At 66.9% G+C, this 57,671-nt stretch carries 44 protein-coding genes (2 of these 44 only partly in view); 16 read left to right on the top strand and 28 right to left on the bottom strand.

The window, feature by feature from the left end; genetic code table 11:
• Positions 1–1,075: the 3' portion of a GNAT family N-acetyltransferase gene (locus AAID08_RS07205; protein WP_395757484.1), read on the top strand. 65 nt of this gene lie to the left of the window's left edge; only the last 1,075 of its 1,140 coding nucleotides appear in the window; its start codon lies beyond the left edge, outside the window; it ends in the stop codon at positions 1,073–1,075.
• Positions 1,076–1,079: 4 nt separating this feature from the next.
• Here AAID08_RS07205 and AAID08_RS07200 read toward each other — a convergent pair whose 3' ends face one another.
• A complete protein-coding gene (locus tag AAID08_RS07200) occupies positions 1,080–1,550 on the bottom strand; it encodes a DUF1854 domain-containing protein (RefSeq protein WP_049072299.1) in 471 nt (156 codons plus the stop codon).
• Between the two features lie 14 nt (positions 1,551–1,564).
• On the bottom strand, positions 1,565–3,850 hold the full coding sequence (locus AAID08_RS07195; RefSeq protein ID WP_064527105.1) for an ABC transporter ATP-binding protein: 2,286 nt from the start codon (positions 3,848–3,850) through the stop codon (positions 1,565–1,567).
• Positions 3,851–4,110: 260 nt separating this feature from the next.
• Between AAID08_RS07195 and cphA (AAID08_RS07190) the strand changes: the two genes are divergently transcribed.
• The 5 genes from cphA (AAID08_RS07190) to AAID08_RS07170 all read left to right on the top strand — a co-directional run bounded on the left by cphA (AAID08_RS07190) (position 4,111) and on the right by AAID08_RS07170 (position 10,825).
• Positions 4,111–6,726, top strand: coding sequence for a cyanophycin synthetase (gene cphA / locus AAID08_RS07190; RefSeq protein WP_054501471.1), 2,616 nt, complete (start codon positions 4,111–4,113; stop codon positions 6,724–6,726).
• A 62-nt stretch (positions 6,727–6,788) separates the two neighbouring features.
• Positions 6,789–9,359 (top strand): cyanophycin synthetase, encoded by a 2,571-nt coding sequence (gene cphA, locus AAID08_RS07185; protein WP_054501472.1) that lies wholly within the window; start codon positions 6,789–6,791, stop codon positions 9,357–9,359.
• Positions 9,360–10,011: 652 nt separating this feature from the next.
• Complete coding sequence (locus tag AAID08_RS07180; protein ID WP_006389412.1) at positions 10,012–10,212, top strand: CsbD family protein; 201 nt, start codon at positions 10,012–10,014, stop codon at positions 10,210–10,212.
• A 25-nt stretch (positions 10,213–10,237) separates the two neighbouring features.
• Entirely contained in the window at positions 10,238–10,402 is a 165-nt protein-coding gene (locus AAID08_RS07175) for a DUF1328 domain-containing protein (protein ID WP_006389411.1), read from the top strand.
• An 84-nt stretch (positions 10,403–10,486) separates the two neighbouring features.
• Positions 10,487–10,825, top strand: coding sequence for a BON domain-containing protein (locus tag AAID08_RS07170; RefSeq protein WP_024068163.1), 339 nt, complete (start codon positions 10,487–10,489; stop codon positions 10,823–10,825).
• 179 nt (positions 10,826–11,004) lie between these two features.
• Here AAID08_RS07170 and AAID08_RS07165 read toward each other — a convergent pair whose 3' ends face one another.
• From AAID08_RS07165 to AAID08_RS07120, 10 genes are all read right to left on the bottom strand, one after another.
• Positions 11,005–11,877: a PhzF family phenazine biosynthesis protein gene (locus AAID08_RS07165; protein WP_395757483.1), complete on the bottom strand. Its 873-nt coding sequence runs from the start codon at positions 11,875–11,877 to the stop codon at positions 11,005–11,007.
• 149 nt (positions 11,878–12,026) lie between these two features.
• Entirely contained in the window at positions 12,027–13,424 is a 1,398-nt protein-coding gene (locus AAID08_RS07160) for a 4Fe-4S binding protein (protein ID WP_175167611.1), read from the bottom strand.
• Positions 13,425–13,472: 48 nt separating this feature from the next.
• Positions 13,473–14,321: an FTR1 family protein gene (locus tag AAID08_RS07155; protein WP_054501475.1), complete on the bottom strand. Its 849-nt coding sequence runs from the start codon at positions 14,319–14,321 to the stop codon at positions 13,473–13,475.
• A gap of 13 nt (positions 14,322–14,334) precedes the next feature.
• Complete coding sequence (locus tag AAID08_RS07150) at positions 14,335–14,637, bottom strand: cupredoxin domain-containing protein (RefSeq protein WP_395757804.1); 303 nt, start codon at positions 14,635–14,637, stop codon at positions 14,335–14,337.
• 53 nt (positions 14,638–14,690) lie between these two features.
• Positions 14,691–15,227 carry an iron transporter gene (locus AAID08_RS07145; protein WP_006393588.1) on the bottom strand — a complete coding sequence of 179 codons (537 nt, stop codon included), beginning with the start codon at positions 15,225–15,227 and terminating at the stop codon, positions 14,691–14,693.
• Positions 15,228–15,449: 222 nt separating this feature from the next.
• Positions 15,450–16,019: a polyhydroxyalkanoate synthesis repressor PhaR gene (gene phaR / locus AAID08_RS07140; protein ID WP_006393587.1), complete on the bottom strand. Its 570-nt coding sequence runs from the start codon at positions 16,017–16,019 to the stop codon at positions 15,450–15,452.
• A 119-nt stretch (positions 16,020–16,138) separates the two neighbouring features.
• A complete protein-coding gene (locus AAID08_RS07135; protein ID WP_054501476.1) occupies positions 16,139–16,876 on the bottom strand; it encodes a 3-ketoacyl-ACP reductase in 738 nt (245 codons plus the stop codon).
• Between the two features lie 91 nt (positions 16,877–16,967).
• A complete protein-coding gene (gene phaC / locus AAID08_RS07130; protein WP_175167610.1) occupies positions 16,968–18,605 on the bottom strand; it encodes a class I poly(R)-hydroxyalkanoic acid synthase in 1,638 nt (545 codons plus the stop codon).
• Between the two features lie 123 nt (positions 18,606–18,728).
• Positions 18,729–19,493: a peptidoglycan editing factor PgeF gene (pgeF, locus tag AAID08_RS07125; protein WP_175142209.1), complete on the bottom strand. Its 765-nt coding sequence runs from the start codon at positions 19,491–19,493 to the stop codon at positions 18,729–18,731.
• The gene (locus tag AAID08_RS07120; RefSeq protein WP_054501479.1) at positions 19,481–20,479 is read right to left on the bottom strand and encodes an RluA family pseudouridine synthase; all 999 of its coding nucleotides are present in this window, start codon (positions 20,477–20,479) and stop codon (positions 19,481–19,483) included. The genes pgeF and AAID08_RS07120 overlap by 13 nt, the downstream gene beginning before the upstream one ends.
• 107 nt (positions 20,480–20,586) lie before the next feature.
• Between AAID08_RS07120 and AAID08_RS07115 the strand changes: the two genes are divergently transcribed.
• A complete protein-coding gene (locus tag AAID08_RS07115; RefSeq protein ID WP_054501480.1) occupies positions 20,587–21,375 on the top strand; it encodes an outer membrane protein assembly factor BamD in 789 nt (262 codons plus the stop codon).
• Between the two features lie 121 nt (positions 21,376–21,496).
• On the opposite strand, the gene AAID08_RS07110 is transcribed toward AAID08_RS07115, so the two are convergent.
• Complete coding sequence (locus AAID08_RS07110; RefSeq protein ID WP_054501481.1) at positions 21,497–23,584, bottom strand: ATP-dependent DNA helicase; 2,088 nt, start codon at positions 23,582–23,584, stop codon at positions 21,497–21,499.
• A 228-nt stretch (positions 23,585–23,812) separates the two neighbouring features.
• Here AAID08_RS07110 and tex point away from each other — a divergent pair, with 228 nt between their 5' ends.
• Positions 23,813–26,191 (top strand): RNA-binding transcriptional accessory protein Tex, encoded by a 2,379-nt coding sequence (gene tex / locus AAID08_RS07105; protein ID WP_395757482.1) that lies wholly within the window; start codon positions 23,813–23,815, stop codon positions 26,189–26,191.
• Between the two features lie 324 nt (positions 26,192–26,515).
• Positions 26,516–27,019, top strand: a complete 504-nt coding sequence (locus AAID08_RS07100; RefSeq protein ID WP_054501483.1) for a hypothetical protein — start codon at positions 26,516–26,518, stop codon at positions 27,017–27,019.
• Positions 27,020–27,109: 90 nt separating this feature from the next.
• Here AAID08_RS07100 and AAID08_RS07095 read toward each other — a convergent pair whose 3' ends face one another.
• The 13 genes from AAID08_RS07095 to AAID08_RS07035 all read right to left on the bottom strand — a co-directional run bounded on the left by AAID08_RS07095 (position 27,110) and on the right by AAID08_RS07035 (position 43,558).
• Entirely contained in the window at positions 27,110–28,462 is a 1,353-nt protein-coding gene (locus AAID08_RS07095; RefSeq protein WP_395757481.1) for a tryptophan--tRNA ligase, read from the bottom strand.
• Positions 28,463–28,526: 64 nt separating this feature from the next.
• Entirely contained in the window at positions 28,527–28,850 is a 324-nt protein-coding gene (locus tag AAID08_RS07090; protein WP_054501485.1) for a DUF3325 domain-containing protein, read from the bottom strand.
• A 6-nt stretch (positions 28,851–28,856) separates the two neighbouring features.
• The gene (locus AAID08_RS07085; protein ID WP_116792637.1) at positions 28,857–30,566 is read right to left on the bottom strand and encodes a PepSY domain-containing protein; all 1,710 of its coding nucleotides are present in this window, start codon (positions 30,564–30,566) and stop codon (positions 28,857–28,859) included.
• Positions 30,563–30,844: a DUF3649 domain-containing protein gene (locus tag AAID08_RS07080; RefSeq protein ID WP_006389389.1), complete on the bottom strand. Its 282-nt coding sequence runs from the start codon at positions 30,842–30,844 to the stop codon at positions 30,563–30,565. Before AAID08_RS07080 ends, AAID08_RS07085 begins: the two co-directional genes overlap by 4 nt.
• 23 nt (positions 30,845–30,867) lie before the next feature.
• Positions 30,868–31,500: a DUF4198 domain-containing protein gene (locus AAID08_RS07075; protein ID WP_054501487.1), complete on the bottom strand. Its 633-nt coding sequence runs from the start codon at positions 31,498–31,500 to the stop codon at positions 30,868–30,870.
• A 148-nt stretch (positions 31,501–31,648) separates the two neighbouring features.
• Positions 31,649–34,150: a TonB-dependent siderophore receptor gene (locus AAID08_RS07070; RefSeq protein ID WP_395757480.1), complete on the bottom strand. Its 2,502-nt coding sequence runs from the start codon at positions 34,148–34,150 to the stop codon at positions 31,649–31,651.
• A gap of 90 nt (positions 34,151–34,240) precedes the next feature.
• A complete protein-coding gene (locus tag AAID08_RS07065; protein WP_395757479.1) occupies positions 34,241–35,191 on the bottom strand; it encodes a DUF4880 domain-containing protein in 951 nt (316 codons plus the stop codon).
• The gene (locus AAID08_RS07060; RefSeq protein WP_054501488.1) at positions 35,184–35,717 is read right to left on the bottom strand and encodes a sigma-70 family RNA polymerase sigma factor; all 534 of its coding nucleotides are present in this window, start codon (positions 35,715–35,717) and stop codon (positions 35,184–35,186) included. Before AAID08_RS07060 ends, AAID08_RS07065 begins: the two co-directional genes overlap by 8 nt.
• 121 nt (positions 35,718–35,838) lie before the next feature.
• Complete coding sequence (gene zapE / locus AAID08_RS07055; RefSeq protein ID WP_054501489.1) at positions 35,839–36,930, bottom strand: cell division protein ZapE; 1,092 nt, start codon at positions 36,928–36,930, stop codon at positions 35,839–35,841.
• Positions 36,931–37,006: 76 nt separating this feature from the next.
• Positions 37,007–38,434, bottom strand: a complete 1,428-nt coding sequence (gene lpdA, locus AAID08_RS07050; protein ID WP_006389383.1) for a dihydrolipoyl dehydrogenase — start codon at positions 38,432–38,434, stop codon at positions 37,007–37,009.
• Between the two features lie 120 nt (positions 38,435–38,554).
• Positions 38,555–39,787 carry a 2-oxoglutarate dehydrogenase complex dihydrolipoyllysine-residue succinyltransferase gene (odhB, locus tag AAID08_RS07045; RefSeq protein ID WP_144654986.1) on the bottom strand — a complete coding sequence of 411 codons (1,233 nt, stop codon included), beginning with the start codon at positions 39,785–39,787 and terminating at the stop codon, positions 38,555–38,557.
• 103 nt (positions 39,788–39,890) lie between these two features.
• Positions 39,891–42,758, bottom strand: a complete 2,868-nt coding sequence (locus AAID08_RS07040; protein ID WP_049072268.1) for a 2-oxoglutarate dehydrogenase E1 component — start codon at positions 42,756–42,758, stop codon at positions 39,891–39,893.
• Between the two features lie 329 nt (positions 42,759–43,087).
• Positions 43,088–43,558 (bottom strand): Lrp/AsnC family transcriptional regulator, encoded by a 471-nt coding sequence (locus AAID08_RS07035; protein ID WP_049072267.1) that lies wholly within the window; start codon positions 43,556–43,558, stop codon positions 43,088–43,090.
• Between the two features lie 192 nt (positions 43,559–43,750).
• On the opposite strand from AAID08_RS07035, the gene AAID08_RS07030 reads away from it, so the two are divergent.
• The 4 genes from AAID08_RS07030 (at position 43,751) to AAID08_RS07015 (ending at position 48,885) form a co-directional block, all read left to right on the top strand.
• Positions 43,751–44,767, top strand: coding sequence for a 1-aminocyclopropane-1-carboxylate deaminase (locus AAID08_RS07030; protein WP_020924636.1), 1,017 nt, complete (start codon positions 43,751–43,753; stop codon positions 44,765–44,767).
• A 225-nt stretch (positions 44,768–44,992) separates the two neighbouring features.
• A complete protein-coding gene (puuE, locus tag AAID08_RS07025; protein ID WP_054416814.1) occupies positions 44,993–45,937 on the top strand; it encodes an allantoinase PuuE in 945 nt (314 codons plus the stop codon).
• An 11-nt stretch (positions 45,938–45,948) separates the two neighbouring features.
• Entirely contained in the window at positions 45,949–47,649 is a 1,701-nt protein-coding gene (locus tag AAID08_RS07020) for a hydantoinase/carbamoylase family amidase (RefSeq protein ID WP_175142201.1), read from the top strand.
• Positions 47,650–47,652: 3 nt separating this feature from the next.
• The gene (locus tag AAID08_RS07015; RefSeq protein ID WP_064524455.1) at positions 47,653–48,885 is read left to right on the top strand and encodes a M20/M25/M40 family metallo-hydrolase; all 1,233 of its coding nucleotides are present in this window, start codon (positions 47,653–47,655) and stop codon (positions 48,883–48,885) included.
• 59 nt (positions 48,886–48,944) lie between these two features.
• Here AAID08_RS07015 and AAID08_RS07010 read toward each other — a convergent pair whose 3' ends face one another.
• The gene (locus AAID08_RS07010; RefSeq protein ID WP_175142200.1) at positions 48,945–51,002 is read right to left on the bottom strand and encodes an OPT family oligopeptide transporter; all 2,058 of its coding nucleotides are present in this window, start codon (positions 51,000–51,002) and stop codon (positions 48,945–48,947) included.
• Between the two features lie 298 nt (positions 51,003–51,300).
• Here AAID08_RS07010 and mdeB point away from each other — a divergent pair, with 298 nt between their 5' ends.
• From mdeB to AAID08_RS06995, 3 genes are all read left to right on the top strand, one after another.
• Positions 51,301–53,988, top strand: a complete 2,688-nt coding sequence (gene mdeB, locus AAID08_RS07005) for an alpha-ketoglutarate dehydrogenase (protein ID WP_395757478.1) — start codon at positions 51,301–51,303, stop codon at positions 53,986–53,988.
• 242 nt (positions 53,989–54,230) lie between these two features.
• Positions 54,231–56,528, top strand: coding sequence for an NADP-dependent malic enzyme (locus AAID08_RS07000; RefSeq protein WP_049072257.1), 2,298 nt, complete (start codon positions 54,231–54,233; stop codon positions 56,526–56,528).
• A 150-nt stretch (positions 56,529–56,678) separates the two neighbouring features.
• Positions 56,679–57,131 carry a DUF2214 family protein gene (locus tag AAID08_RS06995; protein ID WP_144654983.1) on the top strand — a complete coding sequence of 151 codons (453 nt, stop codon included), beginning with the start codon at positions 56,679–56,681 and terminating at the stop codon, positions 57,129–57,131.
• Between the two features lie 31 nt (positions 57,132–57,162).
• Here the strand turns inward: AAID08_RS06995 and AAID08_RS06990 are convergent, their stop codons facing one another.
• Positions 57,163–57,671: the 3' end of a hypothetical protein gene (locus AAID08_RS06990; protein ID WP_175142199.1), read on the bottom strand. 601 nt of this gene lie beyond the right edge of the window; the window shows 509 of its 1,110 coding nt (coding positions 602–1,110); its start codon lies beyond the right edge, outside the window; it ends in the stop codon at positions 57,163–57,165.

Raw genomic sequence — 57,671 nt, 5'->3', positions numbered from 1 at the left:
TGCGTTGGCCGGGGACCAGCCGTTCCTGCGGCATGCGTTCCTGCACGCGCTGCACGATTCCGGCTGTGCCGCGCCGCGCACCGGTTGGTCGCCCCATTATCTGATGCTGTGGCGCGACGACGCGCTGGCGGGCGCGGTGCCGCTCTACCTGAAATCGCATTCGCGCGGCGAGTACGTGTTCGACTACGCCTGGGCCGACGCCTTCGAGCGTCACGGCCTGCGCTACTACCCCAAGCTGCTGGCGGCCGTGCCGTTCACCCCGGTCTCGGGCCCGCGCCTGCTGGCCGGCAGCGACGAAGACCGCGACACGCTGGTGCGCGGGCTGGTCGCCTTTGCCGAAGAGATCCAGGTGTCGTCGCTGCACCTGCTGTTTCCGGCCACCGCGGACCTGCGAGCCCTGCGCGAGGCCGGCTTCATGGTGCGCGAAAGCGTGCAGTTCCACTGGACCAATCCTGGCTACTCCGATTTCGACGCCTTCCTGGCCACGATGAGCCACGACAAGCGCAAGAAGATCCGCCAGGACCGCAAAAAGGTGGCGCAGGCCGGGCTGACGTTCCGCTGGCTACGCGGCGCGCAGATCGACGCCGCCGACCTCGACTTCTTCTATCAGTGCTATTGCCATACCTACTTCAACCACGGCAACCCGCCGTACCTGAGCCGCGAATTCTTCCTGCGCGCCTACCGTGACCAGCCCGACGCCTTCGTGCTCATCCTGGCCGAGCGCGACGGCCAGCCGGTGGCGGCGGCCCTGAACCTGGCGGGCGGCGACACGCTGTACGGGCGCTATTGGGGGGCGACGGAATACGTGCCGGGGCTGCATTTCGAGACCTGCTATCTGCAGGCCATCGCTTACTGCATCGCCCACGGCATGTCGCGATTCGAGGGCGGCGCGCAAGGGGAACACAAGATGGCGCGCGGGCTGCTGCCCACGCCCACCTGGTCGGCGCACTGGGTCGCCGACCCGCGTTTCGCGGCTGCGATCCAGCAATTTCTGGATGAGGAAACCGCCGCGGTGGATGACTACCTGGGCGAGCTCGAGACCCACACGCCGTTCAAGCGCGCGGCCCCGGACTGAGCGGTCAGAGGAAGCGATCCAGCAGCTTGCGGCTGTGCTTGTCGAGCGACAGGATGTCGCGCACCAGATAGAAGATGCCGTGGCTGTCGGCGATCAGCAGCGTCTGCGGGCTCAGGCGGCGGATGTCCTCCTCGCCCCGCAACGTGAAGCTGGTGGCCCCGCGGTCGGTCTCCACCTTCCAGACGCTGGGCGTGGCGAAGGTCGACACGCTGGCGAGCTTGCGGATCTCGGGCATGAATTCACGCCCTGCCAGTTCCTCTTCGATCAGCGCGCGCTCGGCGGCGGGCACGTCGGCCAGCCTTTCGATCCACAGCAGCTCGCGGCCTTCTCCGGTCACCAGCGACAGCCCGCGATCGGCCTCGCTGATCGGAAAGGCCCGCACCGGAATCACGCCTTCGTGCGCGACGCCGTCGGCACCCTGGAACACCAAACGCCCGAACGCATTGCGTCGCAGTTGAAAAACGGGAAGCGTCATGACGGTTATCTCGCTCAGGCCACGGCGGCCATGTCTTCGCCGCCGGAGGACTGTGCATCGGCCTCGTTCTGGCGCGCCTGCGCCTGATACAGCCGGTAGTAGGCGCCTTCACGCGCCATCAGTTCCTCGTGCGGGCCCTGCTCCACGATCTGGCCACGGTCCAGCACCACCAACCGATCAGCCTTGCGCAAGGTGCTCAGGCGATGGGCGATGGCGATAGTGGTGCGGCCGCGCACCAGGTTGTCGAGCGCCTTCTGGATTTCCTTCTCGGTGGTGGTGTCGACCGACGAGGTCGCTTCGTCCAGGATCAGGATGCGCGGGTCGATCAGCAGCGCGCGCGCGATCGAGATGCGCTGGCGCTCGCCGCCGGACAGCGCCTGGCCGCGCTCGCCGACCAGCGAATCGTAGCCATGCGGCAAGCGCAGGATGAATTCATGGGCATGGGCGGCGCGGGCCGCCGCCACGATCTCGTCGCGGGTAGCGTCCGGCTTGCCGTAGGCGATGTTCTCGGCGATGGTGCCGAAGAACAGGAAGGGCTCCTGCAGCACCAGCCCGATGTTGCGGCGGTAGTCGGCCACCCGCACCGAACGGATGTCGGCGCCGTCCACCAGGATCGCGCCTTCCGACACGTCGTAGAAGCGGCAGATCAGGTTGATCAGGGTGCTCTTGCCCGAGCCGCTGTGCCCGACCAGGCCGATCATCTCGCCGGGCGCGATGCTCAGGTCCAGGCCGCGGATGACCTGGCGGTTGCCGTAGCGGAAACCGACGTCGCGCAACTCAATGCGGCCGTTGACCTGCGGCAGCTTGGCCGGGTTCTGGGGTTCCGGCACGCTCGAGACGTGATCCAGGATGTCGAAGATGCGCTTGGCGCCGGCGGCCGCCTTCTGCGTCACCGACACGATGCGGCTCATCGAATCCAGGCGGGTGTAGAAGCGCCCGATGTACGCCAGGAACGCCGCCAGCACCCCCACCGTGATCTGCTTCTGCGAGACCTGCCAGATGCCGAAGATCCACACCACCAGCAGCCCGACCTCGGTCAGCAGCGTGACGGTGGGCGAAAACAGCGACCAGGTGGTGTTGACCCGGTCGTTCACTTCCAGGTTGCGGTTGTTGGCCTCGCGGAAACGCGCCACTTCGCGCTTCTCCTGGGCAAAGGCCTTGACCACGCGGATGCCGGGAATGGTATCGGCCAGCACGTTGGTGATCTCCGACCAGATGCGATCGACCTTCTCGAAGCCATGGCGCAGGCGGTCGCGAACCGCATGGATCATCCAGATGATGAACGGCAGCGGCACCAGCGTGACCAGCGCCAGCCACGGATTGATCGACACCAGGATCACCGCGGTCATGGTGATCATCAGGATGTCGTTGGCGAAGTCCAGCAGGTGCAGCGACAGGAACACGCAGATGCGGTCGGTCTCGCTGCCGATGCGGGAAATCAGGTCGCCGGTGCGCTTGCCGCCGAAATACTCCAGCGACAACTGCTGCAGGTGCTCATAGGTGGTGGTACGCAGGTCGGCGCCAATGCGCTCGCTGACCCAGGCCAGGATGTAGGTCCGCGCCCAGCCCAGGCCCCACGCCAGGATGGCGGAACCGAGCAGCCCGCCCAGGTACAGGCGGACCTTGCTGTAATCGATGGGCGCGCCGTTCTGGAACGGAATCAGCACGTCGTCCATCAGCGGCATGGTCAGGTACGGCGGCACCAGGGTCGCCGCGGTGCCCAGCAGGGTCAGCAGGAAACCGGCCAGCAAGGGCCCGCGATACGGCCGCGCGAAGCGCCACAGGCGCAGCAGCGCCCAGGTGGTCGAGGGCGCCGCCTGCTCCTGGTTGCAGACCGGACACTCGTCCTGCCCAGCCGGGATGGCGTTGTTGCAGATCGTGCACTGGCGTTCGCCCGCCTCGGCTTGTGGCTGGCCGGACAGGCGGATTGCCTGTTGGGCCTCGAACTGGCCCAGCAGCCGCAGCGCGGCCGGATTGCAGGCCAGCGTGAAGCGCCAGATGCCCAGGCGCGCGGTGTCGTCGTGCAGCTCCAGCACGGCCGCGCCAGCGTGGTCGGAAAGATTCAGGGACAGTTGAGGGCCGTACGCCCAGGATTCCCAGCCGGTATCGGCCGCATTGCGGGCGATCAGGCGGCGATCGGTGACGGCGACCAGGCCGGGCTGGAACTTCAGCCGCTGGTCCAGGTCTATTTCAAGCCAGGCCAGCAGGGTCTCATCCTGCGCCAGTTCCGCGCGGATGTCATCCCGCCAGCGGGCAGGAAAGGCTTCGGCTAGGCCGGAAAGCAGGTGTGTTTTTTTCATTAGAACGCATACCGGGCCAGGACTCTGCCCTACAAGGCGGCGACGGCATGCCAACCCCGGGTTGGCAACGTGTCCCTTCCTTACAACACAACGAGTTCACGCCTTTGAAGGCGTCGTATAGTATCAGCCGATTTTTCTAATTAGGAATATCTGGGATCCCCCACTCGTTGGCATTATTCTTAAGGCGCAACCCCAATAAATTCGCGGTCTTGCATAGGGGCGTCCGCGCGTGCCAACCTGCTTCTCAAGTAAATTAAAACATGAAAAAGAAAGACATTGAATTCCTCGATGTCGTGGCTTTGCGCGGCCCGAACATTTGGACGTACCGTCCGGTACTCGAGGCGTGGGTGGATATCGGCGAACTGGAGGACTATCCCTCCAACACGATCCCCGGCTTCTACGAGCGCCTGACCGCCTGGCTGCCGACCCTGATCGAGCACCGCTGCAGCCCGGGCGTGCGGGGCGGTTTCCTGTCCCGCGTCAAGGAAGGCACCTGGCCCGGCCACATTCTCGAACATGTCACCCTTGAGCTGCAGAACCTGGCCGGCCTGCGCGGCGGCTTCGGCAAGGCCCGTGAAACCTCCACCCGCGGCGTCTACAAGGTCGTCGTGCGCGCCTGGCAGGAACAGGTCACCCGCACCGCCCTGAACGAAGGCCGCGATCTGGTCATGGCCGCCATCGAAGACCGTCCGTTCGACGTCGACGCCGCCGTGGCGCGCCTGCGCCGGCTGGTCGACAAGCACTGCCTGGGCCCCAGCACCGCCTGCATCGTCGATGCCGCCGACGACCGCGACATCCCCTACATCCGCCTGTTCGAAGGCAACCTGGTGCAATTCGGCTACGGCTCGCGCCAGCGCCGTATCTGGACGGCCGAGACCGACCGCACCAGCGCCATCGCCGAAGGCATTTCGCGCGACAAGGACCTGACCAAGGAACTGCTATCGACCTGCGGCGTGCCGGTGCCGGAGGGTCGCCTGGTCGACAGCGAGGACGACGCCTGGTCGGCCGCAGAGGACATCGGCCTGCCGGTGGTGGTCAAGCCGTATGACGGCAACCACGGCCGCGGCGTGTTCACCAACCTGACCACGCGCGAGGAAGTGGTTTCCGCCTACCGCGTCGCCGTCGACGAGGGCAGCGGCGTCATCGTCGAGCGCTTCGTGCTCGGCAACGAACACCGCCTGCTGGTGGTCGGCAACCGCATGGTGGCCGCCGCGGCCGGCGAGCCGGCCTGGGTCACCGGCGACGGCAAATCCACCATCACCGAGCTCATCGACAACCAGATCAACACCGACCCGCGCCGCGGCCGCACCGAAAACCACCCGCTCAATCCGGTGCGGCTGGATTCGGCCGCGCGCCTCGAAATCGCCCGCCAGGGCCTGTCCGAAGACAGCGTGCCGGCCGACGGCCAGCGCGTGCTGGTGCAGCGCAGCGGCAACGTCGCCTTCGACGTCACCGACCGCGTGCACCCCAGCGTCGCCGCTACCGTGACCCTGGCGGCCCGCGTGGTCGGCCTGGACATCGCCGGCGTCGACCTGGTGGCCGAGGACATCTCGCGCCCGCTCGACGAGCAGCGCGGCGCCATCGTCGAAGTCAACGCCGGCCCGGGTCTCCTGATGCATCTGAAGCCGGCCGACGGCCCCCCGCGCCCGGTCGGCCACGCCATCGTCGAGCACCTGTTCCCCGAAGGCGATGCCGGCCGCATTCCCATCGTCGGCGTCACCGGCACCAACGGCAAGACCGTGGTCGCGCGCCTGATCGCGCGCCTCTTGCACCTGTCGGGCAAGCGCACCGGCCTGGCCTGCAGCGAAGGCCTGTACCTCGACCGCCGCCTGGTGCAAAAGGGCGACCGCGCCGATTTCGCGTCCGGCACCCGCGTGCTGATGAACCGCAACGTCGACGCCGCCGTCATCGAGAACGACAGCGGCGTGATCCTCGGCCAGGGCCTGGCGTATGACCGCTGCCAGGTCGGCGTGGTCACCAACATCGACGACGCGGACCATCTCGGCGACTTCGACATCAACGAAACGGAGCGCATGTTCAATGTGTTCCGCACCCAGGTCGACGTGGTGCTGCCGACCGGCGCCGCCGTGCTCAACGCGCGCGATCCGCGCGTGGTGGAAATGGCGGAGCTGTCCGACGGCGCCGTGATCTTCTTCGGCATCGATCCCGCCCTGCCCGCCATCACCGCCCACCTGCAACAGGAGGGCCGCGCGGTGTTCGTGCGCGACGGCGCCATCGTGCTGGCGCAAGGCGCGCACGAAGAGCGCCTGGCCGACGTCGCCGCGATCCCGCTGACCCATGGCGGCCGCGTCGCCTTCCAGGTCGAGAACGTGCTGGCAGCCGTCGGCGCCGCGTGGGCGCTGGACATCCCGGTCGAACTCATCCGCGCCGGCATCGAGACCTTCGACATCGACCAGGCCGACGCGCCCTGGCAGTTCACCCTGTTCGAGCGCAACGGCAGCACCGTGGTGGTGGACGATGTCCACAACGCCTCCGCGTTGCGCCCGCTCATCACGGCCATCGACCAGTTCCCAGCGACCACCCGCGCCGCCGTCTATTCGGCTGGCGCCGACCGCCGCGACGTGGACCTGATCGAGCAAGGCAAGCTGCTGGGCGATGCGTTCGACCGCGTGGTGCTGTATGACGACACCACTGTCACCAGCAAGCGCCCCGCCGGCCAGGCCCGCGCGCTGCTGCGCCAGGGGCTGGAGCAAGGCAGCCGCGTCAAGCAGATCCTGGACGAGCCGGATCACGGCAGGGCCATCGAGAGCCAGCTCGCCGGCATTGCGGCGGGCGACTTCGTGCTGCTGCAATCCGACGAAGCCTTCTCCGGCCCCACCATCGATCTCGTCCGCCGCTGGATCCAGCAACACTGACATCATCGCGCGCGCCGCGGCGGCCCGCCGCGGCGCGCGCAAGCTAGACAGGAATACCTGCCATGGAAGTTTCCCGTATCCGAGCGCTGCGCGGCCCCAACCTGTGGAGCAAGAACACGGCGATCGAGGCCATCGTGTCGTGCGCCGACGCCGAATGCTCGATCGACAACCTGCCCGACTTCGAAGCCCGCCTGCGCGCGCGCCTGCCTCAGACCGGCCTGCTGCGCCCCGAAGGCCACCAGGGCGCGGTCTCGATCGCGCACGTGCTGCAGATCGTCTCGCTGACGCTGCAGGCCTACGCCGGCTGCCCGGTCACGTTCGGCCGCGCCTCGCCCACCACCGAACCCGGCGTGTTCCAGGTCGTGGTGGAATACAGCGAGGAAGAAGTCGGCCGCCTCGCCATGGACCTGGCGCAGCAACTGGTGCAGGCCGCGCTGGACGACACGCCGTTCGACCTGGCCGACGCCCTCAAGCGCCTGCGCGAGCTGGACGAGGACGTGCGCCTCGGTCCCAGTACCGGCTCCATCGTCAACGCCGCCACCGCCCGCAACATTCCGTACCGTCGCCTGACGCAAGGCAGCATGGTGCAGTTTGGCTGGGGCAGCAAGCAGCGCCGCATCCAGGCCGCCGAGACCGACCTGACCAGCGCCATCTCCGAATCGATCGCGCAGGACAAGGACCTGACCAAGATGCTGTTGGACGCCGCCGGCGTGCCTGTGCCGCTGGGCCGCTCGGTCACCACCGCCGAAGACGCCTGGGCCGCGGCCCAGGAGCTGGGCGGCCCGGTGGTGGTCAAGCCGCGCGACGGCAGCCAGGGCCGCGGGGTGGCGGTCAATATCGAGACGCGTGAACGCGTGATCCAGGCTTTTGAAGTGGCCGAGGAAATCAGTTCCGAAGTCATCGTCGAACGCTACATCCCCGGTCACGACTTCCGCCTGCTGGTGGTGGGCGGCGCGCTGGTCGCGGCCTCGCGCCGCGATCCGCCGCAGGTCACCGGCGACGGCGTGCACACCATCCGCCAACTGGTCGAGCAAGTCAACGCCGACCCGCTGCGTGGCGATGGCCATGCCACTTCGCTGACCAAGATCCGCTTCGATGACATCGCGCTCGCGACGCTGAAAAAGCAGGGCTTCGACGCCGACTCCGTGCCGGCGCCGGGCACCCTGATCTTCCTGCGCAACAACGCCAACCTGAGCACGGGCGGATCGGCAACGGACGTCACGGACGAGGTCCATCCGGAGATGGCGGCGCGCGCCGTTTCGGCCGCGCGCATGATCGGCCTGGACATCTGCGGCGTCGACGTAGTGGCCGAAAGCGTGCACTACCCGCTCGAAGAGCAGAACGGCGGCGTGGTCGAAGTCAACGCCGCGCCCGGCCTGCGCATGCACCTGAATCCCTCGTTCGGCAAGGGCCGCGCGGTGGGCGAAGCCATCATCGCCAATATGTTCGCCGATGGCGAGGATGGCCGCATCCCGCTGGTGGCGGTGGCCGGCACCAACGGCAAGACCACCACGGTGCGCCTGACCGCCCATATCCTCGGCGTGGCCGGCAACCGCGTCGGCATGACCAACTCCGACGGCGTCTACGTCGACAACCTGCGCATCGACACCGGCGACTGCAGCGGCCCGCGCAGCGCCCGCAGCGTGCTGATGCATCCGGACGTCGATGCCGCGGTGTTCGAAACCGCACGGGGCGGCATCCTGCGCGAGGGCCTCGCCTTCGATCGCTGCAACGTCGCGATCGTCACCAACATCGGCATGGGCGACCACCTCGGCCTGGGGTACATCAGCACCGTCGAGGACCTGGCCGTGGTCAAGCGCGTGATCGTGCAGCATGTGCATCCGAGCGGCACCGCCGTGCTAAACGCGGCCGACCCCATCGTGGCGGAGATGGCCTCCAGTTGCCCCGGCTCCATTACTTACTTCGCCGAAGACCGCAACCACCCGATCATGTCGACGCACCGGGCCCAGGGCCTGCGCGTGGTGTACCGCGACGGCGACGCGATCGTCGCGGCCCAGGGCAGCGAGGAAACCCGTTTCCCGCTGGCCGAGATCCCGCTCACGCGCAACGGCACCATCGTGTTCCAGGTCGAGAACGCCATGGCCTCGATCGCCGCGGCCTGGGCGCTGAATCTGGACTGGAGCATCATCCGCCGCGGCCTGGCCACCTTTGTCAACGACGCCCAGACCGCGCCCGGCCGCTTCAACGTGTTCGACTATCGCGGCGCCACCGTGATTGCCGACTACGGCCACAACCCCGATGCGATCCAGGCGCTGGTACGTGCGGTCGATGCAATGCCCGCCAAGCGCCGCGCGGTGGTCATCAGCGGCGCCGGCGACCGCCGTGACGAAGACATCCGCATGCAGACCGAGATCCTCGGGGAAGCCTTCGACGACGTGCTGCTGTATCAGGACCAATGCCAACGCGGCCGCGCCGACGGCGAAGTGCTGGCCCTGCTACAGCAAGGCCTGGTCAACGCCAGCCGCGCCCGCCACATCGAGGAGATTCACGGCGAGTTCCTGGCGATCGACACGGCGCTGGCTCGCCTGCAGGCGGGCGATCTTTGCCTGATCCTCGTGGACCAGGTGGAAGAGGCGCTGGAACACATCGCCCAACGCATCCGCGAAAGCTGATCCCGATCCGGAAATCGCATGAAGACGGGGCGCGAAAGCGCCCCGTTTCTTTTGGATGGCCGCGGCGGGTCGCCGCCCCACCGGACCTGGCGCCCGATCGTAGCCCTGGCCCTAGCCGTGCGGCGCCGAGACGGGCGCCGCGGCCTGATAGTGGTCCGTCACATGGGCGCATCCCAGCGCGGCCATCGTGGCCAGCGCCAGCAGAATCGTGCCAAGGAATCGTCGGGTCATGCGTGCCCTCTCGTGAGTGATGTCGCCAGACCGCGCCGGTCTCGGAACCGGCCGCGGAGCCTGCCCCGACTATACCGATCCAGCGGGCATGGGGCCAGCGTCGGTGACCCGTCGCGAGGCATCACGCGCCACCGCTTTTATGCGAATCGGCCGTACAGGTCCCGTTACCAGCCCCGCTCAAAAGGGCTCAATAGGTTGCTCAGATGTAACTCCCGCTCTGGTACGCCTGCGCTACCTGACCGTCATAAGACGCACGGTTTGCCCCGTCCCCGGCCGTTACATTTACCCACAGCGCCCCTTTGACAGCCCTCGTCGCCGCCCTGTACCTTGAATCCAAGCTGATCAGTGCCCAACTCAACCGCGAATACAGAGCTTATCGGCCATAAGCCGCTGCGTTCGCCACTAACGAAGAGAGGTCACCATGAACAACGACATCATCGCTGGCAAGTGGAAGCAACTGACCGGTAAGGCCAAGGCGGCCTGGGGTGAACTCACCGACGACGAGCTGACCCGCACCGAAGGCAACGCCGAACGCCTCGCTGGCCTGATCCAGGAGCGCTACGGCAAGACCAAGGAACAGGCGGAAAAGGAAGTGCGCGATTTCTTCGATCGCAACCCCTGATCCCGCGCCACCAGGAGAAGCCGACATGTTGCACTACGCCGTAGTTTTCTTCGTCATTGCGATCATCGCGGCGGTCCTGGGCTTCGGCGGCATCGCCGCCGGCGCCGCGGGCATCGCCAAGATCCTGTTCTTCGTCTTCCTGGTTCTGGCGCTGCTGTCCATTCTGGGCGGCGCATTCCGCAAGAAATAGAAGAAGAACATCGCACCCAAAGAACTTTCGCTTAGCCGTTGCGTCCTGAACGCGCTGAAAACCACATACACAAGGAGCACAACTATGGAATTTCGCAAGCTGATCGCCGCCGCCGCACTGGGTACGGGCGCTGTCTTCACTTCCATGGCCTTTGCCGCCAATGACGGCAAGCCCAAGCAATCCGTGGGCGAATACGCCTCCGACGCGACCGTGACCACCAAGGTCAAGGCCGCCTTTGTGGCCGACAAGCAACTGAGCGCGCTGGACATCGCCGTTGAAACCACCGATGGCGTGGCCAAGCTGACCGGCACCGTCGGCACCGCCGCCGAAGCCGACCACGCCGCCACCGTCGCCCGCGGCGTCGAAGGCGTGAAGCAGGTGATGAACAACATCAAGGTCGACCCGGCCAAGAACAAGAAGTAACCCGCCGGGCCTTGATGGCCATGCAATGAAAAACGGCGCCTGTGCTCACACACAGGCGCCGTTTTTCATTGCGCGCGGGAAGCCGACAGTCCAGAGTCCGCACCGGACCGCTTTGCCGCCAGCAGCACCCCGGCCCGCCTGACAGGCACAGCCCCGTCATGCCGGACCCGCGCGCACACTCAGACGTCCACCGTGCCGCGCCCGATCTCCAGCGCGCGGCCGCCCACCTGGATGCGGCCATCGGCCTGCACATCCAGCAGCAACCGGCAAGGACGGCCCATCTGGTCGCCCTGCTCCACCAGGAAACTGGCGGGCAGCGCATGCTGCCGATGCCGCAGCCAGCCGCCCAGGTTGGCGCAGGCCGATCCGGTCCCGGCATCTTCCTGCACCCCGCCGCCGGGCTTGGCGTAGAAATAACGCGTCACCACGACATCGCGCCCGTCCTGCTGGCGATTCGGGTCGAAGGCGAACATATAGCAGACCTTGCGCCCCAGGCTGTTGGCCTGCCAGCGATCCAGCCGCGAGGCATCCGGATTCGCGCGCCGCAACGCGTCGACGTTCTTGAGCGGCACCAGTAGCTGGTCCGCGCCCGTATCCACCCAGAGGGGATCATCCGCCAGGTCATCCAGGTCCAGCCCCATCAGTGCGGCAATATCAGCGGCCGGCAGCGTCGGCGCCGCCGTGCGCACGCCATTCGGGCAAGGCGCGGTGAAAGTCCAGGCGTCACCCTGCGCGGTGACCGGCACGACGCCGGCCTTGAATTCCAGCGTCAACGCATCGCCGCGCTTGAGCAGGTCGCGCACCACTTGCGACGTGCCGATGGTCGGATGGCCCGCGAAACCCATCTCGAAGCCAGGCGTGAAAATGCGCACCCGCGCATCGGCCACGTCGGACGGCAGGATGAAAGTGGTTTCGGAAAGATTGAACTGCGCCGCCAGCTCGCGCATGGTGGCATCGTCCATGCCACGCGCGTCTTCGAATACACAGAGGGGGTTGCCGGTGAAGGTGCTGGAGGCGAAGACGTTGAGAAGACGGAATGCGTAGGTGGCCATGGGCTGGAGGGAAGGTTGCCGTGGGGAGGAAAATAGACCCTCCACTTTATCGCACCACGCCGGGCCAAGGGACGCTCCCGCGGCCGGGATAATGCCGCGCCGGCCCCCGGCACCGGCCCCCCAACGGCCGCATCGCATCCCTGCCACTGTCACCAGATGGCGAAGAACAGCACCCAGGCCCAGCAGAACGGCGCCAGGCCGGCGGCCAGCACCAGCCACGCCGCGCCCTTGCGCGCCAGGCTTACCGGGCGCTGGTTGAGCAACCGCGCGAACAGGCGCAGGGTCCACAGCACGGCCAGCGTCAGCAGCGTAAAGCGCACCGGCGCCGCCCACGCGGCGCGCACGCCCTCGTGCTTGAGCAGGTTGATGGTGGTGGCCGACAAGCCCAGGAACACGCCGATGCCGGCCGAGGGAATCAGGCCCTGCGCCAACTTGTGCAATCCGGGGCGGAACCAGCCGCCCGCGGGCTGTCCCTCCACTGGCGCCGCTGGCGCCAACCGGTCGGCGATCCACAGCGACAGGAAGCTGGCGCCGCCGATGCAGATCGTCGCGCCCACCACGAACATCATGATGCCGGCGCCGTCGAGCCAGGAGAAGCTGTCGTTCACTTCCGGATAGTGGGTCAGGATGAACCACGGCGCGTTGTCCATCAGAGGCCACATGATGTCATGCTCGACCAGCCAGGTCGCGGCCCACTGCTTGGCGGTCACGTACCACGGACTGGCGCTCCAGAGGAAGGCGCCCATGGCAATGCCCATCAGGCCGAAGCACAGCAGCGCGGTCTGCCACGGTTCGCCATCGGTGACGCTGACGACCTCTTCCTCGGGCGAGCGCGGCGTCAGCGCAATGGCGCCGCGATAGCCGCTGCACCGGCCGCACACGTGGCAATCGCCGGCACCCTTCATGTGACGCAAAGGCACCAGCGGCGCACAGTTGATGGGTTCGATCCGGATGACCGGATGGCGCCACTTTTCCTCGTCGACCTTGAAGTGCCACGGCGCCAGCTTCGCCAGCAGGTTGAAGACGCCGTTGACCGGACAGAGGTACTTGCACCAGACCCGTTTGCTGCGGCCATAGCGCCAACCGACGATCATCGCCGCCACCGTCGAACCGCCCAGCACCGCCAGCACCGCCAGCGGATACTGGTAGACGCTGACCAATTGGCCGTAGATGGTGGTGAGCGCGAAGGCCACGAAGGGCCAGCCGCCCCAGCGCATCCACTTGGGAATGGCATGCCCCTGGCCGCGTTCGCTGGCCCATTCGGTGAGCATGCCCTCCGGACAGAACCAGCCGCACCAGGCGCGTCCCAGGATCGGCATGGAGATCAGCACGAACGGCCACCACACGCCCCAGAAGGCGAACTGGGCCACGATGGTCAGGTTGTTGAAAACCGACGCCGAATTGTCCGGCAGCGGCATGATGGCCGGCACGATCAGCAGGAACGCGTATATCGCAACAATGCCCCACTGCAGCTTGCGCAACAGAGGGGCATGGTCTCGAAGAAAGTCGGCGATACGGGAGGTTGCCCTCCCGAGTGCAGCTGCCATGGTCAAACCTTCATTAATTCAGTCCGATAGACACGTTGGAATCGGCGCTCAAGAGGCGGCGCGGGTGACCGCGACCGGCGCGGACTTGCCGCCCACCCAGCGCAGCAACGTCCACACCACGATCCAGTACGCAACCCACAACAGTACCGAAATCAGGGCGGGCAAGGCGCGATAGCCCGCGAAATCAGCCAGAATCTTGCCAACGCCGGTGCTGTCGCTCAACAGCCACGAGCTGTCCCAGACCGGGTCGACGAGGGTCGGCAGCACGTCCAGCGAAATCAGGTGATCCAGGCCGCCCACCAGCAACGAGCCGGCCAGCAAGAGCAACAGGATTTCGGTCACGCGGAAAAAACGACGCCAGGTGATGAGCTTGCCACCCAGTTGCAGCAGCCAGAAGGTCAGCAGCGCCACCAAGAAACCGGCCACCCCGGCCAGCGCCAGCATCAGCATGTCGCTGCCGCCATCGCCCGCCGCGACGGTGCCGTACAGGAACACCACGGTTTCGCTGCCTTCGCGGGCCACCGCGATGGCCACCAGGACGAACAGGCCCCACCAGTTGTCGTGGGCCACCGAGGAGCGGGCGCCGCTTTCGAGCTCGCTCTTGAGGGTGCGACCGTGCTTCTTCATCCACACGACCATCTGCACCACCAGCACGCAGGCCGCCAGCGACATGATTGCCTGGAACCATTCCTGGCCTTCGTCGCTGAGCCACGACGATACGCCCAGCAGCACCAGCGCCAGCGCGATTGCCAGGGCCAGCCCCGCGCCAACGCCACCCCACAGATACTTCAGTCCGCGCTTGCCTTCCGGCGTCGCGCGCAGCCAGGTGTACAGAATGCCCACCACCAGCATGGCTTCGACGCTTTCGCGCCAGACGATGAAAAGAACCTGTTCCATGTGGTGCGGCCGCCTATTCCTTGGGCTTGACGATCAGGGTGCCTTTGACCGCCTGGTGAAAATCATCGAAGAACGGATACTCGCCGGGTCGCGAGATGGTGATGACCACAAACGACTTGACCCCGGGGCCGAGCACCTTCTCCTTGCGCAGCGGAATGCTCTCGAACTCCACCGGCTCGTTGCTTTCGTTGATCAGTTCGATCTTGAAGCGGCCGGCCGGCACTTCCAGCGTGGCCGGCTCAAAGGTGCCATTGGGCTTGAACGTCAACGTGAAGGTAGGCAGTTCGCCCGCCTGCGCGGGCGCCATGCCGGCCATGCCAGCCAGGCCAACCAGCAGCACGCAGATGACGCGAGACAGGCGACGCACGATCAGTAACCGCCCTTCTTGCCGGTGCCGGCGTAGACGAAGTCGTATTCGAGTTCGATCGGCTTGAACCAGTCGCCCACCCCGGTTTCCTTGTCGATGTGACGACCGAAGTGGTTCATCTTGTTGGCCGTCGGCGGCAGGATGGTGTACTTGAGCTTGTACTTGCCCGGGCCTTCGAGCTTGATGTTCTCGCCGTAGTGCGGGCCATCGTTGGCCACCATGGGCATGAGCTCACCCTTTTGCACGTTCTGGCTGCCGACCTTCTGGATCTCGTAGTTCACGACCAGGTAGGGCATCCACTCGCCTTCCGGGAATCCGGTGGGGTTGCCGGCGGTGGCGTGGATATCGGCTTCCAGGTGGACGTCGGAATCCTTGGCGGGACGCATCATGCCCGGCGGGTCCATTTCGATCGGCTGCAGGTAGACCGCGCCGATTTCCATGCCGCCTTTTTCAACGGGCTTGCCGATGGGGTATTCGGCCGCTTGGGCGGCGGACACGCTCAAAGCGACAATGGCCAGCGCCAAGGCTTTCTTCATCATGTGGGTCATCCTCAAAGCTCGATTGAAACGACGGTGTTCAAAACATAAACAAGAACCGTTTGCATTAATGTAACGAAAAAATCTGACATCACCCTGAATCGGAATGGTCCGAAACAAGAGGATGCTTGCGTACCGTCAAGCCAAAAGAAAGCCGGCGGGCAATCGCGCCGCCGGCTGGCTGGTTTTCTCGACCGCGGCCAGGCCGCGAGTCCGGAGGATCCGCTACGGCTTGCGGCCGCCGCCTTGCGAACCGCCCGGCGTGAACGGGAAGTTCGAGAACATGGCCCGGGTCTGGTCTTGCATCTGGTCCTGCATCTGGACGAACAGGTTTTTGCTCTGGTCGATGTAGTTGTTCATCATGTTCTGCAGCATCGGCGTCTGCACGTTCATGAACTGGGTCCAGGCCTCGGGGCCGAACTGGCTGCCGTACAGCCCCTTGGACTGCTCGGCCATGCGCTGCTGGATTTCCATGAAGGCCTGGATGTTCTTTTCCAGGTAGGAACCCATGATGCCCTGCATCGCGTGGCCGTAGAAACGGATGATCTGCGACAGCATGTTCGACGAGAACATGGGCATGCCGCCGCTCTCCTCTTCGAGGATGATCTGCAGCAGGATGCTGCGGGTGAGGTCCTCGGCGCTCTTGGCGTCGACAACCTGGAATTCTTCGTTGGCCAGGACCAGTTGCTTGACATCCGCCAAGGTGATGTAGGTGCTGGTCCGGGTGTCGTACAGGCGACGGTTGGGGTACTTTTTAATCAGGCGCAGGCTGGCGCCGGTTTGTGCTTGCGTCATGGTTGTCCCCGGATCGGGCGATCTCTAAGACTTCGAATAGGGTGAAGTGTAATGCCGCGGCGCCTTCTCCCCGAAGCGCCGCGGCCTGGAACGGCCGCCCGAGGGCAGCCCGCGATGCGTCAGCCCATGTGCAGGCCGCCGTTGAGCGAGAAGTCCGCGCCGGTGGAAAAGCCGGATTCATCGGAAGCCAGCCATGCCGTCATCGAGGCGATTTCTTCGGGCGTGCCGAGGCGACGCACCGGGATGGTGGCGACGATCTTCTCGAGCACATCGGGGCGGATGGCGCGCACCATGTCGGTCCCGATGTAGCCGGGCGAGATGGTGTTGACGGTGACGCCCTTGCTCGCGACTTCCTGGGCCAGCGCCATGGTGAAGCCATGGATGCCGGCCTTGGCCGTGGAGTAGTTGGTCTGGCCGAACTGGCCCTTCTGGCCGTTCACCGAGCTGATGTTGATGATGCGCCCCCACTGCCGCTCGACCATGCCGTCGATGACCTGCTTGGTCACGTTGAAGAGGCTGTTCAGGTTGGTGTCGATGACCGCGCGCCAATCGTCGGCGGTCATTTTCCGGAACAGGCCATCGCGGGTGATGCCCGCGTTGTTGACCAGCACATCGACCTGGCCAAGTTCCGCCGTGACGCGCTCGAAGGCGGCGACGGTGGAATCCCAGTCGGACACATTGCCGACGGAAGCATGGAAGGTATATCCCTGCGCCGCCTGCTCATCCAGCCATTGCTGGTAATTGCGGCTCGGGCCGCAGCCTGCCACGACGCGAAAGCCCTCTTTGGCCAGGCGCTGGCAAATAGAGGTGCCGATCCCGCCCATCCCGCCTGTAACGTAAGCCAGTTTTCCGCTCATTGGACTTCCTCCTGTGTGCGACGGACGCCTCGTTGATTGACTTCTACTTCTTCTACTTCTTATTGGCCCGGGGCCCACCGCAAGCGCGGTTTCAGGTGGCCCTGACCTTCACATACCTGCCAGGCGCCGGCTCGATCGGCCGGTATCTGGCGTTACCTGATTTTGCCCGAGCCTTGACCTGCTTGCCGGAATGCCCGGCCAGCCAGTCCGCCCAGTCGGGCCACCAGCTTCCTGGTTTTTCCTGCGCCTGCGCCAGCCAGGCGTTGGGATCGCCCGGCAGGGGGCGGCCCTCGGCGCCGGCGCCTTCGGCCACCCAATAGCTGCGGCGCTTCTTGGCCGGCGGGTTGACCACCCCGGCGATGTGGCCCGACGCGCCCAGCACGAAACGCTGCGGACCGCGCAGCACCTGGGTCGAGGCATAGGCCGAGACCCACGGCACGATGTGATCTTCGCGCGAACCGAAAATATACGCCGGCATCGACAGTCGCGTGAGGTCCAGTGGCAGCCCCGCCGCCTGGGCGCGGCCCGGCACCTTGAGATTGTTCTCGAGATACGTGTTGCGGAAGTACCAGGAAAAGAACGGCCCCGGCAGGTTGGTGCTGTCGCCGTTCCAGAACAGCAGATCGAAGGCCGGCGGCTTCTGGCCCTTGAGATAGTTGCCGACCACGTAGTTCCAGACCAGCTCATTTGGCCGCAGGAACGAAAAGGTGGTGGCCAGGTCGCGGCCCGGCATCAGTCCGCCGGCGCCCAATTGGTGGTCGCGCAGCAAGGCGTGGGTCTCGTCGACGAACACGCTCAGGATGCCGGTGTCATGGAAATCGAGCAGCGAGGTCAGCAGCGTCAACGCCGCGACGGGATGTTCGCCGCGCGCCTCGGCCAACGCCAGCGCCGAGGCCAGCATGGTGCCGCCGACGCAGAAACCGAGGGCGTTGACCTGCGGCTGGCGCGTGATGTCGCTGGCCACGCGCAGCGCCCGCAGCACCGCGTCGTCGAGATAGTCGGACCAGGTGGCGCGATCGACGCCGTCGGTATCGCTGGCCAGCGGGTTGCGCCAGGAGATCAGGAAAACGGTGAAACCCCGTTCGACCGCATGGCGCACGAACGAGTTATCGGGCTGCAGGTCGAGGATATAGAACTTGTTGATGTTCGGCGGCACGATCACCAGCGGCACCTCGTGCACCGTGGCCGTGGCGGGGGCATACTGGATCAGCTGGAACAGCCGGTTCTCGAACACCACTTCGCCGGGCGTCACCGCCACGTTGCGGCCGATCTCGAACTGCGTCTCGTCGGTCTGGGTGATGCGGCCTTTCTTGACGTCGCCCAGCAGATTGGCCAGGCCCTCGTTCAGGGCGCGGCCGGCGCTTTCGACGATGGACTGCTGGGCGTCGGGGTTCAGGGCCAGGAAGTTCGAGGGCGACAGCGCGTCTACCCACTGCATGATCGAAAAACGCAGCCGGTCGCGCATCGGCTCGCTGACCTGCGCGGCATCGACCATGCGCGACATGGCGCGGGCCGACAGCAGATAGGTATGGGCCATCAGCAGGTGCTGGCCATTGGCGGCCCAGGCCTGGCCAGCGAAACGCCGGTCGGCCGGCGGAGCCAGCGCGCCGCGACGGGCGTCGTCGCACAGGCGCTGCCATTCGCGCGAGAATTCAGCCTGGATATCGGCCAGGACGTCCGGAGCCACGCTCACCGGAAGGGGCCCTGAGGCGGAGAGATTGGCATTCACTTCGACACCTTGTTATCGAGACTTCCCGATTGATGTTGCATGTCGGGTTCAGCACTGTCAATGCGGGTATTCAATGAGGCCAGCAAGCCTAGCCGCCCGCGGGCGCGGCCGCTTTGCGTTGGATCAGACCGGGTCGAGCCAGGCCAGCAAAGCCATCCTGCCGGTCTCGCTGTCGCGACGGTAGGAAAAGAAGCGTCCGGCGTCCGCCACGGTGCACAGGCCGCTCAGCGTGACATCCTGCACGCCGGCCCGGCGCAGGCGGAATTCGGCCAGGCCGGCCAGGTCGGCCAGCCATTTGCCCGAAACGCCCGGACGCGGCCGGAAGTAGGTTTCCGTGGCGGGATCGTCCGCCAGGAAGGCGTCCAGCACGTCGCGACCGACCTCGAAGGCTTCCGGCCCGATGCCCGGGCCGACCCAGGCGCGCCAGGCGGTAGCGGCCGGGGCCTTGGCGCGCATGGCGGCCAGGGTGTTTTCCAATACGCCGCCGGACAGGCCGCGCCAGCCAGCGTGGGCCGCGCCCAGGACGCTGCCGTCGGCGTCGGCGATGACCACCGGCAGACAGTCCGCCACCATTACGGCCAGCACGCGGCCCGGGCGCGCGGTGACGCTGGCGTCCAGCGCCGGCTCGTCGGGCAGGTCGGCGGCGTCGGCGTCGACCACGTCGCTGCCATGCACCTGCCGCAGCCACAGCGGCTCGGCCGGAAGCGCCGCGCGCAAGCGGCGGCGGTTCTCGGCCACGGTATCGGGATCGTCTCCGGCGCGGCGGCCCAGGTTGAGGGTGTCGTGCGGCGCCACGCCCACGCCGCCGGCGCGGGTGGTGCAGAAATAGTTGACGCCGGCCCACGCCGGGCCGGTCACCACGGGCAAGCCTTCAATCACGCGTTCCATGCGATCGCTTCCTGGACCAGGGTCATGTCCGCCGGCACGGGGGCGGCGAACTGAACCTCGCCGCGACCGCCCGGATCATCGAAATGCAGGGCGCGGGCGTGCAGCATCTGCCGCTGCGCGCCCGCGATGTTCTTGCCGCCGTAGATCGCATCCGCCAGCAGCGGATGCCCGAGGCTGGCAAGGTGCACCCGGATCTGGTGGGTGCGGCCGGTTTCCAGGCGGCACACCACCTCGGTGACGCGGCCGCCGGGATCGACCTGGCCGCACCGCGCGGGGGCATAGTGGGTGATGGCGGGTTTCGGCGCCACGGGCCGCTCGACGCTCATGCGCACCGGCACGCGCGGGTCGCGGCCGATCGGGCGGTCCACCTTGCCGGCGCGGACCAGCCAGCCGTGCGCCAGGGCGACGTATTCACGCCCCATGCTGCGCGCCTGCAACTGGCGCACCAGATGGGTCTGCGCGATTTCATTGCGCGCCACCACCATCAGCCCCGAAGTGTCCTTGTCCAGCCGGTGAACGATACCGGCGCGGGCCACCTGCGCCAGTTCGGGATAGCGGTGCAGCAGGCCGTTGAGCAGCGTGCCGCTCCAGTTGCCGGCGCCGGGGTGCACCACCAGGCCGGCGGGTTTGTTCACCACGATCCAGTCGGCGCTTTCATCGACCACGGGGAAATCGATGGGTTCGGGGGCGAAAGCCAGCGTCTCGGGAGCCGGCTGGGCCCAGACCGTGATTTCGTCGCCCGGCCCCACCGTCTGGCGGACCTTGCCGGGCGCGCCGTTGACGTGGACGTTGCCGGCCTCGATCCAGCCCTGCAGCCGGCTGCGGGAATGGTCCGTCAACAGTCCGGCCAGCACCTTGTCCAGCCGGTCGGCGCGGGTGCCCGCAGGCACCGTTACAAATTGCGGTTCGCCGCGCGGGTTTTCGCCGGAAAGGCTCAGGAGCTCATCGTCGGAAACGAGATCTGCGCTGATGGCTGTATCGGACATGGAGACAAATCATATAATCAGCCTGCCATGCTAACACCAAGGATACGATTCTCGTGATTCACCACTCCGCAGCTCCCTTGAACCCCGCCTCCCGAAGCGGGTCGGTTTTGCGCGTGGTTATCGCGCTATTTGCCGTCATCGCGATCGCCGGTTGCGGTTCGACCAACAGCAAGTACGACAAGACCACGAACTGGAGCGCCGAGCAGCTCTACGCCGACGCCAAGGCCGAAATCTCCTCGGGCGGCTGGAAAGAAGCGCGCGAGCGCCTGACCGCCATCGAGAGCCGCTATCCCTTCGGCGTCTACGCCCAGCAGGCCCTGCTCGAGCTGGCCTACGTCAACTGGAAGGATGGCGAAAACGAACAGGCGCTGGCCGCGATCGACCGCTTCCAGCAGCTCTACCCCAACCATCCCGGCACCGACTACGCGCTGTACCTGAAGGGCCTGATCAACTTCACGCCGGCCAGCGCCTTCATGAGCAACATCACCGGCCAGGATCCGGCCGAACGCGACCCCAAGGGCCTGCGCGCCTCGTATGACGCGTTCAATGACCTGATCAAGCGCTACCCGGACAGCAAGTACACCCCGGATGCCATCAAGCGGGTGGCCTGGCTGGTCAACACCATCGCCATGAACGAAGTACACGTGGCCCGCTACTACTACGAGCGCGGCGCCTACATCGCCGCCGCCAACCGCGCGCAGACCGTCATCACCGACTTCGAGGGCGCCCCCGCCACCGAGGAAGCGCTCTACCTGATGGTGCAGTCCTACGACAAGCTCGGCATGACCGAACTGAAAAACGACGCGCAGCGCGTGCTCGACAAGAACTTTCCCAACAGCTCGTTCAAGGACAAGGGCCTGAAGGCCGACAAGAGCTGGTGGAATCCGTTCAACTGAACACCGACAGTATGGGAAGCCCCTCGATCTCTCGAGGGGCTTTTTTTTGTCCGGCGACGTCCTTGGGTCCTATTCGCGCGGTGCGAGTCAGGACGGTCCGCTTCTGCCTGGCCAGCCCGCCCTATTCCTGCTTGCGGCGGTAGAAAGCCAGCACCTCTTCCAGTTCGCGCGTCCGCGCGAATGGCGGCAAGCCGCGCCACAGGCGCTTGCCATAGGGCTTCTCGACCAGGCGGGCATCGCCCACCATCAGTACGCCCCAGTCCGATTCCGTGCGGATCAGGCGGCCAGCGCCCTGCTTGAGCGAGATCGCGGCCTCGGGCAACTGGTATTCCGAGAACGGATTGCCGCCGTGGGCGCGACAGGCCCGCAGCCGCGCCTCGATCACCGGATCGTCCGGTGGAGCGAACGGCAGCTTGTCGATCGCCACCAGCGTCAGCACGTCGCCCGGCAGGTCGATGCCCTCCCAGAAGCTGGCGCTGCCCACCAGCACCGGGTGCGTCAGCTTGCAGAAACGGTCCAGCAGGTCGCGGCGCGTGCCCTCGCCCTGCTTGAGCAGCGGCCAGTCGTGGCCGGCGTCGTCGAAGGCGTCGGCCAGCAGGTTGGCGACCTTGTCCACGGCGCGCAGCGTGGTGCACAACACCAGCGTGCCGCCCGGGCTGGCTTCCAGCAGCGGCAGCAGCGTCTGCACGAAGCGGTCCAGGAACTGCGGCGATTGCGGCTCGGGCATGCCGCGCGGCACGAACAGCAGCGCCTGCTCGGGATAATCGAAGGGCGACTCCCACTTGCCGGTGCGGGCGCGATCCAGGCCCAGTTGGCCGGTGAAGTGCGTGAACTCGCCATTCACCGACAACGTGGCCGAAGTCATGATCCAGGCCTGGCCCGGCTTGCGGTATTTGGAGAATGCCTGCGCCACCGACAGCGGCGCCGAATGCAGCCGCACATGGTGTTGGCCATGCTCGACCCAGCGCACCGCCGGGCCGGTCCATTCCACCGCCGCGGCCGCGCCTTCGAGGATCGCGGCAGGCGTGGACAGGCCATCGCCCAGCGCCGGTTGCGGGGCCGATGCCGGCGCCTGGTCGTCGCGGCCCCAGCCCTCGTCGTCAAAGCCGGCGCCGTCGCGGCCCGGCGTGGCCCAGCGCTTGAGGCGCACGGCGATTTCAGCGCCGCTGCGGGCGGCGGCCACCAGGTCGGGATGGCGCTCGGCGACCGAACCCAGCGCGTTGGTGGCGATGTCCACCGCCTCGCGCAACACCGCGAACGCGGCATCGAACTCATCGGCGTTGGGAATGGCCTCGAACGTGGCCTTGCGGCCCGGCAGACGCTCGAGCGGCGCACAGACCAGGCGCAATTCGCGCGTGGCGGTTTCCAGGTGCCGCGCGACGTCGCTCCATTTGGTGGCTTCGCGCGCATAGGCCAGGCCGGCGGCTTCGAGCGCGCGGCCGAAATCCAGCAACTGGTGCGTCGACACGCTGCTGCCAAGGAAGCGGGTGGCCGTGTCGGGCAACTGGTGCGCTTCGTCGAAGATGACGGTGTCGGCCTCGGGCAGCAGGTCGGTGACGCCCTCTTCGCGCAGCACCAGGTCGGCCATGAACAGGGCGTGGTTGACCACCACCACGTCGGCTTCCTGCGCCTGACGGCGAGCCTTGACCACGAAACAGTCGCGGATGCGCGGGCATTCCTGGCCCAGGCAGTTCTCGCGGGTCGAGGTGACACGCTGCCAGATGTCGGCGTCTTCGGGCACCTGGGCCAGGTCGCCGCGGTCGCCGGTCTTGGAAATGCCGGCGAACACCTGGATCTGGCGCAGTTGCTGGATTTCGGTGCGCGACTTCAAGGCGCGTTCGTCGCCCTGCAGGCGATCAAGATGGTAGTGACAGACGTAGTTGCCGCGCCCCTTGAGCAGCGCGGCCGTCACCGGGGCCGCCAGCGCCGCCCGTACCCGCGGCAGGTCGCGCGTGAACAGTTGATCCTGCAGCGTGCGGGTACCGGTGGAAATCAGCACCTTGCCGCCCTGGATGAAGGCGGGTACAAGATACGCCCAGGTCTTGCCGATGCCGGTGCCGGCCTCGGCCACCAGCGTGGCGCGGTCCTGAATGGCCTGGCCGATGGCCTGGGCCAGTTCCACTTGGGAAGGGCGCGGCTTGTAGCCGGGCAAGGCCGACGCGAGCGGGCCGTCCTCGGCGAAGAATTCGGAGATGTCCAGGTCCAGCATGGATACAGCCTGGCGTCGAAGGCGACCGTGCCGGTGGACGGTCGGGGCGCCAGACCCAGAATGGGTGGGAAAGGACCAAATGATACCCGCTGGCGCTGCGCTTTTCCGCCCAACGCGTCGCAAACGTCCCGTCCCATGGGGACGGATGTGTCCACCCTGGCACGTTCTGTAACAACGGCTTATGGCACAATCCGCCCCTTGTTTTTCCTTTTTTGCCGTCGTATCGAGATGTCTGAAACTTCCGTTATCACGAACGTCGCCGCCGGCGTCGACAATGCCCGCATCGTTGCCCAGCTCGCCACCGAGCTCGGCGCACGCGCCTCCCAGATCGCCGCGGCGGTGGAACTGCTTGACGACGGCGCCACCGTGCCGTTCATCGCGCGCTACCGCAAGGAAGCCACCGGCGGCCTGGATGACACCGTCCTGCGCAACCTGGAAGTGCGCCTGGGCTACCTGCGCGAACTCGAAGAACGCCGCGGCGCGATCCTCGAATCGATCTCGCAGCAAGGCAAGCTGACGCCCGAACTGCAGCAGGAAATCGCCAGCGCCGACACCAAGCAGCGCCTGGAAGACTTGTACGCGCCGTACAAGCCCAAGCGCCGCACGCGCGCCCAGATCGCCCGCGAGGCCGGCCTGGAGCCGCTGGCCGACGCCATCCTGGCCGACCCGGCCTGCGACCCGGCCGCGCTGGCCGCGCAGTACCTGAATCCCGAAGCCTCGATCAACGACGCCAAGGCGGCGCTGGACGGCGCCCGCGACATCCTGGCCGAGCGCTACGCCGAGAACGCCGACCTGCTGGCCGACATGCGCGAGCACCTCTGGTCCACCGGCTATCTGTATTCCAAGATGGTCGACGGCAAGGAAACCGAAGGCGCCAACTTCCGCGACTGGTTCGACTTCAACGAGCCGCTGCGCACGCTGCCGTCCCATCGCATCCTGGCGCTGTTGCGCGGCCGCCAGCAAGGCGTGCTGGAAATCCGCCTGGGACTGGAAGCAGAACTCGAAGCGCAAACCCCGCATCCCTGCGTGGCGCGCATCGCCAGCTTCCTGAAGCTGGGCAATGGCCTGTTCGCCCTCGACGCCTCGCCGCGCGCGCGCTGGCTGGGCGAAGTCTGCCGCTGGACCTGGCGCGTCAAGCTGGTGACGGCTTTCGAAAGCGAACTGATCGGCCGCCTGCGCGAGACCGCCGAGGCCGAGGCCATCCGTGTGTTCGCCGCCAACCTGAAAGACCTGCTGCTGGCCGCGCCGGCCGGCCCCAAGGCCGTGCTGGGTCTGGACCCCGGCATCCGCACCGGTTGCAAGGTGGCCGTGATCGACCGTACCGGCAAGGTGGTCGACACCACCACTGTCTACCCGTTCGAGCCGCGCCGCGACCGCGAGGGCACCATCAACACCCTGGCCGCGCTGGTCGCGCGCCACAAGGTCGACCTGATCGCGATCGGCAACGGCACGGCATCGCGCGAAAGCGAGAAGCTGGTGGGCGACATGCAGGAACGCTTCCCCGACCTGAAGGTCACGCGTGTGGTGGTATCCGAGGCCGGCGCCTCGGTGTACTCGGCATCGGAAACCGCCGCGCAGGAATTCCCCGATCTCGACGTGACGCTGCGCGGTGCCGTGTCGATCGCGCGCCGCCTGCAGGATCCGCTGGCCGAGCTGGTCAAGATCGATCCCAAGGCCATCGGCGTCGGCCAATACCAGCACGACGTCAACCAGCGCGAACTGGCGCGTTCGCTGGACGCGGTGGTCGAGGACTGCGTGAACGCGGTCGGCGTGGACGTCAACACGGCCTCCGCCGCGCTGCTGGCGCGCGTGTCGGGCCTGAACTCGCTGCTGGCCAAGAACATCGTGGCCTGGCGCGACGAGAACGGCGCCTTCCCCTCCCGCGAACAACTGCGCAAGGTGCCGCGCTTCGGCGACAAGGCTTTCGAGCAGGCCGCGGGCTTCCTGCGCATTCCCAACGGCGACAATCCGCTGGATGCCTCGTCGGTGCACCCGGAGGCGTATCCGGTGGTCGAGCGCATCGTGGCCAAGATCAAGGCCGAGGTGAAGCAGATCATCGGCCAGCGCGACGCGCTCAAGGGCGTGTCGCCCTCTGATTTCACGGACGAGCGCTTCGGGCTGCCGACGGTGCGCGACATCTTCGCCGAACTGGAAAAGCCCGGCCGCGATCCGCGTCCCGAGTTCAAGACCGCCCAGTTCAAGGAAGGCGTCGAGACGCTCAACGACCTGTACCCCGGCATGGTGCTCGAAGGCGTGGTGACCAACGTCGCCAACTTCGGCGCGTTCGTCGACATCGGCGTGCACCAGGACGGGCTGGTCCACATCTCGGCGCTGGCCGAGAAGTTCGTGAAGGATCCGCGCGACGTGGTGCGCGTGGGCCAGACCGTCAGCGTGAAGGTGCTGGAAGTGGACGTGGCGCGCAAGCGCGTGGCCCTGACCATGCGCATGAACGACGCCGCCGTGCCCGCCCGGCGCGGCGCTGACGCCCCCAAGGGCGGCGATCGTGGCGGCCGCCGCCCGCAGGGCGACGGCGGCCGCGGCAACGCCGGCGGCAGCGGCGCAATGAACAGCGCCATGGCCGACGCATTCGCCAAGCTCAAGCGTTGAGCCCCTCCCCTGGCCGCTCCCCGCAGGAGCCGGCCAGGCGGCCAGCCCAAGTCTCACCAACCGGCGCACATGCGCCGGTTGTCATTCACGGTTGTCATTCAACTAAGGACTTTCCCTCAAAGTCCGCCCCTCCTTGCGTTGTCTCAAGCCGGACGCAACAAAAATAAGAGAAAATATCGAATTGTGTCTAAATAATAAGCCGGCGGATCGGGCACGCACGGCGGAAGCAAACCCATGATCAGGCGAGCTGCGGCGCAAACGTCTATCAGGTCGAAGCACAAGAAAAACAGCGCCATACCAGAGACACCGGAGATCCGTCCCGCCATGCGCAACACAATTACGCTTGCCGCCAACGAAACGGCAATCATCACCAAGAAGGAAGCCAGCCCGAGCGGCGCCTACAACGAGGTCACTCTCGGCCAATATGCCCACCTGACCGTGGATGGCGCCGAAGTCACCTTCAAACACATCACGCTGGAACGCCTGGGCAACCGGGTCATCGAGCTGGCCAACGGCGCGCAACTGCACGTGGGCGCGCTGGGATTCGCCAGCATGGGCGCCAGCATCACCTACCGCATCGGCGCCGGCTGTGCGCTGACCTTCGATGCCAGCCAATGGGATCCGGAAGTCGTGGCCAACACCACGTTCGATTTCGTCAGCCAGGGCAGCGGCACGCTCAAGTATTTTCCGTTCATCAACCCCGAGTGGCTCGACTGCCCCAACGTGACAGGCTATTCCGAAGGCGACATGCTGGAAATCGCGGGCCAGGGCAGCGCGCAACGATTCCAGGTGCGCGACGGCCGCATCGTTTCCGCCAACGCACGCTAACGGCGACGACGCGCGGCAAGCCTTTCCTGGAGAACAAAAACGACAAGGGCGGCGCAATGGCGCCGCCCTTGTCTTGCCGCCTGCGCGGCGTTATTCCTGAGCCATCGAGCGCAACGCGTCGCGCGTCTTCGCAAATTGCGCCTGGGCGTCGCCGACGGCGCCGGCCGGCGCCGTCGCCACGGTGACGCCGTCCAGTACCGCAGTCAGGCCCTCAGCCGTGGCTTGCAACAGAGCCTCGGGGGACTCCGCCTGCAAGCGGCGCATCAGCGCGCCGGCTTGCTTCGGATCGGCAAAGCGTTGCGACAACAGCAGCTCCTCGCCATCGGCGGCCAGGAAGCGGAAACGGAAGCCGCCGTCCTCGTCACGGAAACTAACGAAACGCGCGCCCTTGCCTTTTTCCTTCCTGGCCGGCGCGTCCTTGCCCGGCGCCTGCGCGTTCAGGTTGCGCAGGCCCACGGCCTCGCGCAGCTCGCGCATCATCGGCACCGCCAGCTTGCGCGCCTTGGCAGCGCCGGCCTGCAGCACGTCCTCGATGCGGCCGGGGTTGGCCATCAGGTCGAAGTAACGCTCGCGCATCGGCGCCAGCAGGTTCTCCAGGTGATCGTAGAGCGCCTGCTTGGCCTCGCCCCAGCCCAGGCCTTCCTCGAGTTGCTTGCGGAAGGCCGCGGCCTGTTCGTGCGTGGCGAAGGCGCGGTAGATGGTGTACAGGTGCGAGCCTTCGGCGTCCTTGGGTTCGCCCGGTTCGCGCGAGTCGGTGACGATGCGCATGATCGAGGCGCGCAGCGCCTTGGCGCCGCCCTCGAACAGCGGGATGGTGTTGTTGTAGCTCTTGGACATCTTGCGGCCGTCCAGGCCCGGCAACGTGGCCACGTCCTCTTCGATGGCGACCTCGGGCAGCGTGAAGTATTCGCGGCCGTACAGGTGGTTGAAGCGCTGGGCGATGTCGCGCGCCATTTCCAGGTGCTGGATCTGGTCGCGGCCCACCGGCACCTTGTTGGCGTTGAACATGACGATGTCCGCCGCCATCAGCACCGGATACGAGAACAGGCCCATGGTCACGCCGTCATCGGGATCCACACCCTTGGCCACGTTCTGGTCGACCGAGGCCTTGTAGGCGTGCGCGCGGTTCATCAGGCCCTTGGCCGTGACGCAGGTCAGCAGCCAGCTCAGCTCGGGGATCTCCGGGATGTCCGACTGGCGGTAGAAGGTCACGCGCTCGGGATCGAGCCCGACCGCCAGCCAGGTGGCGGCGATTTCAAGCCGCGAACGGGCCACGCGGGCCGGGTCGTCGCACTTGATCAGGGCGTGGTAATCGGCCAGGAAGAAAAACGCGTCGACGCCCGGTTGCGTGCTCGCCTGGACCGCCGGGCGGATCGCGCCAGCGTAGTTGCCGAGGTGGGGGGTACCGGAGGTGGTGATGCCAGTAAGGACGCGGGTGTTCATGGACGATGCAGGCGTTTGCTTGGTGAAACGCCCAGTGTAACGTGCCGCGCGGGCGACGCCGTGGTTACAGGACGGCCAGCAGCGGCGCGGCCAGCGCGCACACCCCGCCGGCCGTCAGCGCGGCGCGCGGCCGGAAGGTCAGGAACCAGATCAGCAGCAGGCCGGCGATGCTGAGGATGCCGATCCATTCGACCGTGCCATAGCTCCAGCCCCAGACTGCGGCCGAGGCGCACAGCGACAGGGCCAGCGCCAGCCAGCCGAAGACCCGCAACGGCACGCGATGGCGGCGTGGCAAAGCGCGGTCGAACAGGTCTTCGTAGTGACGGTCCATGCCCAGGCACAGGGCGGAGAACCCCGCATAGGCCAGGCAGAAGGCGGCGAGCGTCATGGCGTATCACCTCGATTCATAGGCGGCTTCGGAAGGGGAATGCGGCGGCGTCGGGACGGATGACTCGGCGGGACGGGTCCGGGCCTGCACTTGCGCCGCGGCGGGCGCGGACGCTTCAGCGGCCGTGGCGGCGCGAGCACGGACGGGCGTCTTGGCAGCGCCCCTGGCCGGCGCCTTGCGCGCCCGGGCAGCCTTGCGCGCTATCCAGCCCAGCAGCAACGCGCCCGCCAGGCAGGTCAGGTCGAATCCCGCCATGACCCAGTCGCCCGCCGCCAGCGACACGCCAAGGTGACGCGAAGTGGTCAAGGCATTGACCACCGGCACCAGCGCCAGCGAAACAGCGGCCAGTCTCAGCAGATCCACCCACTTGCGCTTCGGGAACAGGAACGCGTATGCCAGCGACAGGCCCCAGGCGGCGAAGAACGCGCGCACTTCCCACAACTGGCGACCCGGGAGGTCGGCCGGCACCAGCCGGTTGGCCCAGAAGAACGCGGCGACCGCGATGAACAGGCCGGCGATGGTGCCGGCATTCAAACCGTCCACCAGGCGCAGCGAGAAGGCCTCGCGCGCACCGGGGCGCGCCTTCTGGCGGCGCTTGGCGATCCATAGCACCAGGCCGGAACCGACCATGCCCGTGCCCGCCAGGCTGACCAGGAAATAGAACCAGCGCAGTAGCGGCTCGGCGAACAGGCCCAGGTGCAGGCCGACGACCACGCCGGCGGTGCGCACGGTGGGGCTCAGTTCGTCCTGCCCTTCCTGGTAGGCGCCGCTGACGCCATCGAATCGCATGTAGGGCGCCAGGCGGCCGTAGGACACGCCATCGGCCGCATCGCGGGTGACGGTGACCGTGGCGCCGGCATCGCCGGGATTGTTGACCGTGACGCGGCCCACGCGGCCATGCCAGCGCTGCTGCGCCTGCTCTACCAACGGTGCAAGCGCCGTCAGGGGCGCCGCCTCGTTGCGCGGCGGCGTGACCTTGAATGCCGCGAACACGTCATCCGAATATTGCCGCGGGTTTTCATAGACCGCCATGATGCCGGCGGGCATCAGCATGGCCATGAACAGCACCAGGCCGCTGAAGGTGATCATCAGGTGGAACGGCAACCCCAGCACCGACAGCGCATTGTGGCCGTCCATCCAGGCCCGCTGGCCGCCCTTCTTGGGGCGGAAGGTGAAGAAGTCGGCGAAGATCTTCTTGTGCGTGATGATGCCGCTGATGATGGCCACCAGCATGAACATGCCGGCGATGCTGGCAAGCCAGCGTCCCCACGGGAACGCCATCTCGAGTTCGAAATGGAAGCGGTAGAAGAAGTCGCCGCCGCGCGTTTCGCGCCCGCTGACGGCCTGCCCGGTCCGCGGATCAAGCTTGGCGCGCACGAAGCCGCGTTCGCCCGGCTTGGGCTTGGGCACCTGGTACAGTAGCTGGATCAGCGGCTCGCGATCGGTCGGCGGCGTGATGAACCAGCGCTTGGCGTCGGGCGCGTGCTCGGCCAGGTAGCGCTGCGCCATGGCCACGGATTCGAGCGTGGGCGCGGCCTGCGCCTGGATCTCGGGCTGCATCCAGCGGGTGATCTCGGGACGGAAGAACGACAGCGTGCCGGTCAGGAACATCGCGAACAGCACCCAGCCGAAGATCAGGCCCGACCAGGTGTGCAGCCACGACATGGATTGGCGCAGGCCCTCTTCGCCTTGCGCTTTTCCGGTGCTGGGTTTCATGCGCCCCCCACCATGCGACCGATCAGGAACAGGCCGCCGAACAGCGCCGCCGGCAACAGGATGCCGGCCCAGGCGCGCCAGGCGTTGCGGGTGGCGAACACCCAGATGACGCCACAGGTGTAGACCACGAAGGCCGACATCTGCGCCGTGACGACGGCGTCGGCGCGCTGCATGGGCAGCCAGACGGCCAGGCAGGCCGCGGCCGCCGAGGCCAGGCCGTAGCCGCCGAGGATGGCGGCCAGGGCCCGCGAGGCCACGGCCAGACGGTAGCGCATCATGCCTGCGCCGGCTGCGGGAGCTTTCACTTGGTCACGTTGAAGGTCAGGGTGGAAACGTAGCGGATCCTGGCGTAGGCCTTGCCATCGGCCTCGCCGGCCTTGTCCTCGACGTGGGCGGCTTCCAGCACGTACTGGCCCGGCCACGGCGTGGTGATCTCGATGCGGCCGTTCTCGTCGCTGCGCAAGCGCTTTTCCCACTTGGGCGGGCCGAACACGGTGACCTCGGTCTTGGCCAGCGGCTTGCCCTTGAACTGCAGCACGAAGGTGTTGCTGCCCGCGGCGGCCGGCACCAGTTCCAGGTCGAGCTTGCCCTGGGTGTCTTCGCGGCCGGCCTTGGCGCCGTACTGCATCAGCGTGTCCTTGAACTGGATCGGCTGCGACAGGCGCACGTCGCCCTTGCCGCTGGCGGCGAACTCGACGAAATCCGCGCCCTCGGCCGACGCCTTGAGCGCCTTGCCATCGGCACCGGTCACCACCGGCGCCACCAGGACCTTGCCCAGCAGGCCGTCGCGCTTTTCACGCAGGTCGTCCGCCCATTCGCCGAAGTACGCCTTTGCCGCCCCCTGGTCGGCCCGCTCGAGCCAGACGAAGTGCGCCTGCGCCGCGCCGGCGCTGCCCAGCAGCGCGATGGCTGCCAAAGTCCTTGCGAATTTCATTGTCGATCTTCCTGTTGTGAATGCCGGCCTGGAACCGCCCCGCGACGGCTCTCTCTCGGCAAGGGTCTGAATTATAACCATTCTCACTACGATGTGAGGCTTTGCGTGCCTGCCCGTCCACGGCTACGCCGCGAACGGGCCGTCCGGCCTACCAGCGATAACGCAGGCTGGCCTTGATCGAGCGCTGGTAGCCGTACCAGCACCAGGAATCGCCCGAGCAAGAAGCGATGTATTCCTTGTCGAACAGGTTCTGCACGTTCAGCGCCACCTGCATGCCCTTGAGCGACGGCGACACGCGGCCCAGGTCGTAGTCCAGCATCAGGTCGAACAACGTGACTGACGGCACCTTCATGGTGTTGGCCTCGTCGCCGTACGACGACCCGATGTAGCGCACGCCGCCGCCCACGCCCAGGCCGGCCAGCGCACCGCCCTGCAACTGGTAGCGGGCCCAGGCCGAAGCCTGCTGCGAGGGCACGCCCACCGGCGCCTTGCCCTTCAGGTTCAGCCCGGAGGTGCTTGGATTGGCCTTGGAATAGGCGTTATCGAGCAGCGAATAGCCCGCCATCAGTGTCAGCCCGCGCAGCGGTTCGGTCTTGGCTTCCAGCTCGATGCCCTGCGTACGCAATTCACCGGACTGGATCTGGCAGCGCGCGTTGGACGTGCCGCACAGATGCGTCGGGTCCGGATCGGTGGTCAGCATGTTTTCGCGGCGGATGTCGAACGCGGCCACCGACAGCAACGTCGCGCTGCCCGGCGGCTGGTACTTGATGCCGACCTCGTACTGGTTGCCCTCGATCGGCTTGAAGGGCGCGTTGTTCCAGCCCGTGCCCGACTGCGGTTCGAACGATTCGGAGTAGCTGAAGTACGGCGCCACGCCGTTGTCGAAGTTGTAGATCACGCCGAAACGGCCGGTGAAGGCCTCCGCGCGCAACGACGAGGGCGTGGTGCGGCCAGTGGCGATGGCGGTGCTCTCGCCGACGTTGCGCGACCAGTCGTAGCGTCCGCCCAGCAGCACCGAAAGGCGGTCGATCTTGATCTGGTCCTGGAAGTACAGGCCGGTCTGGTACTGCTTGGTGGTGGCGTCGGTGGAGAACGCCGGCACCGGGATGTCCTGGTGGTTGTCCGGGTTCATCACGTTCAGCGCGGGCGCGCTGCCAAAGCCGGACAGCGTGTCGGTCTTGACATGCTGGTAGTCGAAGCCCAGCAGCACCGTGTGGCCGAAGGCGCCGGTATCGAAGCGCGCCTGCAGGTTGTTGTCGATGGTCAGCGCGCCGACCTCGACGTCGGTCGCGATCGCGGCACGCTGCTGGTACAGGTAACGGCTGTCGGTGTAGCCGTAGAAGCGGCTGGACGCGCCATAGATGCTGCGGTATTTGGCGTCGGAATGGGTCCAGCGCAGGCTCTGCGTCGCCTTCAGGGCATCGCTGAAGCGGTGGTCCAGCACGTAGCCGAGCGAATAGCTCTTGCGGTCGCTCTTCTCGAAATTGGCGTCGCCATCGTAGTAGCGTGGCGACAGGCGGATGCCGTCCGGCGCCGACAGCAGCGTGCGCATCGGCGGCGCAGCGCCATACGACCCCATGTCGGGATCGCGTTGGAAGTTCGTCAGCACGGTGAGCGAGGTGTCGCCGTTGGGCTTCCAGGTGAAGGCCGGCGAGACGAAGTAGCGGCGCTCCTTGGTGTGGTCGATCTGGCCGTCTGACATGTAGCCCGATCCCACCAGGCGGTACAGGTACTTGCCCTCTGCGTCCAGCGGGCCGCCGAAGTCGAAGTTGGCGCGCCGGTAATCGTAGTTGCCAACCTGAAGCTCGACTTCATGCAGCGCTTCTTCCAGCGGCCGCTTGCTGACCTGGTTGACCACGCCGCCGGGGCCGCCCTGCCCGTACATCACCGAGGCCGGCCCTTTCAGCACGTCGACCCGCTCCAGACGATAGGCGTCCACCTGCGGCAAGGCATCGCGCCCGCCGAACACACGCAGGCCGTCCAGGTAGGTCGATGCGGAGAAGCCGCGCACGCTGAACTGGTCCAGCCGCGTGGCGGTCGCGCCGCGCGTTTCGGTCGCCACGCCGGGCGTGTAGCGCAACACCTGGTTCAGCGTCTGCGCGCCCTGCTCCGCGATCTGCTCGCGCGTGACCACGGACACCGATTGCGGCGTCTCGATCAGCGGAGTGTCGGTCTTGGTGGCGCTGACGCTGGCGCCGGCCACGTAGCCCACGGTCGGCGCGAAGGCGCTCAGGGAACTGGCCGACACCGTCACCGGCGCCAACGTCAGCGTGTCGCCGGAGGGCGCCGCCACCAGCGTCCAGGAATTGCCGGCCTGGGCCCGCGCCTGCAGACCACTGCCAGCCAGGATGCGGGCGAAGCCGGCGCCCACCGGATAGGCGCCGTTCAGGCCTTCGGACCGCAAGCCGCGCACCTGCGCCGGATCGAACGACAGCACCACGCCCGCGCTGCGCGCGAATTGGGTCAGCGCATCGCCCAGCGGGCCAGCGGCGATCTGATAGGTGCGCGGCGCCTGGGCCGCGGCGGGCGAGGCTTGCGCCCAGGCGGCGGGCGCGGCGGCCAGCCAGGCGCCGGCGCAAGTGGCGGCGAGCACGGCCAGACGGCCGGCGGTCAAGGATGCGCCCAGGCGCGGGCAAGATGAAGCGGACACGAAAAACTCCCTTGTACGTAGGTCTCTATCTCTGCCTTTCCGTACCAGGAAGGAAAACCTGCAATGCATCGATCAGGAAATTTGTAACGCTCAGGCCGCGCGTGGCCCGACCTGCAGCCAGTACTGTGTGTGGCGCGTCACCACGATGGGCAGCGCCGGCTCCAGCGCCCGGAGCGCGCGCTCGGCGTCGTCCAGCGGGAACACGCCCGACAGCCGCAGGCCCGCCACCGCCGGGTCCACCCGTATCACGCCGACTCGCTGGCGCGCCAGGTAGTCGGCGAAATGGTCCAGGCGCCAGTCCTTGGCCACCACCAGACCGTCGACCCAGGCCAGGCGATCCGGATCGGCCGCCTGCCGCTCGACCCCGCCCAGGTCGTCGTAGCTCAGGCGTTCGCCCGCTTCGGCAGCCTGCGTCGACGCGCCATCGCGCAGCAAGGCGACACTGCCCTCGTAGACACCCAACTGTGCGCCACCCGGCGTGCGGCGCACGTCGAAACGCGCGTTGTCCGCCAGCAGCACGCCGTGGCCGGTGTCCACGCGCACCGGGGCGGCGCCTGGTCGCGCCTGCGCGCTCACCAGGATCTCGCCGCGCAACAGGTGGATGCCGCGCGCGCCGCTTGCCAGCCGCAGCGCGCTGTCGCTGTTCAGAGTGACGTGCAGGCCGTCGGCCACCGCCACCGCGCGCCGTTCGCCGATGCCGGTGCTGAGATCGGCGGCCAGGCGCTGCCACGGCGCATGCCGGTAGCCAGCCCAACCCGCCACGCCCACCCCAGCCAGCGTCAGCAAATTGCGCAGGGCCACGCGGCGGCCGGGCGTCGCCGGGCCGTCCAGCGCCGTATGCGCCAGCGCCGCGGGCACGCGGCGCGCATCGCGGCCAATCGCTTCCAGCCGCTCCCACGCCTTGCGATGCGCCGGATCCTGCGCCAGCCAGGCCTGACAGGCCTCGCGCTCGCCGGCATCGGCTATGCCCGACTGCAGGCGCGCCCACCAGGCGATGGCCTGGCGCACCACGGCATCGGGCGGCATGGCGGCGCTAGTCATAAAGCGCGGCATAACAGGCCGACATGGCGCGCACCATGTACTGCTGCACGGAACTGAGCGACACGCCCAGCCGCTGGGCGATTTCGGGATAGGTCAGGCCGTCGAGCTGCGACAGCAGGAACGCCGAGCGCGCCTTGGGCGGCAGCCGGTCGAGCAGGCGGTCAAGTCGCATCAGGGCCTGCATCTGCTCGGCCTGTGTCTCGGGCGACGGCGCATGGGCCTCGGGCAGGTCGGCCAGATAGGCCAGATAGGCATGTTCCAGCGCCGCGTGACGCTGATGATCGATCACCAGCCCCTTGGCGATGGTGGTCAGCAGCGCCCGAGCCTCGCCGGCGCGAACCGTCTTGCGGCCCTGGATCACGCGCACGAACACGTCCTGCGCCAGGTCCTCCGCGCGATGCGCGCAACCGAGCTTGCGGCGCAGCCAGCCGAACAGCCAGGGCCGATGGTCCCGGTACAGGCCGTCGACCTGCGTGGCGGGCGCATCGGCGCAGGAGGCCGGAGACGAAAGGAGGGGGGAAGACACGGGAAGACTGCGGCGCGGGACCAGAAGTCTTCGGATGTTAATTGATAATGACTTGCATTACCAATGCAAATGACGCAAATTGCGCCACGTCCGCCCCCGCGGGCGGACGCTTGCGGCATAACTACAACGTTGCAGTCAGGCGGCGTTCCGACTCGAGGTATTCGCGCGACTGCATTTCCAGGATGCGCGATACCGTGCGATGGAACTCGTTGGCGAGCGCGCCCTCGGTGTAGATCTCTTCCGGTTCGCATTCGGCCGACATGATCAGCTTGACGCGATGGTCGTAGAACACGTCGATCAGCCAGGTGAAGCGGCGCGCCTCGGAAGCCTGGCGCGGCCCCATGCGCGGCACGCCGGACAGGATCACCGCATGGAAGCGATTGGCCAGCTCCAGGTAATCATTCTGCGAACGCGGACCGCCGCAAAGCGTGGCGAAGTCGAACCACACCACCGAACCGGCCAGCGCCAGCGCGCGGATCTCGCGATGCTCGATATGCAGCAGCGGCTCCTGCGGTGGCGTGTCGGCCAGGCTGTCGAAGGCCTGCTGCAAGGCCTGTTGCGCGCTCTCGTCCAGCGGCGTGTGGTAGCACTGCACCTGCTCGAGCGAGCGGCGGCGATAGTCGACGCCGGCGTCCACGTTCATCACGTCCATGCGCGCCTGGATCAGCTCGATCGCCGGCAGCACGCGGTCGCGGTGCAGGCCGTCGGGATACAGCGTCGACGGCTCGTAGTTGGAGGTCATCACGAACGAAGTGCCGTACTCGAACAGCTTGAACAGCAGGCGGTGCAGGATCATCGCATCCGCCACGTCCGACACGTGGAACTCGTCGAAACAGATCAGGCGGTAGCGCTTGGCCACGCGCCTGGCCACTTCGTCCAGCGGATCCTGCATGCCCTTCACTTCCTCCAGTTCGCGATGCACGCCGCGCATGAATTCGTGAAAGTGCAGGCGCGTCTTGCGCACCACCGGCACGGTGGCATAGAAGGCGTCCATCAGGAAGCTCTTGCCGCGCCCCACCCCGCCCCACAGATAGACGCCACGCGGCACATCGGGACGGTTCAGCAGCTTCTTCAGGGCGTTCGAGCGCATCGCCTTGAACTTGACCCACTCGTCGTAATAGCGCTGCAGCCGGTCGATCGCCTTCTTCTGGGCTTCATCGGGCTTGTAGCCGCGTTCGGCCAGGGCGTGTTCGTAGTATTCGCGGACGTTCATGGAGATGACACAGGCAAAAGAAAAAAAGGGCGGGTCCGAAAACCCGCCCCCTTTGGCAGAGCCGCAGCGTGGCGGATCAGAAGTTCAAGGCGCGCTTGTCGACGGCCAGGGCGGCTTCCTTCACGGCTTCCGACAGCGTCGGATGCGCGTGGCAGATGCGGGCGATGTCTTCGGCGGCGCCGCGGAATTCCATGATGGTCACGGCTTCCGAGATCAGTTCCGAGGCCATCGGACCGACGATGTGCACGCCCAGGACCTCGTCGGTCTTGGCGTCGGCGATCACCTTGGCAAAGCCGGTGGTGTCGCCCAGCGCGCGGGCGCGGCCGTTGGCCAGGAACGGGAAGCTGCCGGCCTTGTACTCGCGGCCTTCGGCCTTGAGCTGCTGCTCGGTCTTGCCGACCCAGGCGATTTCCGGCGAGGTGTAGATCACCCACGGCACGGTGTCGAAGTTGACGTGGCCGTGCTGGCCGGCGATGCGCTCGGCAACCGCCACGCCCTCTTCCTCGGCCTTGTGCGCCAGCATCGGGCCGCGCACCACGTCGCCCACCGCCCAGACGTTGGGCAGGTTGGTCTTGCAGTCGCCATCCACGGCGATGAAGCCGCGCTCGTCGAGCTTCAGGCCCACGGCATCGGCGTTCAGGCCGCCGGTGTAGGGCACGCGGCCGATCGAGACGATCAGCTTGTCCACCACCAGCTTCTGCTCGGCGCCCTTGGCGTCGACGTAGGGCACGGTCACCGACTTGGCGGTCGCCTTGATCTCGCCGATCTTGACGCCCATCTGGATGTTCAGGCCTTGCTTGGTGAAGGCCTTCAGGGCTTCCTTGGCCACTTGCTGGTCGGCGGCGGCCAGGAACTCCGGCATCGCTTCCAGGATGGTGACTTCCGCGCCCAGGCGGCGCCACACGCTGCCCATTTCCAGGCCGATCACGCCGGCGCCGATCACGCCCAGCGTCTTCGGCACGGCGCCGATGTTCAGCGCGCCGTCGTTGGACAGCACGACCTTTTCATCGAACGGCAGGCCGGGCAGCTCGCGCGCCGACGAACCGGTGGCGACCACCACGTGCTTGGCAACCAGGTCTTCCTCGGCGGTGCCGGTGACCTTGATGGCCCAGCCGCCCTCGACCTGGCCGGCGAACGCGCCCTTGCCATGGAAGAAGGTGACCTTGTTCTTCTTGAACAGGTACAGGATGCCGTCGTTGTTCTGCTTGACCACCGAGTTCTTGCGGCCGATCAGCGTGTCGAGCTTCAGGCTGACGCCCTTGACTTCGATGCCGTGCTCGGCGAAGTGGTGGTTGGCCTGCTCGAAGTGTTCGGACGATTGCAGCAGCGCCTTGGACGGGATGCAACCGACGTTGGTGCAGGTGCCGCCGGGAGCCGGGCCGCCTTGGCCATTCTGCCAGGCGTCGATGCAAGCCACCGACATGCCGAGCTGCGCGGCGCGGATGGCGGCGATGTAGCCGCCGGGGCCCGCGCCGATGACGACGACGTCGAATTGTTTGGACATAGTGTTCTCGCGAATGAGGAGGGAGTGAAACTCGCCCCGGCCCGCGCAAGCCGGCCCGTGGGGCCGGCCGGGCGCCGCCGACACACAGGTCGCGCGGGCGCCGGGCTCAGGGCGCCGAGATTACAGGTCCAGCAACAGGCGCTGCGGATCTTCCAGGGCGTCCTTCATGGCGACCAGGCCCAACACGGCTTCGCGGCCGTCGATGATGCGGTGGTCGTAGGACAGGGCCAGGTAGTTCATCGGACGGATGACGATCTGGCCGTTTTCCACCACGGCGCGATCCTTGGTGGCGTGCACGCCCAGGATGGCCGATTGCGGCGGGTTGATGATCGGGGTCGACAGCATCGAGCCGAACACGCCACCGTTGGAGATCGAGAACGTGCCGCCGGTCATCTCTTCGATGCCCAGCTTGCCGTCGGCGGCGCGGCGGCCGAAGTCGGCGATGGTCTTTTCGATTTCAGCGATGGACAGTTGGTCGGCGTTGCGCAGGATCGGCACCACCAGGCCACGCGGGCTGCCGACAGCGATACCGATGTCGAAGTAGCCGTGGTAGATGATGTCCTTGCCGTCGATCGAGGCGTTGATCAGCGGGAACTTCTTGAGCGCGGCAACGGCGGCCTTGACGAAGAACGACATGAAGCCCAGCTTGATGCCGTGCTCCTTCTCGAACTTGTCCTTGTACTTGTTGCGCAGATCGATGACCGCTTGCATGTTCACTTCGTTGAACGTGGTCAGGATCGCGTTTTCCTGTTGCGATTGCAGCAGGCGCTCGGCGATGCGGGCGCGCAGGCGGCTCATCGGCACGCGCTGTTCCGGACGGCCGTCCAGCGACAGCGTGGTCGGGGCGGGGGCGGCCGGGGCCTTGGCCGGGGCGGCCTTGGCGGCGGGGGCGCTGGCGTTCAGGGCGTCGCCCTTGGTGACGCGGCCGTCACGGCCGGTGCCGGCGACGCTGGCGGCGTCCACGCCCTTTTCGGCGAGGATCTTGGCGGCGGCGGGCGAAGCCACGCCGGCGGCGGCGGTCGAGGCGGGAGCGGCCGGGGCGGCGGCGGCTTGCGCGGCGGCCTTGGGCGCTTCGGCGGCGGGGGCGGTGGCCGGGGTGGCGGCGGCCTTGCCGGCGGTGTCGATACGGGCCAGGACTTCGCCCGAGGTCACGGTGCTGCCATCGCCCTTGACGATTTCAGCCAGCACGCCCGAGGCGGGGGCCGGCACTTCCAGCACGACCTTGTCGGTCTCGACTTCGATCAGGATTTCGTCCGCTTCGACGGCAGCGCCGGGCTGCTTCTTCCAGGTCAGCAGGGTCGCTTCGGAAACGGATTCGGAGAGTTGGGGGACGACGACGTCGGTGATAGCCATTTTGTTTATTCCGTAGAGTGTGTGTTCTGGACCGCACGGCGCGGGCAAAGTTCGAAATTGGATTTCTGCAACTTGCCGCACGCCGCGCGTGCATCGGGTTGGGTTACTTGGTCAGCATGGCCTTGAACTTGGGCGCGAAAGCCGCTTCGATCAGCGCCTTCTGCTGCTCCTGGTGCTTGGCCAGGTAGCCCACGGCCGGCGAAGCCGACGCGGCGCGACCGGCGTAGCCCAGCTTCTGGCCTTCGACCATGTTCTCGTACACGTGATGCTGAACGTAGAACCACGGGCCCTGGTTCTGCGGCTCGTCCTGGACCCAGATCACTTCGGTGGCCTTCGGGTACTTGCGCAGTTCGGCTTCGAACGACTTGTGCGCGAACGGGTACAACTGCTCGACGCGGACGATGGCGACGTTGTCGGCGCCACGTTCACGGCGGGCATTGACCAGATCGTAGTAGACCTTGCCCGAGCAAGCCAGCACGCGCTTGACCTTGGCGGCGTCGATGGCCTCGTCGACCTCGCCGATCACCGGGCGGAAGCTGCCGCCGGCCAGTTCGGTCAGGGGCGAGCCGGCGTCCTTGTTGCGCAGCAGCGACTTGGGCGTGAACAGCACCAGGGGCTTGCGGAACGGACGGATCATCTGGCGGCGCAGCACATGGAAGATCTGCGAGGCCGAGGTCGGCTGGATCACTTGCATGTTGTTGTCGGCGCAAAGCTGCAGGAAGCGCTCGATGCGGCCCGACGAGTGCTCGGGGCCCTGGCCTTCGTAGCCGTGCGGCAGCATCAGGGTCAGGCCCGACTGGCGGCCCCACTTGGCTTCGCCGGAGCTGATGAACTGGTCGATCACGACCTGGGCGCCGTTGACGAAGTCACCGAACTGGCCTTCCCAGATGGTCAGCGTGTTGGGTTCGGCGCTCGAGTAGCCGTATTCGAAGCCCAGCACGGCCTCTTCGGACAGCACCGAATCGATCACGGTGAACGGGGCCTGGCCTTCCGAGACGTTCTGCAGCGGAATGTAGGTGCCGTCGTTCCAGCGCTCGCGGTTCTGGTCGTGCAGCACGGCATGGCGGTGCGTGAACGTGCCACGGCCCGAGTCCTGGCCGGTGATGCGGATGGCGTAGCCCGAGGACACCAGCGTGGCGAAGGCGAGGTGTTCGCCCATGCCCCAGTCCAGGTTCATTTCGCCCTTGGCCATGGTGCGGCGGTCGTTCAGCAGCTTGGCGACCAGCGGGTGCACCGTGAAGCCTTCCGGCACGGTGGTGATGCGCTCGCCGATGCGCTTGAGCTCGGCCAGCGGCACGGCGGTGTCGGCCTGGTCGGTCCACTTGGCGCCCAGGAACGGCGACCAGTCGATCGCGTACTTGCTCTTGTAGTCGGTCAGCACCGGTTCGATGGTGCGCTGGCCGTCTTCCATCAGTTGGCGGTAGTCCTTGACCAGTTGGTCGGCTTCGCCCTCGGACAGCACGCCCTGCGTGGTCAGCTTGTCGGCGTACAGCTTGCGCGTGCCGGGGTGATGGCCGATGCGCTTGTACATCAGCGGCTGCGTCAGCGACGGGGTGTCCTGCTCGTTGTGGCCCAGCTTGCGGAAGCAGACGATGTCGACCACGACGTCGTGGCGGAACTGCAGGCGGTAGTCCAGGGCCAGCTTGGTCACGAACACGACGGCTTCGGGATCGTCGCCGTTGACGTGGAACACCGGCGCTTCGATCATCTTGACGACGTCGGTGCAATACAGCGTGGAACGCGAGTCGCGCGGATCCGACGTGGTGAAGCCGATCTGGTTGTTGATGACGATATGCAGCGTGCCGCCCGTGCCGTAGCCGCGGGTCTGGGCCAGGTTCAGGGTTTCCATCACCACGCCCTGGCCGGCGAAGGCCGCGTCGCCGTGCACCAGCACCGGCAGCACTTGCTTGCCTTCGGCGTCGCCGCGGCGTTCCTGGCGAGCGCGCGCGCTGCCTTCGACCACGGGGTTGACGATTTCCAGGTGGGACGGGTTGAACGCCAGCGACAGGTGCACCGGACCGCCACGGGTCGACAGGTCGCTCGAGAAGCCGTTGTGGTACTTCACGTCGCCGTCGGTCAGGCCTTCGGCGTGCTTGCCTTCGAACTCGGCGAACAGGTCGCCGGGCATCTTGCCCATGATGTTCACGAGCAGGTTCAGGCGGCCGCGGTGGGCCATGCCGACCACGATTTCCTGGACGCCGTTTTCACCGGCGTGGTTCACCACTTCGTCCATCGAGGCGATGAAGCTTTCGCCGCCTTCCAGCGAGAAGCGCTTCTGGCCGACGTACTTGGTGTGCAGGAAACGCTCGAGGCCTTCGGACTCGGTCAGTTGCTGCAGGATGTGGCGCTTTTCTTCGGCCGTGTAGGTCGGCGCACCCAGCGTGGTTTCCAGGCGTTCCTGGATCCAGCGCTTGGCGGCGGGGTCGGAGATGTGCGTGAATTCGGCACCGATGCTGCGGCAGTAGGTGTCGCGCAGCGCCTTCAGGATGTCGCGCAGCGTCATGGTGCTGGCGGTCGTGAAGTAGGTGTTGGTGGCCGAGTAGGTCTGGTCCAGGTCGGCTTCGGTCAGGCCGTAGAAGGCCGGATCGAGTTCGGGGATCGGCGGACGTTCCTGGCGCTTGAGCGGATCCAGGTCGGCCCAGCGCGAACCGAGCGAGCGGTAGGCGGCGATCAGCGATTGCACCGAGACTTGCTTGGAGGCGACGCTCAGGTCGGGTTCGGCGGCGCGTTGCACGAAGGCATTGGCCTTGGCGCGCTGGGCGAACGATTCGACGATGGGAGCGTGGGCCTGGTCGCGGGTGGATTCCTGGCCGTCGGTGGCGGGAGCGTGCTGCAGCTGGTCGAAGTATTCGCGCCAGTTGTCAGGTACCGAACCGGGGTTGTCGAGGTAGGCTTCGTAAAGCTCCTCAACGTAGGGGGCGTTTCCCCCAAACAAGTAAGACGTGGATAGGGATTCTATTTCCGAAGACATAATCGCTTCACCTTTACGAGTGCTTCACTCGATTACGATGCAGGAAAACCTTCCGCGACACGGGCTTCCCGTTTAGCGGATAGCAGGGGCAGAAGGCGCGTACAAGCCTTGAAAGCCGTATGCATGAAAGTATAACCCTTTGAGTTTACGGGCGTCTTTTTGCGATTGCGTGACGCAAAAGCGCGCCAGGAATGGTTTCATGCGGCGTTGGAATGTCCATGCAACCCCTGCAATTACGCCGTCTACGCGCCCGCAAATTCCGCGAACGAAAAATGCCGCATTGCGGCATTTTTTTCGATCCGTGCGCGAGGTGTTGCGCAATTGCCTCGTCAGAGCGGCAGTTCGGTGGTCGACAGGATCTCTTTCAGCACGAAAAAAGTGCGGATCTGGCGCACGCCGGGCAGCTTGATGATCTCGCCCGCGTGCAGCTTGTTGAAGCGCTCCAGGTCGCGGATGCGCAGCATCAGGAAGTAGTCGAACTCGCCCGCCACCAGATGGCACTCGAGGCAGCCGCTGATGCCGCGCGCGGCCTGCTCGAAGTCGGTGAAGGACTCCGGCGTGGAGCGATCCAGCACCACGCCGACGATCACCAGCGTGGCCATCTCGACCTCGGCCGGTTCGAGCAGCGCCACCGTCTTTCTGATGATGCCCTCGGCCTTGAGCTTTTCCACCCGCCGCAGGCAGGCGGCGGGACTGAGATGCACGCGCGCGCTCAGATCAAGGTTGGTGATCTGGGCGTCCTGCTGCAGCAGGCGCAGGATCTGGCGGTCGATGCGATCCAGCCCGGCGATGGCGGCCATCTAATATGTCCCTATAAAATTTAATTTGGTTTTTATTTTTTATTTATAAATATTAAATCCAAAAATCGAATTTCCTAAAAATTTAAAAGGAAGAAGCCAAGAAAATACGCAATTGACCAACAATCTGGCGGATTCCTATGATTTTTCCATCCGCGGCGGCCCGCCCGGATCCCCCTTCCCCCAGGAGCCCGCATGGATCTGCAACGCTTTCCCCGCCACCGCCTGACCTTCGGCGACACCCCCATCGAAAAGCTCGAGCGCCTGTCCGCCCACCTCGGCGGCAAGGTCGAGATCTACGCCAAGCGCGAGGACTGCAACAGCGGCCTGGCGTTCGGCGGCAACAAGCTTCGCAAGCTGGAATACCTGATTCCCCAGGCGCTGGAACAGGGTTGCGACACGCTCGTCACCATCGGCGGCATCCAGTCCAACCACACCCGCATGGTGGCGGCCGTGGCCGCCAAGCTCGGCCTGGCCTGCGTGCTGGTGCAGGAAAACTGGGTGGACTACTCGGATGCGGTCTATGACCGGGTCGGCAACATCATGATGAGCCGGCTGATGGGCGCCGACGTGCGCCTGGTGGACCAGGGCTTCGACATCGGTTTCCGCCGCAGTTGGGAAGAGGCGCTGGAGGACGTGCGCAAGCGCGGCGGCAAGCCGTACGCGATTCCGGCCGGCGCCTCCGACCATGAGCTGGGCGGGCTGGGCTATGTCGGCTTCGCCGAGGAAGTGCGGCGGCAGGAGGCCGAGCTGGGCTTCAAGTTCGACTACATCGTGGTCTGCGCCGTCACTGGCAGCACGCAGGCCGGCATGGTGGTGGGCTTTGCCGCCGACGGCCGCGCCGACCGCGTCATCGGCATCGACGCCTCGGCCACGCCGGACCAGACCCGCGCGCAGATCCTGCGCATCGCGCGCCGCACCGCCGACATGGTGGGCCTGGAGCGCCCCATCACGGACGGCGACGTGGTGCTGGATACGCGCTATGCCTACCCGGCCTATGGCCTGCCATCGGCCGAGACCAACGAGGCGATCCGCCTGTGCGCGCGGCTCGAAGGGATGATGACCGACCCGGTCTACGAGGGCAAATCGATGCAGGGCATGATGGACATCGTGCGGCGCGGGGAAATCCCCGCCGGTTCCCGGGTGCTGTATGCGCATCTTGGGGGGGTGCCGGCGATCAACGCCTACAGCTTTCTCTACCGCAACGGCTGACGGCGGCTATGGCGCCAGCGGGTGGCCCTGCGGCGACCTGCGCTGAACCGCTCTTGCCGATACCCAGGAACCACCCGCCGGCGGCGCACGCCGGCGGGTGGTTCGCTTCAGGGCGATCGGACTTGCCTGACGTATTAGGGTCATCACTAATGATGTACATAAATTGTATACAGACAATGCGGTTTACCTTATCGTGTCGAACACGATGTCCACGCCCGCCTTGTCATGAGCACCTACGACTCAACCCAGCCCTACCCGCGTGACCTGATCGGCTACGGCCGCAACCCGCCGCATGCGCAATGGCCCGGCAACGCCCGCATCGCGGTGCAGTTCGTGCTCAATTACGAGGAAGGCGGCGAAAACTGCGTCTTGCATGGCGACGCGGGATCCGAACAATTCCTGTCCGAGATGTTCAACCCGGCCAGCTACCCGGAACGCCACCTGAGCATGGAAGGCATCTACGAGTACGGCTCGCGCGTGGGCGTCTGGCGCATCCTGCGTGAATTCGAAAAGCGCGGCCTGCCGCTGACGGTGTTCGCCGTCGGCATGGCACTGCAGCGCCACCCCGAGCTGGCAGCGGCGCTGGTCGAGCTGGACCACGAGATCGCCTGTCACGGCTGGCGCTGGGTGCACTACCAGAACGTGGACGAAGCCACCGAACGCGAGCACATGCGCCTGGGCATGGAGGCCATCACGCAACTGACCGGCGCCCGCCCGCTGGGCTGGTACACCGGCCGCGACAGCCCGCGCACGCGCCGCCTTGTGGCGGACTACGGCGGCTTCGAATACGACAGCGACTACTACGGCGACGACCTGCCGTTCTGGATGCGCGTGCAAAAGAGCGACGGCAGCGTGGCGCCGCAACTGATCGTGCCCTACACGCTGGACTGCAACGACATGCGCTTCGCGCTGCCGCAGGGCTATTCGCACGCCGATCCGTTCTTCCAGTACCTGAAAGACAGCTTCGACGCGCTCTACGCGGAAGGCGACGAGGCGCCCAAGATGCTCAGTATCGGCATGCATTGCCGCCTGCTGGGCCGGCCCGGCCGCATCGTCGCCCTGCAACGCTTCCTGGATCACATCGCGCGCCATGACCGCGTGTGGGTCTGCCGCCGCCTGGACATCGCCCGGCACTGGCAGGCGCGCCACCCCTATCAACCCGCTGCCTGAACCGCGCAACCATGGCCCCTACCCTCGCCCGATTCAACGACGCCGCGCCGCAAGACGCCGCCGCCATGCTGGCCGACCTGTATCCCCACGCGCCCTGGGCCGCCGAACAGGCGGTGCGGGCGCGCCCGGTGCACAGCGTGGCGCAGTTACAGTTGGCCCTGCAGCGCGCGGTGGACGACACTGACGCCGCCACGCAATTGGCGCTGCTGCGCGCTCAGCCCGTCGCCATGCTCGACGCGGCGGCGGACGCCGCCGCGCTGGCCGCCGACTATGCCGCGCGTTTCGGCTTTCCCTTCATCCTGTCCCAATACGGCCCGCGCGGCGCCGGCCCGCAAGACGGGCAATGGCGCCAGGCGCTCGAACGCCGCCGCCACAACGCGCCGGACGACGAACGCCGCGAGGCCCTGCGCCAATTGCACCGTGACGCCGAAGTGCGGCTTTACGACCGTTTCGGCGTCGAACCGGACCTGGGCAACGACATCTGGGACTGGCAGGAAAAGCTCAGCGCGCACAGCGATCCGGGCTACGCCGAGAACGGCCAGCTCACCGTCACCTACCTGACCGACGCGCACCGCGCCTGCGCCCAGCGCATCTCGCATTGGATGCGCGATTGCGGCTTCGACGAAGTCGGCATTGACGCGGTCGGCAACGTGGTCGGCCGCTATCACGCCAACCGCGCCGACGCGCCCATCCTGATGAGCGGCAGCCATTACGACACGGTGCGCAACGCCGGCAAATACGACGGTCGCCTCGGCATCTTCGTGCCGATGGCCTGCGTGCGCGCGCTGCACCGCCAGGGTCGGCGCCTGCCCTACGCGATCGAAGTCGTCGCTTTTTCCGAAGAGGAAGGCCAGCGCTATCCGGCCACCTTCCTCGGTTCCGGCGCGCTGATCGGCGACTTCCAGCCGCGCTGGCTCGAACAGCGGGACGCTGACGGCATCAGCATGCGCGACGCCATGGCGCACGCGGGGCTGTGCGTGGACGACATTCCCAAGCTCAAGCGCGATCCGGCCCGCTACCTGGGCTTTGTCGAAGTGCATATCGAACAAGGCCCCGTGCTCAATGAAATGGGCCTGCCGCTCGGCGTGGTCACGTCGATCAACGGCTGCGTGCGCTACCGCGTGCGGATCCACGGCACGGCCTGCCATGCCGGCACCACGCCGATGGACCGGCGCCGCGACGCCGCCGTGGCCGCGGCCGAGCTGATCGTGTTCGTCGAAGGCCGCGCCGCGCGCGACGGCGATTCGGTCGGCACCGTCGGCATGCTGGAAGTGCCCAATGGCTCGATCAACGTGGTGCCCGGCGAATGCCGCTTCAGCCTCGACCTGCGCGCGCCCAGCGATCCGCAGCGCGATGCGCTGGCCAAGGACGTGCTGGCCGAACTGGAGGCGATCTGCCAGCGCCGCGGCCTGCGCTACACGCTCGAGGAAACCATGCGCGCCGCCGCCGCCCCCAGCGCGCCGGCCTGGCAGCAGCGCTGGGAACGCGCGGTGCAAGCGCTCGGCGTGCCGGTCCATTGCATGCCCAGCGGCGCCGGCCACGACGCCATGAAGCTGCACGAGATCATGCCGCAGGCCATGCTGTTCGTGCGCGGCCAGAACGCCGGCATCAGCCACAACCCGCTCGAATCCACCACCAACCACGACATGCAGCTGGCCGCGCAGGCAATGCAGCGGCTGCTCGACGATCTCGCCAACGAAGCAACGAGCTGAACCATGACCGATTACGCCCGACTCGACGCCTGGGTGGACGCCCACTTCGATGAAGAAGTGCGCTTCCTGCAGGAACTGGTGCGCGTGCCGACCGACACGCCGCCGGGCAACAACGCCCCGCACGCCGTCCGCACCGCCGAACTGCTGCAAGGTTTCGGCCTGCCGGCCGAGTCCCATCCCGTGCCCGCCGACGAAGTGCGCGCCTACGGCATGGAGTCCATCACCAACCTGATCGTGCGCCGCGAATACGGCGCTGGCGGCCGGCGCATCGCCCTCAACGCCCACGGCGACGTGGTGCCGCCGGGCGACGGCTGGGAGCACGATCCGTATGGCGCCGAGATCGAGGACGGCTGCCTCTACGGGCGCGCCGCCGCGGTCAGCAAGAGCGATTTCGCCAGCTTCACCTTCGCGCTGCGCGCGCTGGAAGCGGTGGCGCGCCCGAGCCATGGCGCGGTCGAACTGCACTTCACCTACGACGAGGAATTCGGCGGCCTGCTCGGTCCCGGCTGGCTGCTGCGCCAGGGCCTGACGAAACCCGACCTGCTGATCGCGGCCGGCTTCAGCTATGAAGTCGTGACGGCCCACAATGGCTGCCTGCAAATGGAGGTCACGGTGCACGGCAAGATGGCGCACGCCGCTATTCCCGCCACCGGCGTGGATGCGCTGCAGGGCGCGGTCGCGATCATGAACGCGCTGTACGCGCAGAACGCGCGCTATCGCGAGATCACTTCGCGGGTCGAGGGCATCAGCCACCCCTATCTGAACATCGGCCGCATCGAAGGCGGCACCAACACCAACGTGGTGCCCGGCAAGGTGGTGTTCAAGCTGGATCGCCGCATGATCCCGGAAGAGAACGCGGCCGAGGTCGAGGCCGACATCCGCCGCATCATCGAAGAAGGCGCGGCCGCCACGCCCGGCCTGCGCGTCGAGATCAAGCGCCTGCTGCTGGCCAACGCCATGCGGCCGCTGCCCGGCAACCAGCCGCTGGTCGACGCCATCCGCAAGCATGGCCAGGACCTGTTCGGCGAGCCGATCCCCGCCATGGGCACGCCGCTCTACACCGACGTGCGCCTGTACGCCGAGGCCGGCATTCCCGGCGTGATCTACGGCGCCGGCCCGCGCACCGTGCTGGAGTCGCACGCCAAGCGCAACGACGAACGCGTGGTGCTGGAAGACCTGCGGCGGGCCACCAAGGTCATCGCCCGAACCCTGGCCGACCTGCTGCGGCCGGCATGAAAAAAGGGCATGACGCGCGCGTCATGCCCTTTCGATCCGTGCCTGGCGCAACGCCTGGCCTATGGCCGCGCCAGCCGCGTCACGCGGCGCCAGAACAGCACCGCCACCAGCGCGAACACCGCCAGCCCCAGGAACGAGGCGGTGCGCGCGAATTCCTCGCCCGCGATCGCCAGCGGCGCATCGGTGCCGGCGGCGCCGATGATGGCGGCCATCACCACGCCCACCAGGCTCTCGCCCACGATCAGGCCCGAGGCGATCAGCACGCCGCGCCGGTTGGCGGCGTCGGCGAACGATTCATAGTCCTTGCCGGCGGCCGCGGCGCGGCGGCGCAGCGCGCGCTCCAGCAGCCAGGCCAGCAGCGCGCCGACCACGATCGGCGCCGCCACCGTCGGCGGCAGGTAGATGCCGATGCCCACCGCCAGCACCGGGATGCGGGCGACCTTGCAGGTGCGCTTGAGGATCTCGTCCACCACGATCAGGCCCACGCCCACCGCCATGCCGATCAGGATCATGGTCCAGTTCAGTTGATGCGTGAAGATGCCGCGCGCGATCGCCAGCATCAACGTGGCCTGCGGCGCCGACAACGCCTGGGACGGGTCCATGCCTGCGCGCGGCATCGCATCGGCGAAGCCGTAGGCGTTGTACAGCAGGTCCAGCACCGGCGAGATCACCGCCGCGCCAAGGACGCAACCGATCAATAGCGCAACCTGCTGGCGCCACGGGGTCGCGCCGACCAGCCAGCCGGTCTTCAGATCCTGCAGATTGTCATTGGAGATCGAGGCCACCGCCACCACCGCCGACGTGCTGAAGATCGCCAGCGCGATGGTCATCTGCACGCCGTTCTGCACCGCCAGCAGGTCGCCGCCCAGCGCCAGCAGCAACAGCGACACCAGCACGATGGCAACGATGCCCACGCCCGAGATCGGGCTGGTCGAGGTGCCCACCAGACCCGCCATGTAGCCGCAGGCCGCCGCCACCAGGAAACCGAAGACGAAAGCAAACAGCACGGCGTAGGCCACCAGTTTCCAGACCGCGGCGGCCGTCAGCGGCGCGTCCGCCAGGAACACCTGGAACGTGATCACCAGCACCGCCACCAGCACCAGCGTGACGACCGAGATCCAGCCCGCCGACAGGTCGCGCTCGGTGCGCGGCGCCTTGCCCGCGCGCGCCGCGCCGGTGCGCGTCAACGCCGAGAACGAGGCCTTGACGCCACGCGCCATCGGCATGAACAGCGTCGCCAGCGTCCAGATGGCGCCCACGCCGATGACGCCTGCGCCAATGAACCGCACCTGCGACGACCACAGCCCGGTGGCGAATTTCGCCAGCGACATGTCCGCGGGAATCTGGGCCATCGAAGTCAGGATCGGCACCGCGATGCCCCACGAGATCACCAGCCCCGTCAGCATGGCCAGGCCCGCCACGATGCCGATCAGGTAACCCGCGCCCAGCAGCGCCAGCGAAAAACCCATCGGCAGCCGGAACACCGCGCCGCCCAACGAAAACCAGCCGCTGACGCCGTCGCCCAACACCCGCAGGCCGCTGGCCGCGAAGCTGACTGCCACCGCCACCACGCCGCCGCTGACGATGTCGCCCATGCCGGTGGCCGCCGGCCTGGCCGGCGCCCGAGCGGAATCCTCGGCCGCGTCCTGGGCGCGCTCGGCGCTGCCCACCCGCAGGATCTCGGCGGCCGCCACGCCCTCCGGGTACGGCAGGTCGCTCTGCACCACCATCACGTGGCGCAGCGGAATCGTGAACATCACGCCCAACATGCCGCCGGCCGCGCAGATGCCCAGGGTCTGCCAGAACGGAAAGCCCTGCCAGTGGCCCATCATGACCAGCGCGGGCAGGATGAAGATGATGGCCGACAGCGTGCCGGCCGCCGAGGCCTGCGTCTGCACCATGTTGTTCTCGAGGATGTTGGCGTCCTTGAACAGGCGCAACACCGACATGGAAATGACCGCCGCCGGGATCGCCGACGAGAAGGTCAGGCCGACCTTGAGCCCCAGGAACACGTTGGAGGCGGTGAAGATAATGGTGATGACTGCGCCCAGCAGCACGCCGCGGAATGTCAGTTCCGGTAGCGTGACCTCTGCCGGGACGCTGGTAGGTTGAGTCATTGAAGTCTCCCTTTACTGGCCGGGACGCGATCCCGCCGCTAGGGCGGGACGGCCCCGGCTATCAGGGCGTTGCCGCCCTGTCTGGTTGCCGGTTTGTTTTTTGTGAAGCGCGAATTCTAGCGCCTTGGCGTCCAGCAGGTGGTCACCACCGGTAAGCGGCCGAAGGCGGCAGATCCTGCCGCCGACACGCCAATCGTCAAATGATTATGCTGAAAACCACGATTTCCTCCCGGCATTTTGATTACCCATGCCCCAGCGATAGGACTAGCATGGCGCTTACAAAGGAGACAAAACCATCATGTGCGACGCCAGCCATTCCCCCGCCGGGACCGCCCCCCGGCATGATGCCGATCCCGCCGAAACCGCCGAATGGCGCGACGGCCTGCAATCCCTGGTCGAGGCCTCGGGCGCCGAACGGGCGGGCTATGTGCTGGACAACCTGCTGGGGCACGCCGCCGCCCTGGGCTTGCGCGCCAACAGCCAGACGCGCACCGCCTACCTGAACACCATCCCCGCCGACCAGGAACCGCCCTTTCCCGGCAACCTGGCGGTCGAGGAACGCATCGCCCGCATCAACCGCTGGAACGCCCTGGCCATGGTGGTGCGCGCCAACCAGGCCCATGGCGAACTGGGCGGCCACATCGCCAGCTACGCCTCGGCCGCCGACCTGTTCGAGGTCGGCTTCAACCACTTCTTCCGCGCAACCACGGCCGACGGCCCGGGCGACCTGGTCTACATGCAGCCGCACTCGGCGCCCGGCGTCTATGCCCGCGCCTACCTGGAGGGTTTCCTCAGCGACGACGACCTGGCCCACTTCCGCCAGGAAATCACCGCCACCGCGCGCGGCCTGCGCGGGCTGTCGTCGTATCCGCATCCCTGGCTGATGCCCGACTTCTGGCAGTTCCCCACCGGCTCGATGGGCATCGGTCCCATCAACGCGATCTACCAGGCGCGCTTCATGCGCTACCTGGAACACCGCTCGCTGGTGCCCGCGAGCGACCGCAAGGTCTGGGGCATCTTCGGCGACGGCGAGATGGACGAACCGGAGTCGATCGCCGCGCTGACCCTGGCCGCGCGCGAAAAGCTCGACAACCTGGTGTTCGTCGTCAACTGCAACCTGCAGCGCCTGGACGGCCCGGTGCGCGGCAACGGCCGCATCATCGACGAACTCGAAACCCTGTACGCGGGCGCCGGCTGGAACGTCATCAAGCTGGTCTGGGGCAGCGACTGGGACGCCCTGCTGCGTCGTGACACCAACGGCGCCCTGGCGCGCGCCTTCGCCAACACGGTGGACGGCCAGTTCCAGACCTTCGCCGCCAACGACGGCGCCTTCAACCGCGCCCACTTCTTCAACCAGAATCCGGAACTGGCGGCGCTGGTGGCCGACTGGACCGACGAGGCCATCGACCGCTTGCACCGCGGCGGCCACGACATGGTCAAGATCCATGCCGCGTACCACCGCGCCGCGCATCATCGCGGCCAGCCCACCGTGATCCTGGCGCAGACCAAGAAGGGCTTTGGCATGGGCACGGCCGGCCAGGGCAAGATGACCACCCACCAGCAGAAGAAGCTGGACGACGAGGCGCTGCTGGCGTTCCGCGACCGCTTCGCCCTGCCGATCTCCGATGCCGATTGCCTGGCGCTCAAGTTCTATCGCCCGGCCGAAGACAGCGCCGAGCTGCGCCACCTGCAGGCGCGCCGCGCCGCGCTGGGCGGCCACATCCCGCGCCGCCAGACCCAGGCGCCGCGCCTGGCGCCGCCGGCGGTGGACCAATGGGCGCGCTTCGCGCTCAGCGCCGACGGCAAGGAGATGTCGTCCACCATGGCCATCGTGCGCATGCTGACGGCGCTGCTGAAAGACCCGCAGGTCGGCCCGCGCATCGTACCCATCGTGGCCGACGAAGCGCGCACCTTCGGCATGGCCAACCTGTTCCGCCAGATCGGCATCTATTCGGCGCAAGGCCAACTGTACGAACCCGAGGACATTGGGTCGGTGCTGTACTACCGCGAGGCGCGCGACGGCCAGATCCTGGAAGAAGGCATCACCGAGGCGGGCGCGATCTCGTCGTGGACGGCGGCCGGCACCAGCTACTCGGTCAACGGCCTGCCGATGCTGCCTTTCTATATCTATTACTCGATGTTCGGTTTCCAGCGCATCGGCGACCTGATCTGGGCCGCGGCCGACCAGCGCACGCGCGGCTTCCTCATCGGCGCCACCTCCGGCCGCACCACGCTGGGCGGCGAAGGCCTGCAGCACCAGGACGGCTCCAGCCACATCATGGCCGCGGCCGTGCCCAACTGCCGCGCCTACGATCCGGCCTACGCCTACGAAGTCGCGGTCATCGTCGAGTACGGCATGCGCCGCATGCTGGACGAACAGCGCGACGAATTCTTCTACCTGACCGTCACCAACGAGAACCTGGCGCAGCCCGACCTGCCGCGGGACGGCGCGGCGGCCGAGGGCATCCTGCGCGGCATGTACCGCCTGCGCCCGGCGCGCCAGCAGGCGGCGGTGCGCCTGTTGGGCGCCGGCCCCATGCTGCGCGAAGCGGAAATCGCCGCCGAGCGCCTGCACGCGGAATACGGCGTGGATGCCGAGGTCTGGAGCGTGACCAGCTTCTCCGAACTGGCGCGCGATGGCCGCGAGGCCGAACGCGCGCGCGCGCTCGGCCTGCCCGCCGCGCCGGACGCGGACTGGGTGCGCGCCTGCCTGGGCGGCAGCGATGCGCCGGTGGTGGCCGCCACCGACTACGTGCGCGCCGTGCCCGAACAGATCCGCGCCTGGGTGCCCGCGCCCTACCGCACGCTGGGCACCGACGGCTTCGGGCGCAGCGACACCCGCGCTCGCCTGCGCGACTTCTTCGAAGTCAGCGCCGACTGGATCGTGCTGCACGCCCTGGACAGCCTGGGCCGGCAGGAGCAAGCCGACGCATTGCGCCGCAAACTGGGCGCAGCCGATCGCGCCACGCCGCCCTGGGCGCAATAACACCCTGAAAGAAAAGGAGAAAAGCCCCGAACCGGGGCTTTCTCCTTTTTCACCGGCGTCATCACAAGGCGCGCCGGCTTGATCAAAATCGGACGATCGCTGCGCTGCAGCAACCAATTCGCGCCGCTTTCTGTTGAAATACGGGTGTTCCCTAAGCATTTCCCAAAGAATACGGCGGGCCGCGAGCCCGCTTTTTGCTTTCCGCTTTTTACCTACAGTTAGCGCCGAAAAGGCTGTATCCCATGGACGAAACCCTCACCAAACTGGCGTTGGATTACCACGCCTATCCCACCCCCGGAAAGATCTCGGTCACCCCGACCAAGACCCTCGCCAACCAGGACGACCTGTCGCTGGCGTACTCGCCCGGCGTGGCCGCCGCGTGCATGGCCATCTTCGACCAGGGCGACGACGCCGCGTCCAAGTACACCTCGCGCGGCAACCTGGTGGGCGTGATCACCAACGGCACCGCCGTGCTGGGCCTGGGCAACATCGGCCCGCTGGCCGCCAAGCCGGTCATGGAAGGCAAGGGCTGCCTGTTCAAGAAGTTCGCCGGCATCGACGTGTTCGACATCGAACTGGCCGAGAACGACCCCGACAAGCTGGTCGACATCATCGCCGCGCTCGAGCCCACGCTCGGCGGCGTCAACCTCGAGGACATCAAGGCGCCCGAGTGCTTCTACATCGAGAAGAAGCTGCGCGAACGCATGAAGATCCCCGTCTTCCACGACGACCAGCACGGCACCGCCATCATCTCGTCGGCCGCCATCCTGAACGGCCTGAAGGTCGTGGGCAAGGACATCGGCACGGTCAAGCTGGCCTGCTCGGGCGCCGGCGCCGCCGCCATCGCCTGCCTGGACCTGCTGGTGCACCTGGGCGTCAAGCGCGAGAACATCTACGTGGTGGACTCGCGCGGCGTGATCTGGGACGGCCGCGATGAAAACATGGAAGCCAACAAGAAGCGCTACGCGCAGAAGACCGACGCGCGCACGCTGGCCGACGTGGTCAACGGCGCCGACGTGTTCCTGGGCTGCTCGACCGCCGGCGTGCTGACCGCCGACATGGTCAAGACCATGGCCGACCGTCCGCTGATCCTGGCGCTGGCCAACCCGGAGCCGGAGATCCGCCCGGAAGTCGCCAAGGCCGCGCGCCCCGACTGCATCATCGCCACCGGCCGTTCGGACTACCCGAACCAGGTCAATAACGTGCTGTGTTTCCCCTTCATCTTCCGCGGCGCCATGGATGCCGGCGCCTCGCGCATCACCGAGGAAATGAAGCTGGCTTGCGTCAAGGCCATCGCCGAGCTGGCCCAGGCCGAGCAGAACGATGAAGTGGCCCGCGCCTACGCCGGCCAGGAGCTGTCGTTCGGTCCCGACTACATCATCCCGAAGCCGTTCGACCCGCGCCTGATCGTGCAGATCGCCCCGGCCGTGGCCCAGGCCGCCGCCGACTCCGGCGTGGCCGCCCGTCCGATCGAGGACATTGAGGCCTACCGCCAGAAGCTGATGGGCTTCGTCTACCACTCGGGCCAACTGATGCGCCCGCTGTTCGCCCAGGCCAAGAAGGCGCCCAAGCGCGTCATCTACGCCGACGGCGAAGACGAGCGCGTGCTGCGCGCGGTGCAGACCGTGGCCGATGAAAAGCTGGCGTTCCCGATCCTGATCGGCCGTCCGTCCGTGATCGAGATGCGCATCAAGAAGTTCGGCCTGCGCCTGGTCGCCGGCCAGCATTTCGAGATCGTCGATCCCGAAGACGACAGCCGCTTCAACGAAACCTGGAACGCGTACTACCAGCTCAAGGGCCGCGAAGGCGTGACCCCGGCCATCGCCAAGGCGATGATCCGCAAACACAACACGCTGATCGGCGCGATGCTGCTGCGCCGCGGCGATGCCGACGCGCTGCTGTGCGGCGTGGCCAGCAAGTACGACAACCAGCTCAAGTACATCGACGAAATCATCGGCAGGAAGGAAGGCCAGACCTACGCCGCCCTGAACGTGCTGATGCTGCCCGACCAGACGCTGTTCGTCACCGACACCCACGTCAACGAGAACCCGTCGGCCGAGGAAGTCGCCAACATCACCATCCAGGCCGCCGACGAGATGCTGCGTTTCGGCGTGGTGCCCAAGATCGCCCTGCTGTCGCACTCGAACTTCGGCAGCCGCGTCACGGAGTCGTCGCGCAAGATGGCCGCCGCGCGCCAGTTGGTGCAGGACCGCGCGCCCGACCTGGAAGTGGATGGCGAAATGCACGCCGACGCCGCCCTGTCGGAAAAGATCCGCGTGCTGGCCTACCCGGACAGCACCCTGAAGGGTCGCGCCAACCTGCTGGTCATGCCGACGCTGGACACCGGCAACATCACGTACAACATGCTGAAGATGACGGGCAGCAATGGCGTCGCGATGGGCCCGATCCTGCTGGGCGCCGCGCGTCCGGTGCACATCCTGACGACCAGCGCCACCGTGCGCCGCATCGTCAACATGACCGCCCTGGCCGTGGTCGATGCGCAGCAGGAAGCCGCCGAGGCCGCCAAGAAGCGCCGTTGATCGCATCGCGCTGAGCGACATGGCAAGGGACGCCCCGCGGGGCGTCCTTTTTTCTGTCCTGCTTGATGCCACGATAGTGCGCGGCGACGGGCCAATGGTAAAAACGCAGCAGAGACTCCCCTCGCCCCTTCCCTACCGGAGCCCGACCCTATGCTGCTCGACGCCTTCCTGGCCTGGTTTCATTTCCTTGCCATCTTCGTGCTGGTGGTGGTGCTGACCGCCGAAGCGGTGCTGCTGCGCCCCGACCTGACACCGGCCACGCTCAAGCGCCTGGTGGTCTATGACCGCCTGTATCTGCTGAGCGCGATCCTGGTGCTGGCCACCGGCGTGCTGCGCCTGACACTGGGGGTCAAGGGGGCCGCGTTCTACATGGGCAACCCTTGGTTCCACGCCAAGATCACGCTGTTCGTCATCATCGGCCTCTGTTCGATCCCGCCCACGCTGGCCTTCCTGCGCTGGGCCAAGCAGGCGCGCCAGCTGCCCGCTTTCGTGCCGGACGCCGCTCAGATCAAGCGCGCGCGCCGGTGGGTGATGATCGAATCGCACCTGTTCATCTTGCTGCCGCTGTTCGCGGTGCTGATGGCGCGCGGCATCGGCGTGTAGGGCGCGCCGCGATCCACGCGGCCCGCCCGTCTCAGGGACAGCGCGCGCGGGTCGGCTGTGGCGTGTCGTCGCCGACGGTGATGGTCGCGAAGTGGAACACGCCGACGGCGTCGTTCCGGACCACGTCGATCACTTCGCCGGACAGCGTCTGCCTCACCGACATGCCTTCGGGCACATCGGGCTGGCCATCGCGCCGGGCGACGTCGCCGTTCCAGGGACTCAGCACCAGCACACCCGGAAACGGCTCGCGGGCATCGCCGCGGCCGCGCCGCATCGACTGCACCTGGGTGCCGGCGGCATAACGGACGCCGCCGAACGTCGTCGGGCAGGCCAGCTCGGCATCGCTGACGCGCAACAGGCGCCGCTCGCCATCCAGGTAAAGCCGGGGCTCGCTCAACGGCAGCCCGAACACCTTGACCGCCACCGGGTCCTTGACCTCGATACGCCATTGATCCGGATCGCGCGAGCCATCCGTGTAGACGGTGCCGCTCGATCCATACACGATGGAGCCGGGCGCAAGATCCAGCGTGTCGACTCGGT

Source organism: Achromobacter sp. EB05, from assembly GCF_044232075.1.
GTDB lineage: Bacteria > Pseudomonadota > Gammaproteobacteria > Burkholderiales > Burkholderiaceae_B > Achromobacter > Achromobacter dolens.
The sequence above is the reverse complement of the archived record's forward strand: the minus strand, read 5'-3'. Positions and strand labels throughout refer to the sequence as shown.

What these genes read in the sequence shown, in the direction of transcription:
- cphA (WP_054501471.1), top strand. Translation starts at nt 4,111, where the DNA reads ATGAAAAAGAAAGACATTGAATTCCTCGATGTCGTGGCTTTGCGCGGC.
- puuE (WP_054416814.1), top strand. Translation starts at nt 44,993, where the DNA reads ATGAGCACCTACGACTCAACCCAGCCCTACCCGCGTGACCTGATCGGC.
- AAID08_RS07150 (WP_395757804.1), bottom strand. Translation starts at nt 14,637, where the DNA reads ATGGCCGGCATGGCGCCCGCGCAGGCGGGCGAACTGCCTACCTTCACG.
- AAID08_RS07200 (WP_049072299.1), bottom strand. Translation starts at nt 1,550, where the DNA reads ATGACGCTTCCCGTTTTTCAACTGCGACGCAATGCGTTCGGGCGTTTG.
- AAID08_RS07165 (WP_395757483.1), bottom strand. Translation starts at nt 11,877, where the DNA reads ATGGCCACCTACGCATTCCGTCTTCTCAACGTCTTCGCCTCCAGCACC.
- AAID08_RS07040 (WP_049072268.1), bottom strand. Translation starts at nt 42,758, where the DNA reads ATGTCTTCGGAAATAGAATCCCTATCCACGTCTTACTTGTTTGGGGGA.
- AAID08_RS07030 (WP_020924636.1), top strand. Translation starts at nt 43,751, where the DNA reads ATGGATCTGCAACGCTTTCCCCGCCACCGCCTGACCTTCGGCGACACC.
- AAID08_RS07095 (WP_395757481.1), bottom strand. Translation starts at nt 28,462, where the DNA reads ATGAACACCCGCGTCCTTACTGGCATCACCACCTCCGGTACCCCCCAC.
- AAID08_RS07080 (WP_006389389.1), bottom strand. Translation starts at nt 30,844, where the DNA reads ATGATGCGCTACCGTCTGGCCGTGGCCTCGCGGGCCCTGGCCGCCATC.
- AAID08_RS07175 (WP_006389411.1), top strand. Translation starts at nt 10,238, where the DNA reads ATGTTGCACTACGCCGTAGTTTTCTTCGTCATTGCGATCATCGCGGCG.
- AAID08_RS07195 (WP_064527105.1), bottom strand. Translation starts at nt 3,850, where the DNA reads ATGAAAAAAACACACCTGCTTTCCGGCCTAGCCGAAGCCTTTCCTGCC.
- AAID08_RS07000 (WP_049072257.1), top strand. Translation starts at nt 54,231, where the DNA reads ATGGACGAAACCCTCACCAAACTGGCGTTGGATTACCACGCCTATCCC.
- AAID08_RS07110 (WP_054501481.1), bottom strand. Translation starts at nt 23,584, where the DNA reads ATGCTGGACCTGGACATCTCCGAATTCTTCGCCGAGGACGGCCCGCTC.
- AAID08_RS07075 (WP_054501487.1), bottom strand. Translation starts at nt 31,500, where the DNA reads ATGAAATTCGCAAGGACTTTGGCAGCCATCGCGCTGCTGGGCAGCGCC.
- AAID08_RS07090 (WP_054501485.1), bottom strand. Translation starts at nt 28,850, where the DNA reads ATGACGCTCGCCGCCTTCTGCCTGGCCTATGCGGGGTTCTCCGCCCTG.
- AAID08_RS07065 (WP_395757479.1), bottom strand. Translation starts at nt 35,191, where the DNA reads ATGACTAGCGCCGCCATGCCGCCCGATGCCGTGGTGCGCCAGGCCATC.
- AAID08_RS07020 (WP_175142201.1), top strand. Translation starts at nt 45,949, where the DNA reads ATGGCCCCTACCCTCGCCCGATTCAACGACGCCGCGCCGCAAGACGCC.
- zapE (WP_054501489.1), bottom strand. Translation starts at nt 36,930, where the DNA reads ATGAACGTCCGCGAATACTACGAACACGCCCTGGCCGAACGCGGCTAC.
- phaR (WP_006393587.1), bottom strand. Translation starts at nt 16,019, where the DNA reads ATGACGCAAGCACAAACCGGCGCCAGCCTGCGCCTGATTAAAAAGTAC.
- odhB (WP_144654986.1), bottom strand. Translation starts at nt 39,787, where the DNA reads ATGGCTATCACCGACGTCGTCGTCCCCCAACTCTCCGAATCCGTTTCC.
- AAID08_RS07015 (WP_064524455.1), top strand. Translation starts at nt 47,653, where the DNA reads ATGACCGATTACGCCCGACTCGACGCCTGGGTGGACGCCCACTTCGAT.
- AAID08_RS07160 (WP_175167611.1), bottom strand. Translation starts at nt 13,424, where the DNA reads ATGGCAGCTGCACTCGGGAGGGCAACCTCCCGTATCGCCGACTTTCTT.
- AAID08_RS07100 (WP_054501483.1), top strand. Translation starts at nt 26,516, where the DNA reads ATGCGCAACACAATTACGCTTGCCGCCAACGAAACGGCAATCATCACC.
- AAID08_RS07180 (WP_006389412.1), top strand. Translation starts at nt 10,012, where the DNA reads ATGAACAACGACATCATCGCTGGCAAGTGGAAGCAACTGACCGGTAAG.
- mdeB (WP_395757478.1), top strand. Translation starts at nt 51,301, where the DNA reads ATGTGCGACGCCAGCCATTCCCCCGCCGGGACCGCCCCCCGGCATGAT.
- AAID08_RS07155 (WP_054501475.1), bottom strand. Translation starts at nt 14,321, where the DNA reads ATGGAACAGGTTCTTTTCATCGTCTGGCGCGAAAGCGTCGAAGCCATG.
- AAID08_RS07170 (WP_024068163.1), top strand. Translation starts at nt 10,487, where the DNA reads ATGGAATTTCGCAAGCTGATCGCCGCCGCCGCACTGGGTACGGGCGCT.
- tex (WP_395757482.1), top strand. Translation starts at nt 23,813, where the DNA reads ATGTCTGAAACTTCCGTTATCACGAACGTCGCCGCCGGCGTCGACAAT.
- AAID08_RS07145 (WP_006393588.1), bottom strand. Translation starts at nt 15,227, where the DNA reads ATGATGAAGAAAGCCTTGGCGCTGGCCATTGTCGCTTTGAGCGTGTCC.
- AAID08_RS07135 (WP_054501476.1), bottom strand. Translation starts at nt 16,876, where the DNA reads ATGAGCGGAAAACTGGCTTACGTTACAGGCGGGATGGGCGGGATCGGC.
- AAID08_RS07085 (WP_116792637.1), bottom strand. Translation starts at nt 30,566, where the DNA reads ATGAAACCCAGCACCGGAAAAGCGCAAGGCGAAGAGGGCCTGCGCCAA.
- lpdA (WP_006389383.1), bottom strand. Translation starts at nt 38,434, where the DNA reads ATGTCCAAACAATTCGACGTCGTCGTCATCGGCGCGGGCCCCGGCGGC.
- AAID08_RS07010 (WP_175142200.1), bottom strand. Translation starts at nt 51,002, where the DNA reads ATGACTCAACCTACCAGCGTCCCGGCAGAGGTCACGCTACCGGAACTG.
- cphA (WP_054501472.1), top strand. Translation starts at nt 6,789, where the DNA reads ATGGAAGTTTCCCGTATCCGAGCGCTGCGCGGCCCCAACCTGTGGAGC.
- AAID08_RS07120 (WP_054501479.1), bottom strand. Translation starts at nt 20,479, where the DNA reads ATGTCCGATACAGCCATCAGCGCAGATCTCGTTTCCGACGATGAGCTC.
- AAID08_RS06995 (WP_144654983.1), top strand. Translation starts at nt 56,679, where the DNA reads ATGCTGCTCGACGCCTTCCTGGCCTGGTTTCATTTCCTTGCCATCTTC.
- pgeF (WP_175142209.1), bottom strand. Translation starts at nt 19,493, where the DNA reads ATGGAACGCGTGATTGAAGGCTTGCCCGTGGTGACCGGCCCGGCGTGG.
- AAID08_RS07035 (WP_049072267.1), bottom strand. Translation starts at nt 43,558, where the DNA reads ATGGCCGCCATCGCCGGGCTGGATCGCATCGACCGCCAGATCCTGCGC.